This window comes from Paraburkholderia sp. BL6669N2 (assembly GCF_003387275.1).
In the GTDB taxonomy this organism is placed as follows: domain Bacteria; phylum Pseudomonadota; class Gammaproteobacteria; order Burkholderiales; family Burkholderiaceae; genus Paraburkholderia.
The window spans coordinates 1-57,671 of sequence record NZ_QUNA01000001.1 but is presented as its reverse complement, the minus strand read 5'-3'; the positions used below and the strand labels follow the sequence as shown (position 1 = coordinate 57,671).

At 61.3% G+C, this 57,671-nt stretch carries 44 protein-coding genes, 3 tRNA genes, 3 rRNA genes and 2 pseudogenes (1 of these 52 running past the window's edge); 21 read left to right on the top strand and 31 right to left on the bottom strand.

Annotation, left to right across the window (positions count from 1 at the left end; genetic code table 11):
* Positions 1-489, top strand: partial view of an SDR family oxidoreductase gene (locus B0G80_RS00270; protein ID WP_408967948.1) — the 3' portion only. Its footprint begins 249 nt before the window's first position; only the last 489 of its 738 coding nucleotides appear in the window; the start codon falls outside the window, past its left edge; the stop codon is at positions 487-489.
* A gap of 258 nt (positions 490-747) precedes the next feature.
* Here the strand turns inward: B0G80_RS00270 and B0G80_RS00260 are convergent, their stop codons facing one another.
* From B0G80_RS00260 to B0G80_RS00250, 3 genes are all read right to left on the bottom strand, one after another.
* Positions 748-1,773, bottom strand: a complete 1,026-nt coding sequence (locus B0G80_RS00260) for an aldo/keto reductase (RefSeq protein WP_116116471.1) — start codon at positions 1,771-1,773, stop codon at positions 748-750.
* Between the two features lie 109 nt (positions 1,774-1,882).
* Entirely contained in the window at positions 1,883-3,607 is a 1,725-nt protein-coding gene (locus tag B0G80_RS00255; RefSeq protein ID WP_116116469.1) for a tetratricopeptide repeat protein, read from the bottom strand.
* Between the two features lie 169 nt (positions 3,608-3,776).
* Positions 3,777-4,346, bottom strand: a complete 570-nt coding sequence (locus B0G80_RS00250; protein ID WP_116116467.1) for a DUF4142 domain-containing protein — start codon at positions 4,344-4,346, stop codon at positions 3,777-3,779.
* A gap of 412 nt (positions 4,347-4,758) precedes the next feature.
* Between B0G80_RS00250 and B0G80_RS00245 the strand changes: the two genes are divergently transcribed.
* A complete protein-coding gene (locus B0G80_RS00245) occupies positions 4,759-5,736 on the top strand; it encodes a chemotaxis protein (RefSeq protein WP_106285009.1) in 978 nt (325 codons plus the stop codon).
* Between the two features lie 271 nt (positions 5,737-6,007).
* Here B0G80_RS00245 and B0G80_RS00235 read toward each other — a convergent pair whose 3' ends face one another.
* The gene (locus tag B0G80_RS00235; RefSeq protein ID WP_116116465.1) at positions 6,008-7,099 is read right to left on the bottom strand and encodes an asparaginase; all 1,092 of its coding nucleotides are present in this window, start codon (positions 7,097-7,099) and stop codon (positions 6,008-6,010) included.
* Between the two features lie 93 nt (positions 7,100-7,192).
* Positions 7,193-8,122, bottom strand: coding sequence for a LysR family transcriptional regulator (locus B0G80_RS00230; RefSeq protein WP_116116463.1), 930 nt, complete (start codon positions 8,120-8,122; stop codon positions 7,193-7,195).
* Between the two features lie 125 nt (positions 8,123-8,247).
* On the opposite strand from B0G80_RS00230, the gene B0G80_RS00225 reads away from it, so the two are divergent.
* Positions 8,248-9,159, top strand: coding sequence for a DMT family transporter (locus B0G80_RS00225; RefSeq protein WP_116116462.1), 912 nt, complete (start codon positions 8,248-8,250; stop codon positions 9,157-9,159).
* An 18-nt stretch (positions 9,160-9,177) separates the two neighbouring features.
* Here B0G80_RS00225 and B0G80_RS00220 read toward each other — a convergent pair whose 3' ends face one another.
* The 6 genes from B0G80_RS00220 to acs all read right to left on the bottom strand — a co-directional run bounded on the left by B0G80_RS00220 (position 9,178) and on the right by acs (position 16,492).
* Positions 9,178-10,440, bottom strand: a complete 1,263-nt coding sequence (locus B0G80_RS00220) for an MFS transporter (RefSeq protein ID WP_116116460.1) — start codon at positions 10,438-10,440, stop codon at positions 9,178-9,180.
* A 121-nt stretch (positions 10,441-10,561) separates the two neighbouring features.
* Positions 10,562-11,695 (bottom strand): acyltransferase, encoded by a 1,134-nt coding sequence (locus B0G80_RS00215; RefSeq protein ID WP_116116458.1) that lies wholly within the window; start codon positions 11,693-11,695, stop codon positions 10,562-10,564.
* 112 nt (positions 11,696-11,807) lie between these two features.
* Positions 11,808-11,898, bottom strand: a tRNA-Ser gene (locus B0G80_RS00210).
* A gap of 60 nt (positions 11,899-11,958) precedes the next feature.
* The gene (locus B0G80_RS00205) at positions 11,959-13,977 is read right to left on the bottom strand and encodes a sodium:solute symporter family protein (protein ID WP_116116456.1); all 2,019 of its coding nucleotides are present in this window, start codon (positions 13,975-13,977) and stop codon (positions 11,959-11,961) included.
* A gap of 4 nt (positions 13,978-13,981) precedes the next feature.
* Positions 13,982-14,362, bottom strand: a complete 381-nt coding sequence (locus B0G80_RS00200) for a DUF4212 domain-containing protein (RefSeq protein WP_181919883.1) — start codon at positions 14,360-14,362, stop codon at positions 13,982-13,984.
* A 147-nt stretch (positions 14,363-14,509) separates the two neighbouring features.
* A complete protein-coding gene (gene acs, locus B0G80_RS00195; protein ID WP_116119453.1) occupies positions 14,510-16,492 on the bottom strand; it encodes an acetate--CoA ligase in 1,983 nt (660 codons plus the stop codon).
* Positions 16,493-16,993: 501 nt separating this feature from the next.
* Between acs and B0G80_RS00190 the strand changes: the two genes are divergently transcribed.
* The 9 genes from B0G80_RS00190 (at position 16,994) to B0G80_RS00150 (ending at position 24,757) form a co-directional block, all read left to right on the top strand.
* Positions 16,994-17,896 (top strand): DMT family transporter, encoded by a 903-nt coding sequence (locus tag B0G80_RS00190; protein ID WP_116116454.1) that lies wholly within the window; start codon positions 16,994-16,996, stop codon positions 17,894-17,896.
* Between the two features lie 369 nt (positions 17,897-18,265).
* Positions 18,266-18,835, top strand: coding sequence for a TIGR00645 family protein (locus tag B0G80_RS00185; RefSeq protein ID WP_219907300.1), 570 nt, complete (start codon positions 18,266-18,268; stop codon positions 18,833-18,835).
* A gap of 55 nt (positions 18,836-18,890) precedes the next feature.
* Positions 18,891-20,414: a fumarate hydratase gene (locus B0G80_RS00180; protein WP_116116452.1), complete on the top strand. Its 1,524-nt coding sequence runs from the start codon at positions 18,891-18,893 to the stop codon at positions 20,412-20,414.
* 189 nt (positions 20,415-20,603) lie between these two features.
* Positions 20,604-21,083 carry a bacterioferritin gene (gene bfr, locus B0G80_RS00175; protein WP_106285020.1) on the top strand — a complete coding sequence of 160 codons (480 nt, stop codon included), beginning with the start codon at positions 20,604-20,606 and terminating at the stop codon, positions 21,081-21,083.
* 143 nt (positions 21,084-21,226) lie between these two features.
* On the top strand, positions 21,227-22,114 hold the full coding sequence (murI, locus tag B0G80_RS00170) for a glutamate racemase (protein ID WP_116116451.1): 888 nt from the start codon (positions 21,227-21,229) through the stop codon (positions 22,112-22,114).
* 216 nt (positions 22,115-22,330) lie between these two features.
* Positions 22,331-22,567 carry a bacterioferritin-associated ferredoxin gene (locus B0G80_RS00165; protein ID WP_012432441.1) on the top strand — a complete coding sequence of 79 codons (237 nt, stop codon included), beginning with the start codon at positions 22,331-22,333 and terminating at the stop codon, positions 22,565-22,567.
* Positions 22,568-22,825: 258 nt separating this feature from the next.
* On the top strand, positions 22,826-23,563 hold the full coding sequence (locus tag B0G80_RS00160; protein ID WP_116116449.1) for an energy transducer TonB: 738 nt from the start codon (positions 22,826-22,828) through the stop codon (positions 23,561-23,563).
* 26 nt (positions 23,564-23,589) lie between these two features.
* Positions 23,590-24,321 (top strand): MotA/TolQ/ExbB proton channel family protein, encoded by a 732-nt coding sequence (locus tag B0G80_RS00155; RefSeq protein ID WP_106285023.1) that lies wholly within the window; start codon positions 23,590-23,592, stop codon positions 24,319-24,321.
* Positions 24,322-24,337: 16 nt separating this feature from the next.
* Positions 24,338-24,757 carry a biopolymer transporter ExbD gene (locus B0G80_RS00150; protein WP_116116448.1) on the top strand — a complete coding sequence of 140 codons (420 nt, stop codon included), beginning with the start codon at positions 24,338-24,340 and terminating at the stop codon, positions 24,755-24,757.
* Positions 24,758-25,110: 353 nt separating this feature from the next.
* Here B0G80_RS00150 and B0G80_RS00145 read toward each other — a convergent pair whose 3' ends face one another.
* Positions 25,111-26,100: a LysR family transcriptional regulator gene (locus tag B0G80_RS00145; protein WP_116116446.1), complete on the bottom strand. Its 990-nt coding sequence runs from the start codon at positions 26,098-26,100 to the stop codon at positions 25,111-25,113.
* 122 nt (positions 26,101-26,222) lie between these two features.
* Here B0G80_RS00145 and B0G80_RS00140 point away from each other — a divergent pair, with 122 nt between their 5' ends.
* The 4 genes from B0G80_RS00140 to B0G80_RS00125 all read left to right on the top strand — a co-directional run bounded on the left by B0G80_RS00140 (position 26,223) and on the right by B0G80_RS00125 (position 28,602).
* Positions 26,223-27,101 (top strand): pirin family protein, encoded by an 879-nt coding sequence (locus B0G80_RS00140; RefSeq protein ID WP_116116444.1) that lies wholly within the window; start codon positions 26,223-26,225, stop codon positions 27,099-27,101.
* Between the two features lie 138 nt (positions 27,102-27,239).
* Positions 27,240-27,638, top strand: a complete 399-nt coding sequence (locus B0G80_RS00135; RefSeq protein ID WP_116116442.1) for an OsmC family protein — start codon at positions 27,240-27,242, stop codon at positions 27,636-27,638.
* 24 nt (positions 27,639-27,662) lie between these two features.
* The gene (locus tag B0G80_RS00130; protein ID WP_106285027.1) at positions 27,663-28,145 is read left to right on the top strand and encodes an SRPBCC family protein; all 483 of its coding nucleotides are present in this window, start codon (positions 27,663-27,665) and stop codon (positions 28,143-28,145) included.
* A 193-nt stretch (positions 28,146-28,338) separates the two neighbouring features.
* Positions 28,339-28,602, top strand: a complete 264-nt coding sequence (locus B0G80_RS00125; protein WP_116116440.1) for a hemin uptake protein HemP — start codon at positions 28,339-28,341, stop codon at positions 28,600-28,602.
* Between the two features lie 291 nt (positions 28,603-28,893).
* Here the strand turns inward: B0G80_RS00125 and B0G80_RS00120 are convergent, their stop codons facing one another.
* The 5 genes and pseudogenes from B0G80_RS00120 to uvrB all read right to left on the bottom strand — a co-directional run bounded on the left by B0G80_RS00120 (position 28,894) and on the right by uvrB (position 34,682).
* Positions 28,894-30,300, bottom strand: a complete 1,407-nt coding sequence (locus B0G80_RS00120; RefSeq protein ID WP_116116439.1) for a 4Fe-4S binding protein — start codon at positions 30,298-30,300, stop codon at positions 28,894-28,896.
* Positions 30,297-31,143 (bottom strand): annotated as a pseudogene (locus tag B0G80_RS00115) (FTR1 family protein). The gene B0G80_RS00120 and the pseudogene B0G80_RS00115 overlap by 4 nt, the downstream one beginning before the upstream one ends.
* A 75-nt stretch (positions 31,144-31,218) precedes the next feature.
* A complete protein-coding gene (locus B0G80_RS00110; RefSeq protein WP_106285048.1) occupies positions 31,219-31,551 on the bottom strand; it encodes a cupredoxin domain-containing protein in 333 nt (110 codons plus the stop codon).
* Between the two features lie 154 nt (positions 31,552-31,705).
* The gene (locus B0G80_RS00105) at positions 31,706-32,254 is read right to left on the bottom strand and encodes an iron transporter (protein WP_116116437.1); all 549 of its coding nucleotides are present in this window, start codon (positions 32,252-32,254) and stop codon (positions 31,706-31,708) included.
* Between the two features lie 334 nt (positions 32,255-32,588).
* On the bottom strand, positions 32,589-34,682 hold the full coding sequence (gene uvrB / locus B0G80_RS00100; RefSeq protein WP_116116435.1) for an excinuclease ABC subunit UvrB: 2,094 nt from the start codon (positions 34,680-34,682) through the stop codon (positions 32,589-32,591).
* Positions 34,683-35,138: 456 nt separating this feature from the next.
* Between uvrB and B0G80_RS00095 the strand changes: the two genes are divergently transcribed.
* Positions 35,139-36,338, top strand: a complete 1,200-nt coding sequence (locus tag B0G80_RS00095; protein WP_106285033.1) for an amino acid aminotransferase — start codon at positions 35,139-35,141, stop codon at positions 36,336-36,338.
* A gap of 216 nt (positions 36,339-36,554) precedes the next feature.
* Here the strand turns inward: B0G80_RS00095 and B0G80_RS00090 are convergent, their stop codons facing one another.
* Positions 36,555-37,793, bottom strand: coding sequence for a patatin-like phospholipase family protein (locus tag B0G80_RS00090; protein ID WP_116116433.1), 1,239 nt, complete (start codon positions 37,791-37,793; stop codon positions 36,555-36,557).
* A gap of 10 nt (positions 37,794-37,803) precedes the next feature.
* Positions 37,804-38,601, bottom strand: coding sequence for a 3-hydroxybutyrate dehydrogenase (locus B0G80_RS00085; RefSeq protein ID WP_116116432.1), 798 nt, complete (start codon positions 38,599-38,601; stop codon positions 37,804-37,806).
* A gap of 222 nt (positions 38,602-38,823) precedes the next feature.
* Between B0G80_RS00085 and B0G80_RS00080 the strand changes: the two genes are divergently transcribed.
* Positions 38,824-39,795, top strand: a complete 972-nt coding sequence (locus B0G80_RS00080) for an aldo/keto reductase (protein WP_116116430.1) — start codon at positions 38,824-38,826, stop codon at positions 39,793-39,795.
* Between the two features lie 218 nt (positions 39,796-40,013).
* The gene (locus B0G80_RS00075; RefSeq protein ID WP_116119452.1) at positions 40,014-40,859 is read left to right on the top strand and encodes a 23S rRNA (adenine(2030)-N(6))-methyltransferase RlmJ; all 846 of its coding nucleotides are present in this window, start codon (positions 40,014-40,016) and stop codon (positions 40,857-40,859) included.
* 173 nt (positions 40,860-41,032) lie between these two features.
* Here the strand turns inward: B0G80_RS00075 and B0G80_RS00070 are convergent.
* The 4 genes and pseudogenes from B0G80_RS00070 to cueR all read right to left on the bottom strand — a co-directional run bounded on the left by B0G80_RS00070 (position 41,033) and on the right by cueR (position 43,958).
* A pseudogene (locus B0G80_RS00070) lies at positions 41,033-42,075 on the bottom strand (ABC transporter substrate-binding protein).
* A gap of 420 nt (positions 42,076-42,495) precedes the next feature.
* On the bottom strand, positions 42,496-42,852 hold the full coding sequence (locus B0G80_RS00065; RefSeq protein WP_116116428.1) for a hypothetical protein: 357 nt from the start codon (positions 42,850-42,852) through the stop codon (positions 42,496-42,498).
* Positions 42,853-43,084: 232 nt separating this feature from the next.
* Positions 43,085-43,231 (bottom strand): DUF3563 family protein, encoded by a 147-nt coding sequence (locus B0G80_RS00060; RefSeq protein ID WP_012432419.1) that lies wholly within the window; start codon positions 43,229-43,231, stop codon positions 43,085-43,087.
* A 304-nt stretch (positions 43,232-43,535) separates the two neighbouring features.
* Positions 43,536-43,958 carry a Cu(I)-responsive transcriptional regulator gene (cueR, locus tag B0G80_RS00055; RefSeq protein ID WP_116116426.1) on the bottom strand — a complete coding sequence of 141 codons (423 nt, stop codon included), beginning with the start codon at positions 43,956-43,958 and terminating at the stop codon, positions 43,536-43,538.
* Positions 43,959-44,081: 123 nt separating this feature from the next.
* Between cueR and B0G80_RS00050 the strand changes: the two genes are divergently transcribed.
* The gene (locus B0G80_RS00050) at positions 44,082-44,321 is read left to right on the top strand and encodes a heavy-metal-associated domain-containing protein (protein ID WP_116116424.1); all 240 of its coding nucleotides are present in this window, start codon (positions 44,082-44,084) and stop codon (positions 44,319-44,321) included.
* Positions 44,322-44,334: 13 nt separating this feature from the next.
* Complete coding sequence (locus B0G80_RS00045) at positions 44,335-45,255, top strand: SDR family oxidoreductase (RefSeq protein WP_116116422.1); 921 nt, start codon at positions 44,335-44,337, stop codon at positions 45,253-45,255.
* A 120-nt stretch (positions 45,256-45,375) separates the two neighbouring features.
* Here B0G80_RS00045 and B0G80_RS00040 read toward each other — a convergent pair whose 3' ends face one another.
* From B0G80_RS00040 to B0G80_RS00005, 8 genes are all read right to left on the bottom strand, one after another.
* The gene (locus tag B0G80_RS00040; protein WP_116116420.1) at positions 45,376-48,951 is read right to left on the bottom strand and encodes an error-prone DNA polymerase; all 3,576 of its coding nucleotides are present in this window, start codon (positions 48,949-48,951) and stop codon (positions 45,376-45,378) included.
* Positions 48,952-48,956: 5 nt separating this feature from the next.
* Complete coding sequence (locus B0G80_RS00035; protein ID WP_116116418.1) at positions 48,957-50,765, bottom strand: DNA polymerase Y family protein; 1,809 nt, start codon at positions 50,763-50,765, stop codon at positions 48,957-48,959.
* The gene (gene imuA, locus B0G80_RS00030; RefSeq protein WP_116119451.1) at positions 50,665-51,504 is read right to left on the bottom strand and encodes a translesion DNA synthesis-associated protein ImuA; all 840 of its coding nucleotides are present in this window, start codon (positions 51,502-51,504) and stop codon (positions 50,665-50,667) included. The genes B0G80_RS00035 and imuA overlap by 101 nt, the downstream gene beginning before the upstream one ends.
* 407 nt (positions 51,505-51,911) lie before the next feature.
* Positions 51,912-52,025, bottom strand: a 5S ribosomal RNA gene (gene rrf / locus B0G80_RS00025).
* 207 nt (positions 52,026-52,232) lie between these two features.
* Positions 52,233-55,112, bottom strand: a 23S ribosomal RNA gene (locus tag B0G80_RS00020).
* Positions 55,113-55,430: 318 nt separating this feature from the next.
* Positions 55,431-55,506: transfer RNA gene (locus B0G80_RS00015), tRNA-Ala, on the bottom strand.
* A gap of 53 nt (positions 55,507-55,559) precedes the next feature.
* Positions 55,560-55,636 (bottom strand) — tRNA-Ile (locus B0G80_RS00010).
* Between the two features lie 80 nt (positions 55,637-55,716).
* Positions 55,717-57,261, bottom strand: a 16S ribosomal RNA gene (locus tag B0G80_RS00005).
* Together the 16S, 23S and 5S rRNA genes with 2 tRNA genes alongside form the textbook arrangement of a ribosomal RNA operon.
* Between the last annotated feature and the right edge of the window lie 410 nt (positions 57,262-57,671).

Here is a 57,671-nt window from a genome sequence, read left to right as displayed (position 1 = left end):
GTGGATGTGCTGGTCAACAACGCGGGCGTGCTCAAGACCGCGCCGCTCGCCGACACCAGCGACGCGCTCTTCGACCAGACTTTCGACATCAACGTGCGCGGCACCTTCAACACCTTGCGCGAAGCTGCGGCGCGCCTGAACGACGGCGGCCGCATCGTCAATTTTTCGAGCACCACGCTGGCGCTCAACATGCCGGGCTATGCGATCTACAACGCGACGAAGGCAGCCGTCGAGGCATTCACGCATGTGTTCGCCAAGGAGCTGCGCGGCCGCGGCATCACCGTCAATGCCGTGGCGCCGGGTCCGATCGCGACGTCGCTGTTTCTCGACGGCAAGACCGAAGAACAGATTCAGACCTTCGCGAAGATGCCGCCGCTGCAACGCCTCGGCCAGCCGGACGACATCGCGTCGGTGGTGGCGTTCCTCGCCGGCCCGGACGCGGGCTGGGTCAACGGCCAGATTCTGCGCGCCAACGGCGGCATTGCCTGACGCGCTCGATCCGTCTTTTCTCTGGGCGGGCTCCGGCGAGCCGCCCCGCTCTCATCGATCGGAGAAAAAAATGCAGAAGCAGATCACCTTCGTGACGGGCGCCGCTACGGGTATCGGCAAACTCGGCGCATAGTCTCTCGCCGAAGCCGGACATATCGTCTACGCGACGATGCGCGAGTTCGCGAAAGCGCAGGGCATCCAGTTGCATCCGCTCGAACTCGGCATGTTCAGCCAGCCTGCCTTCGGGCGAAGGCCCGCTTACACCGCCTTCGGATTGCGCTCAACGAATCCTTCCTGATGCCAGTACGGATAAGCGGGACGCACGGCGCTCGCCTCGTCGAGCTTCGCCATCTGCTCGGGCGTCAGATTCCAACCCACCGCGCCGAGGTTCTGCCGCAACTGTTCCTCATTGCGCGCGCCGATCAGCACGGTCGACACCGTCGGCCGCTGCAGCAGCCAGTTCAGCGCGATCTGCGGCACGGTCTTGCCGGTTTCCGCCGCGATCTCATCGATTGCATCGAGCACGCGGAACAGATATTCGTCCGGCACCGGCGGTCCCATGCCGGCGGTTTTATGCAGGCGGCTCGAATCGGGCAGCGGCTGGCCACGCTTGATCTTGCCGGTGAGGCGCCCCCAGCCGAGCGGACTCCACACCACCGCGCCCACGCCCTGATCGATGCCGAGCGGCATCAGCTCCCACTCGTAATCGCGGCCGACCAGCGAATAGTAGGTCTGATTCGCGACATAGCGCGGATAGCCGTAGCGATCCGCCACGTCCTGTGATTTCATCAGATGCCAGCCGGAAAAATTCGACACGCCGGTGTAGCGGATCTTGCCCGCGCGCACCAGATCGTCGAATGTGGACATGACTTCGGCGATCGGCGTTCTGGCGTCGAAGCCGTGCAACTGGAACAGATCGATGTAATCAGTCTGCAGGCGCTTGAGCGCCGAGTCGACGGCCCGGATCAGATGGAAACGCGACGAGCCGACGCTGTTCGGGCCGTCGTCGAAACGGAAGGTCGCCTTGGTCGAGATGATCGCCTTGTCGCGCTTGCCCTTGAGCGCCTCGCCGAGCACCGACTCGGACGCGCCGGTCGAATAGATGTCCGCGGTGTCGAACATGGTGACGCCCGCATCGAAGCAGATGTCGAGCAGACGCCGCGCTTCGGCGACGTCGGTCGCGCCCCACGCCTGGAAGAACTCGCCCTTGCCGCCGAACGTGCCCGTGCCGAAACTCAGTACCGGCACCTTGAAACCGGACGCACCCAGATGTCTGTATTCCATTGATGACTCCCCATGGCTTAGCCGTCGATAAACGGACGTTCAGTCTACGCGCGTCAGAGCAATCGCGTCGGCCAGCGCGCGGGAATCGTGGCGGGTGCGAACGGGGTCTTTATCGTGAATGCGCCGCGCCTGCTGCCCATGCGTTCAGCGCATCACGCGCGGCCTGTATCACACTGTCCCAATCGCCGAGCGCCGGCTGTCTGAACAGGCGGGCACGCGGATACCACGGCGTATCGGTACGCTCCAGCATCCACCGCCAGCAGGTGTCGAAGCGGTTCAGAATCCAGACCGGTTTGTCGAGCGCGCCAGCCAGATGCGCGGTGGACGTGTCCACGGAAATCACCAGATCGAGGTTCGCCACCAATGCCGCGGTGTCCGCGAAGTCATCGAGTTCTTCCGTGTAGTCGATCACATGTTCGCCCCGCGAGGCGCTGTCGAGTTGCCGCGCCGCCGGCCCTTTTTGCAGGCTGAAGAACTGCACGTTCGGCACGTCGAGAAGCGGCGCGAGTTGCGCGAAAGCGATCGAACGGCGCGCGTCGTTCTTGCGCAGTTCCGCGACATGCGGACGGTTTCCGCCGGCCCACACGAGTCCGACTTTGAGGCGCGTGTCTGCTTGCGCGTGAAGGCGGTCGCGCCATTGGCGAGCCGCTTCGGCGTCAGCGAAAAGATAGGGCGTTGCCGATGGAATGCTGTCGAGGCCGGTCCTGAATGCGAGCGGCAAACTCAGCAGCGGGCAGTGACAATCGAACGACGGCAGAGTTTGGCCGGCTTCGACCAACTGGTCCACGCCGTCGAGCGTGGCCATGAGACGCATCAACTCGCGCGGCACTTCGAGCACGACCTTCGCGCCGAGTTTCGACACCTGCGCGGCATAGCGGCTGAACTGCAGCGTGTCGCCGAGACCCTGCTCCGCATGCAACAGAATCGTCTTGCCGTCGATCGAAAAATCGCCGAGCCACAGCGGCTGCGCAAAACTGCGCCGGCTCGCCTTGATGCGGCTGCGCTCCCAGCGCCATTCATATTTTTGCCAGCCGGCTTCGAACTGTCCCATTTGCAGCAGGCACAGTGCTTCGTTCCAATGCGTTTCCGCAGCATCCGGATTCACGGCCAGGGCGCGTTCGTAACTCACGAGCGCGAGCGCGTGCTGGTTAAGATCGATCTGCGTGAGGCCGAGGTTGTTCCAGGCATCGGCGAATACCGGCGACAATTCCAGCGCCCGACGGTAGCAGCGTTCCGCTTCCTTCGGCTGATTCAGGTCGCTGAAGGCATTGCCGCGATTACTCCACGCGTCGGGATAATTCGGTTGCAGCGCGAGCGCGTGATCGCAGCTTGCGAGCGCATCGGCGGGACGGCCGAGATCGCGCAGCACGCACGCGCGATTGTTCCAGGCCTGCGCGAAATCCGGCGTCAGTGCAATCGCGCGATCGAAACTGCCGAGCGCATCGAGCGGACGATTCAGACCGGCTTGCGCGTTGCCGCGGTTATTCAGGGCGTCGGGGAATTGCGGCTGTAAAGCCAGTGCGCGATCGGCGCTCGCGAGGGCTTCGTCGAAACGCTGCAAGGCGTTCAACGCATAGGCGAGATTCGAATGAAGCGGCGCCTGTTTCGCATTGATGGCAAGCGCTTTTCTGAGCAACTCGACACCCTCTTGCAAGCGGCCCGCTTGCAGCGCCAACGCGCCGAGCAATTGCAGCGCGTCGAAATGACGTGGCTTGAGTTCGAGAATCTCACGATAGAGTTCTTCGGCCTCGGCGAATGCGCCGTTCTGCTGAAGCGCGACGGCTTGCCGAAGCATATGGTCCAGCTGTTGCGGCAGATTGGCGGGCTTGCTCATGCGGAGAGCTTCGATCGAATGCGCGTGAAAATCGTGAGAGCTTTCGGGTTGCGGGCGCCGCGCAAGACCAGGCGCGCAGCGGACTCGAAAGAGCGAAGCCGATTATCGCCGAAAACCACGCATCCGGACGGCCGCGCGTCACGCCGCAACGTGACGCGCGTTCAACCGCTTACTGCGCGGTCGGCAGGTGCTTACGCTTGGCGAGATCCTGCGCCATGGCGTAGTGCTCCTGGATCGTCGGCAATGCCTTCTTCGCCGCATCCTTCAACTGCTCGTCGCGGCCCGACGCGATTTCCGCCTGGAATGCCGACAGCGCTTTCTGTTCGCCGGCGAGCGCGACCTGTTCGATATACGCCTTGTCGAAATCGGCGCCACGCAGATTGTTGATGCTCGCGAGCACGGCTGCGTCGGGATCGTTCTTCGGCACGTCGACGCCGCGTGGGCTCGCCGCGCGCAGTGCGTCGGAGATTTTCGCGTTGTCAGTGGAGACGCGCTCCGCGAAGGCCTTGACGTCGCGGTCGGTAGAGCGCGAGGTCGCGATGCGCGCGGCGTCGCGTTGCGTCGCGACGGCCTTGGTTCCGTCCGCGATGAACGTCTGGTCGGCGGCATGCAGACGGCCGGCGTCTGCCGCGGCCGTTGCCGGTGCCGCCGGCGTTGTTTGAGCGTTGGCCGCGCCGGCGACGACGAGCAGTCCAGCCATGCAGGCGCTGGTGATAGTGGCGAGAGGCAAGCGGATCATACGTTCTCCTTGGGGTGGAAGCGAAACGACGGCGATGCGTGTGCGCCTCAGGCGTCGGGCCGACTACGTGCTTTCCTTGCAGTCGGCTTGCGGGCCGCTGACGGCGCCACGCTTTAATCGCTGTGAATTCTATGAGGCACGCCGCGCGGCATGTGATACGACGCTGTCGCTTCTGTAACGGCAGGTAACCTTCATATCAATGCCTTGACAGGCCTGTATTGCGGCCAACGTGTTCGTGCCGCCTCGCGTCCTCGATATCGGTTGCGTGTTAACCAGAGGATGTAAGGAAAACCGTGCGGAATCGCTGAACTTTCCGTCCGCCGCGCCGATAACAGAAAGGTAGGGCGCGCGCCAGGATCGAAGGACACGGTTGGATGGCGCATCACACGCACCGCAATCCTGGAGAGATTCGATGGCAGTAGAAAACCGCGCGAACGATGAACGCAGCAATCTGACGAGTTCCAACAAGTTCGAGTTGTTGCTGTACCGCCTGGGCTCGGTGCCCGGTAGCGACGCGCACGAGCTTTATGGCATCAACGTCTTCAAGGTGCGGGAAATCTCGACGATGCCCACGGTTACGCCGATCGCCGGCTCGTCGCCGTTCGTGATGGGCGCGGTGGATATTCGCGGCCAGATCATTCCCGTAATCGACTTGCCGCGGCTGATGGGGTGTGAGCCGACGCGCGGGCTGAATATTCTGCTGGTGACGGAGTTTGCGCGGTCGACCCAGGCGTTTGCGGTTGAAGAGGTCGACGACATCGTGCGGCTGGAGTGGAATCAGGTGTTGTCCGCCGAAGGTGCGGCTGGGGGCAATCTGGTTACCAGCATTGCGCGGATCGATGGGAATACCGGGGATTCGCGATTGGCGCAAGTGATCGATGTGGAGCAGGTTTTGCGGGATGTGTTTCCGTCACAGCATCCTAGTGTGGATCCGACTTCGGTTGGTGATGCGTTGGGGATTCCGCGTGGGGCGAAGATTCTTGCCGCGGATGATTCCGGGTTTGCCCGGAAGCTTATTGAGCAGGCTTTGAGTGCTATTGGCGCGGATTATGTGATGACCAAGACTGGAGAAGAGGCTTGGAATACCTTGCAGCAGGTTGCGCGTGAGGCGCAGGCTAACGGGACTCGTGTCAAGGATAGCATTGCGCTTGTTTTGACGGATCTTGAGATGCCTGAGATGGATGGGTTTATGCTCACGCGGCAGATCAAGGCTGATGAGCGGATGAGGGATATTCCAGTCATTATTCATTCTTCTCTTACTGGTGCTGCGAATGAGGCGCATGTGAAGAATGCTGGGGCTAATGGGTATGTGGCGAAGTTTGCTGCGGCGGAGTTGGCGAATGCTATTCGGAATGCGGTTGGGGTTGTGGGGTGTGGGGTTGCTGCTTGAGTGGGGTTTTTTGTCTGTTTTCCTAAGTTTGTTGGCCTTTCCTTGAGTTCTTTGTGGTCTATTGGCGTTGCCCCTGTGCGGGGCGGCACCTACTTTCTTTGCCTGCCGCAAAGAAAGTAGGCAAAGAAAGCGGCTTTACACCGCCAGCCCATAAGCGGGTCCCCCGCGCAGCCGCGGTAGTGGTGCATCTGGAATCTGTGCTCTCGCACATTCCGCCTCAGTGACAAGGGCGTCATTCTTCCGGCGGCGCTGCGCGCGCCGATGCGGTCGTTCAGCGAGCGGCGGCGTTCGGTGCGCGGTTGAGTGTGACCGAGTATGTTATTCGGCTCGTTTGGATGCCCATTGTGTTCAACATCTTCGGGGCGTGGAACGCCGCGAGTTTCGCTCGCTGCTCCTGCGTTCCAATGTCTAGTAACGCGAGTACTTCCGCGGCTATCGCGTACAGTACGCCGACGTTACCATCCTCGATTTTTATCGCGAGGCCCAGCGCGCCTTGCGCCCCTGCCTTCTTTGTCTGCTCCGATGCACGGACGCCTATCGCGTAGCTGCCGTCCGCGCCGACCTTGCCGACCAGCGCGCCGTCAAAAGCCCGCATCAGTTGCGTGCAGAAACGGCCCTCGCCCGCTACCCATTCGGAATACGTTGTCATCGCGCGGTAGATTCGGGCGAGCGCCGTCGTGCGCGCTGTGACGGAGCGTGCGTTCGACGATACGTCGTCTTGTGCGGCGGCCAGTTTCCCGAACAGGCGTGCAAGGCGATCGAGCGGAAAAGCCGGTGTCGGTAGATTGCAGCCGTCTGTCGCCCATTGCACCGCTTCGTCGGGTAGATCGCAGACGTCTGCGACCGTGTGTTTTACGCGCACCTGCATCGGATGATCGGGTCGTTCGTACCCCTCCATCGATGCGCCGATCGATTGCGCGCCGGCCAGCATGCCCGCGTGTTTGCCGGAGCAGTTGCTGCACACGCCGCCCGGCTTGAAGTCGCGTTTGAGCCAGTCGATGTAGACGGCGTCGGATAACGGTGGATGGCCGCCGCAGCGCAAATCGGCTTCGCTCGCCTGCGCCTTGGCCAGCATCCGGCGCGTGCGTTCGATGTGGCGCGCTTCGCTACTGTGCGAGGCGCACATCAACGCAAGGTCGGCTTCGTCGAAACCGAAACGCTCCAGTGCGCCGGTCTCCAACACCGCCAACGCTTGCGCGGGCTTCGCCGCGGAACGAGCCAGCGTCACGCGTGACGGATCGCCAAACGACGCCAATAGGCGGCCGCTCGCATCGACCACCGCGACGTGCGCCACATGCGTGTTCTCAATCGAAGCGCCACGGTAGACAGTCGCCGCAATCGGCCCGGTTTCGCGCGTGCTCATGCTGGTTCTCCTCGTCATCGATCGAATCACTGGGACTGCATTGAATCATGAATTGCGTGCGCAACTCCACTTTCGTCACGCGCGCGGTGGTTCTCATGCGGTATCGAGCGTGTCGTGAAGATGCTCGACGAGGTAGTCGATCAATGCCCTCACTTTCGGCGGCAAGAAACGATTCGGTGGATACAGCAGCCACACCGAGCCCACGTAGGCGCGCGCTTCGAGATTCCAGTCGGGCAGCACCTGCACAAGTGCGCCGCTGTGCAGCGATTCAGCGGCTGCAAATTCCGGTACACACGCTATGCCAAAGTTCTGCAGCGCGGCTTCGAGTCGCGCGCCGGCATGATTGGCGATGTAGCGACCCTTCACGTCGACGCTCTGTGTCTCCGTGCCGCGACGAAAGCGCCAGCGGTTGTCGTCGGCGGTCTCGCCGAGGTAAATGCAGGCGTGCTTCTGCAGATCGCGTGGCTGCGCCGGTGTGCCGCGCTCACGCAAATACGCCGGCGTCGCCACCAGCAGCCAGCGCACCGCGCCCAGCCGGCGCCCCGCGAGTCCCTGCGGCGGATGCTCGGTCAGGCGGATCACCAGATCGACATCGTCGGCGAGCGGGTCGACGTCGTGATCAGTGAACAGGAGTTGCAGATCCACTTCGTCGTAAGCGCGCAAGAAGCCGGCAATCAGCGGGTGGATCACCGACCTCGCGAACTGGGTCGGCGCGCTCACACTCACCTTGCCTTGCGGCCTGCCCGCCAATTGCCCGGCGGCGTCGACCGCACCCGACGCGGCGCTCACCATGTCGCGACAGAATCGCACCACCTGAGCGCCCGATTCCGTCACCCGCACCGTGCGCGTGGAACGCTCCAGCAACCGGCTCGCCAGCGCGTCTTCGAGCCGCTTGATCTGACGGCTGACCGTCGACGGCGTGCTGCCGAGTTGCCGCGCCGCCACCGAGAAGTTGCCGGCGTCGACGACGCGCGCAAAAACCGCCATGTCCGGCAGCAAGGCGAAAAGCTCGCTTGGGGTCATCGTTCCGGGTCCGTGAGTGTGGTCATGCATTGATGCGTTTTCGACACAAATGCTGTGCGCCGTGACCCGATTATCACGCGTGGCGCAAAGTTCGACAATACGGCCTTATTAGCTCGAGGTCGTCTATGTCGAAACAAGAACGCCTGCTCATGTTGTCCGATCTGATGCTGCTCGCCGTCGCCGTCGTGTGGGGCACCAGTTACGGCGTCGTCAAAAGCGCACTGGTGTTTTATCCGGTGCTCGGTTTGCTCGCGCTGCGCTTCGGCATCACCTTCGTGATCCTGTCGCCTGCCCTGCGCCACCTGCGCGCGGCCGACGCCCGCACACTGCGCGGCGTGCTGGTCGCCGGCGCGCTGCTGCTCGGCATCTTTCTCTGCGAAACCTTCGGCATCCTGATGACGCGCGCGGCCAACGCCGCGTTTCTGATCAGCTTGTGCGTGGTGTTGACGCCGCTCGTCGAATGGTTGCTGCTCAAGCGCAAGCCGAGCCGCGTCGAATGGCTGGCAGTGGGGCTTTCGCTGCTAGGCGCATGGCTGCTCGCCGGCGACGGTGAACTGAGCCTCAATCCCGGCGACGCGCTGATTCTGCTTGCCGCGCTGTTGCGCGCGTTGACGGTGTGTGTGACCAAACGCGTGATGCGCGATTCGGCGCTGCCGGCACTGTCGGTGACAGCGGTTCAGTCTGGCGTGGTGGCATTCGGCAGCGCCGCGGCCGCCTGGCTGTTCGCGCCGCAGCAGTGGCAACCCGTGCCCTCGATTGCGGATCATGCGGCGTTCTGGGGCTATGTCGGCTATCTGGTGATCGCGTGCACGCTCTTCGCGTTCTTCGCGCAGAACTTCGCGATCAAGCGCAGCAGCCCGACGCGCGTCTCACTGCTGATGGGCAGCGAACCGGCGTTCGGGGCATTGTTTGCCTGCATCTGGTTGGGCGAGCGAATTTCGGTGACCGCGTGGGTCGGCGGGGCATTGATCGTCGCGGCATCGATTCTGGCGACGGTGCGATGGACCGCGCTGCGCGTGAGCGCCGCGCAGGCCTGAAGCAGGGTGTTGCGTCGGTCAACGGCTCGGCGCCAGGTCCTCTTCGCGCTCCAGCGAGCGCGTGCGCCTGAGTTCCGGGAAGAAGCGCATCCAGAGCAAAGCGACCGCGATGGTCGCCACGCCGCCCACCAGCACGGCCGGTTGCGCGCCCCACCACCCCGCCGTCACACCGGATTCAAACTCGCCCAATTGATTCGACGTCCCGATGAAAAGCGAGTTGACCGCGCTGACGCGTCCCAGCATTTCTTCCGGTGTGCGCAGTTGCACGAGCGACAGACGCACGACCACGCTGATGGTGTCGGAGGCGCCGAGCACCATCAGCGCGACGAGCGACGCGAGAAATTGATGCGATAGACCGAATACGACCGTGGCCGCGCCGAACGCGATCACGCCGCCGAACATCGCCGCGCCCGGCCGGTTGCGCAGCGGGAAATGCGCGAGCCAGATAGTGCCCGCGAGGGCGCCCATGGCGGTGCCCGAACGCAACAGGCCGAGTCCGAGCGGCCCCGTGTGCAGGATATCGCGCGCGAAGATCGGCAACAGCGCGGTCGCACCGCCGAACAGCACGGCGAACAGATCGAGCGACAACGCGCCGAGAATCACCGGTTCGCGGCGAATGAAGGCAATGCCCGAGAACACCGATTCAAGCGTGACGGGTGCGCGGTTTGCCGGCTTCGCCTGTAGCGAGATGCCCGACACGGCTGCGGCCGCCGCCGCGAACGACAGCGTGCAGGCGAGATAGGCCGCGCCGGGGCCGATGCCGTAGAGCAGACCACCCAACGCCGGGCCCGCGATCTGCGCAGTCTGATTCGCCGAAGTGGCCCATGCCGTCGCTTTGGGCAACTGCCCGCGCGGCACGACGCCCGGCAACAGCGAAGCCACCGCTGGCGATTCGAAGGCGCGCGCCGCGCCAACGCATGCGGCCAGCACATAAATCATGGGTGCGCTGATCCAGCCGCCGAAGGTGCCGACAGCGAATAACAACGCTGCGACGCTTTCGAGGCTTTGGCAGATGGCCGCGATACGGCGGCGGTCGTAACGGTCGGCGACCTGGCCGACGACGAGCGTCAGCACGAACATCGGCAGAAATTGCGCGAGGCCGACGAGGCCGAGTGCGAAGGCGCTATGCGTGAGCGCGTAAATGTGCCAGCCCATTGCCACCGCGAGCATCTGGAACGACAGCGACGAGAGGATGCGAGTGCACCAGAAACGTTGAAAGGCGGGGTGTTTCGGCAAGCTAACGGATGAAGAGCCGGGCGGTTCGGCGGGCGCTGGAGGCATGGTGTTCGTGCTGTTGACTGGGCGGGCTTGGACGGCCGCCAGTTTAGAGCAAGATGATTTGTTTTGGTTTACGGCCTTGCGCGGCGCGCGTCGCCGGCAGTGACAAAACGGCTCGGCGCCTTCAGGCGAGAACCGGCGGACGCGCCCGGGTGAATCGGGATTCGACGAGCAGATACGAGAGGCCGCCGAGCGCCGCCGTCACCACGACGCCGGCCGCTACCGCGACCAAATACGCAAGCCGGATGTCCGCGAAATTGCGTTGCGCCAGCAGCGCAATGGCGGGATAAAAAGGCACGTGCCAGATGTACAGGCTATAGCTCGCGCGCCCTATTGACGCAAGCGGCTTGAATTCCAGCGCACGCACGATCGGCGAACGCGGAGAGGAATGGATGACCCGGTAAATCATCAATGCGACTGACACGGCTAGCAGCGTATATCCGAACGTCTGAAGCCACGCCAGGGTTTTGAACGGGACATTTGAACATGCCAACGCAATCCAGATCGCCATGAACATCGCCGCACCGAGTGCGCCTGCCGCTGCGGACTGCCTGGAACGAAGGTGGGAAGGCACGAGCGCCAGCAGGCAGCCTACTGCAATCGAGTCGATCCGGCAAAGCGTGAAAGTATAGATGCCGTTGTCGGAAATTCCGGCAAAATGGCACGCCACTCTGAACGATATCGCCACCAGCAGGAGCGCCAAGGCCGGGCGAAAGTACGAATGGAAACGGGCGACGAGAATCGGGAAGACGATATAGAAATGCCATTCCACGGCCAGCGTCCAGAAATGCGCCATGGTGAAATGTTGATCGGCCAGCGCGACCCGATCGCCGAACAGCGACTGCAGACTGGCCGTGAATGTCCATAGCAGGTACTCGTTTTTCAACACCTTGCTATGCGGGTCGATCAGCAGCGCGACAAGCGTGAATATCAGCAGGCTCGCGACGTAGGCCGGCAGCAACCGGATGGCCCGGCGCTGGATGAATTTTGCGTAGGACGCGACTGAATTGACGGGCCGCCTCAATAGCGTCGTGGTGATGAGAAAGCCCGAGATCACGAAAAACACGTCCACGCCTATCCAGCCGGTCGACGCGATACGCACGATGCCGGACCATGCGCCACCCGACTCTGAGAGGCTGCTGGAAAAATAGCTCGTGTAGTGGAATAGAACGACCAGCATCATCGAGATGGCTCGGAGTCCATCGAGGCCGGTCACGTAGCGCAAAGAGCTTGCGTCTCGGATGCTATGTGTCTCCATCCGCGCATTCTACAGATTACGGAATGTTTGCGGCGGCGAGATGCCAGCAAGGCTGGCGAGAAAACAAAAAGCCGTTGAATCCTTGGGGATTCAACGGCTTATCATTCGGTCCTGGCGGAGAGACGGGGATTCGAACCCCGGATAGGTTATTAACCTATACACGCTTTCCAGGCGTGCGACTTAAACCGCTCATCCATCTCTCCGGCGGGGAGCCGAATTATAGCAAACTTCGCGCGCCGCGCCATACCCATGCGCGAACCGGCCTAAGGATGCCGGATATAGTCCACCAGCGCCCGCGTGTAAGCGTCCGGTTTCCGGTCGATCAGGCTCACGCCGATCGCCACCAGAAACCCCGCCGGCACGCCGAATACGCCTGAGCTGATCGGCTCGATCCCGAACCACCGCGCGCCGGCGAAACCCGTCATCTGCGTGAAGAACGGGTACGTGGAGACAATGTAATAGATGCACACCACCAGCCCCGCCACCATGCCCGCCACCGCGCCGAGCCGCGTGGTGCGCTTCCAGAACACGCCCAGCACCAGCACCGGAAACAGACTCGAAGCCGCCAGCGAAAACGCCGCGCCCACCAGAAACAGAATGTTCCCCGTATTCAGCGACGCCACATACGACGCGAACAGCGCCACCCCCAGCAACAGAATCTTCGAGATCGTCACGCGCCGCTGACTCGACGCATTCGGATCGACCATGTGGTAGTACACATCGTGCGACAAGGCATTGGCGATGGTGAGCAGCAAACCGTCCGCGGTGGAGAGCGCCGCGGCCAGCGCGCCCGCCGCGATCAGCCCCGACATCACATACGGCAGCCCCGCAATCTCCGGCGCGGCAAGCACGACCATGTCAGGCTGCATCTGAATCTCGCTCCAGCGCACAATGCCGTCGCCGTTCGTATCGGCAAGACTGATCAGGCTCGGCTCCACCTTGCGCCATTGCATGAGCCACTGCGGCAAATCGGAGAAGTGATGGCCGACCAGGTTGGTCAATATCTCGTACTTGATCAGCACCGCCAACGCCGGCACCGTCAGATAGAACAGCGCGACGAAGAACAGCGTCCATCCGACCGAGCGTCGCGCCGAGGCCACCGAGGTCGTCGTGTTATAGCGCGTCAGAATATGCGGCAAGCTCGCCGTGCCGAGCGACAGGCACAGCAGCAGCGAAAGAAAATTGCGTTCGTGAATGCGCCGATCTTCATCACTCACGGCGGGGAACGGCTCATGCATCGGCACCGGCGCGGCCGCGCGCATCAGCATTTCATCGCGTCGCTGGGTCCAGACGATCTGTGCGGCGGCGGCATCGCGTGGAAACTGTTCGAGCGCCCGCTCGCGCTCCTTGATCTCGCGCAGCGGGCCGTTATGGCGGCGTAGATCGGCGACTTCCTGCGTGAGACGCAGTTTCTCGTCGACGAACGATTGCGGCAAGGTGTCGAGCCGCATCTGCATCAGCGCGGCACGGCGGCGATAATCGTCACGCACGGTCTGCTCGAGCGGCGCGTCGCGCACCTGCTTCTCGAGGCCTTCGACACGCTCCATCAAGCGGCCGTAGTTGAATTGCGGCACCCAGCCAAGGCCGTCCTTGTGCGCGATCATCGACACGGGAATCAGGATCGCCGCGATCAGGATGATGTACTGCGCGACCTGCGTCCACGTCACGGCGCGCATGCCGCCAAGAAACGAACACACCAGAATGCCCGCCAGTCCGCAGAAGATGCCGACGGCGAAATCCACGCCGATAAAGCGCGTCGCAATCAGTCCGACGCCCTGGATCTGCGCGACCAGATAAACGAACGAACACAGAATCGCCGCCAGCGCGGCAAGGCCGCGCACGGCGTTGCTCGAAAAACGCGTGCCGAGAAAATCGGGAATCGTGTAGCGCGCGAGCTTGCGCACATACGGCGCGAGCAGGAACGCGACGAGACAATAGCCGCCGGTCCAACCCATCAGATACGCGAGACCGTCATATCCGGTCGCATAGATCGACCCGGCGAGGCCGATGAACGAGGCCGCTGAAAGCCAGTCGGCCGCCGTCGCCATGCCGTTGAAGGCGGACGGCACGCGCCGCCCGGCCACATAGTATTCGACCAGATCGGACGTGCGCGACAGCAGGCCGATCACCGCATAGACCGCGATCGGCACGAACAGGAACACATAGCCGATCCACACGCCGGGGCCGGTGGTGCGCTCGATGCGCCACATCACATAGATGAAAAGCAGGAAGCCGAGCGTGTAAAGGGCGTAGGAGGAGATCAGCCGGTTCGTGAGATTCATCGGCTCAGTTTCCGCGCGCGACTGAAGCGTCGGCGCCGACGCTAGCGCTAGCGCTGGCGTCCGCGTCAAAGGCGCGTTTCAACTGGCGGTCGGCACGTTGCATCAGCACGATATACACGACGATGAGCGCCAGATAGATCAGGATCGCGCCCTGCGCGCCGAAGTAGAACGGCAACCTGAAGCCGCCGACCCGCACCTGCGCGAGAGCGGGCGCCATCAGCGGCAACACGAACGACACGATGAAGCCTAAGGTCATCAACGTCGCGATCAATGCGAGGTTGAAGCGCCAATACTTTTGATGCGCGCGCGCCATCGCTGCCGAGACCGCGGGCGGTTCGGGCAAGGGATTGAGCGTGGCATGAGAGGAGTGATGCGGCGCGGCCATGCGCCTATGTATCAAAAAGCCACCGGCCAGGCAATCGGGATTGTCCGCCCAGTGGCTTCAACAGCGTGGCTTCATGACTGGCAATCTGCGTGGGACCAAAGGTGTGTCGTCGACACACCCTTGCCCTTCACACAGACCCATGCAAGCTTAAAGCGACTCGCCGAGTTGATCGAGAATGGCGGGGTTCTCCAGCGTCGATACGTCTTGCGTGATTTCCTCGCCCTTCGCGAGCGAGCGCAACAGGCGGCGCATGATCTTGCCCGAACGCGTCTTCGGCAGGTTCTCGCCGAAGCGGATGTCCTTCGGCTTGGCGATCGGACCGATCTCCTTGCCGACCCAGTTGCGCAGTTCGTTGGCGAGCTTCACCGCTTCCTCGCCATCCGGACGCGCGCGCTTCAGCACGACGAACGCGCACACGGCTTCCCCGGTCGTCGCGTCGGGGCGCCCCACCACGGCGGCTTCCGCGACGAGCGGGTTCGACACCAGCGCCGACTCGATCTCCATCGTGCCGAGCCGGTGGCCCGACACGTTGAGCACGTCGTCGATACGGCCCATGATCGTGAAGTAGCCCGTGTCCTTGTCACGCACCGCCCCGTCGCCCGCAAGGTACAGCTTGCCGCCGAGTTCCTCGGGGAAGTAGCTCTTCTTGTAGCGGTCCGGATCGCCCCACACGTTACGCAACATGGACGGCCACGGACGCTTCACCACCAGAATTCCGCCCTGCCCGTTCGGCACGTCCTGGCCGGTTTCGTCGACGACCGCGGCCATGATGCCCGGCAGCGGCAAGGTGCATGAACCCGGCACCAAGGGTGTCGCGCCCGGCAGCGGCGTGATCATGTGGCCGCCGGTTTCGGTTTGCCACCACGTATCGACGATCGGACAACGGCTGCCGCCGACGTTCTCGTAATACCAGATCCACGCTTCGGGGTTGATCGGCTCGCCGACCGTGCCGATGATCCGCAACGTGGACAGGTCGTAGCTCTTCGGATGCACTTTCTCGTCGGCGTCAGCGGCCTTGATCAGCGAACGGATCGCGGTCGGCGCAGTGTAGAACAGCGAGACCTTGTGCCTCGCGATCATGTCCCAGAAGCGGCCGGCGTTCGGATACGTCGGCACGCCTTCGAACACGACCTGCGTGCCGCCGAGCGTCAACGGACCATACGTGATGTAGCTATGGCCGGTAATCCAGCCGATGTCAGCGGTACACCAGAACACGTCGGACGCCTTCCAGTCGAAGGTCCACTTCAGCGTCTGCGCGGCCCACAGCAGATAACCGCCGGTGCTGTGCTGCACGCCCTTCGGCTTGCCCGTCGAACCGGACGTGTACAGGATGAACAACGGATGCTCGGCGCCGACCCATTCGGGCGCGCATTGATCCGATTCGGCCTGCGCGAGTTCGTGCATCCACAGATCGCGGCCTTCGTTCCATGCGACCTTGCCGCCGGTGCGCTGATAGACGATCACGCTTGTGACCGCTTCGCAACCGCCCATTGCCAGCGCTTCGTCGGCGATGTTCTTCAGCGGCAAGGCTTTGCCGCCGCGCATCTGTTCGTCGGAGGTGACGAGCGCGACCGCGCCCACGTCCACCAGCCGTTCGTTGAGCGACTTCGACGAGAAGCCGCCGAACACTACCGAATGCGTCGCGCCGATCCGCGCGCATGCCTGCATCGCGACAATGCCTTCGATCGACATCGGCATATAGATCACCACACGGTCGCCCTTCTTCACGCCGCGCTTCTTCAGCGCGTTCGCGAAGCGCGATACGCGTTGCAGCAGATCCAGATACGTGACGTTGGTAACGGTGCCGTCGTCGGCTTCGAAAATGATCGCGACGCGCTCGCCGTTGCCGGCCTCGACGTGACGGTCGATGCTGTTATACGACGCGTTGATCTGGCCGTCCTCGAACCACGTGTAGAACGGCGCGTTCGATTCGTCGAGCACTTTGGTGAAGGGCGTGTTCCAGCTTAGCGTCTCGCGAGCGAGGCGTCCCCAGAAACCTTCGTAATCGCGTTCCGCCTCGGCGGCCAACGCGCGGTACGCGTCCATGCCGGAGATCGCGGCACCTGCCGCTGCTTCAGCGGAGGGAGGGAAAACACGGCGTTCGTGAAGAACCGATTCAATCGCAGACATCGACAACCCCTTGGTGAAGATGAAACGTAAAACCTGTGCCGGCGCGCCTCTGGCGCGCCCTCTGTCTTGTTGACGCCGCAACGAGCGGCGCTGTCTCCAACCCTCGCGCGCCGATCGCCGATCATTGCGCCACGGGCCGTCCGTCTGCACCGATGACTCATGCGGCACCGCAGCATGAATGCATGTCAGACGACGTTCCGCCCTCACGCTCAAACATATGCGCTGCAACTTACCAGCCACTTACGCGCAACGCGCCGGATAGCCAGCGAAAACCCTAACGCCGCTCCTGTGACTCCAGCGTCGAATGACGAATGCAGTGCGATGCAACGCATGCTACGCGCTCCACGACGATCATGTATCCGAGCCCGCGCATAGACCGAGCGCGGACGAACACGCCGCCTACCGTGACGCCGTGCGAACCTCGCATACCCGTGGCGCGACTTTACGCTGGCTCGCACGGCCTCTTACAATGCTAACTGAACTAGCCGTCCGGATTCCAGCTTGAATCGTTACTCCCTGCTTCTCATCACCTCGATGCTGCTGGTCGGCAGCAATGTCGGAATCGGTAAATCGATCGTCGAGTTCCTCCCCGTCCCTCTGTTCGCGCTGCTGCGCTTCGTGATCGCGATAGTCGTACTGTGGCCGCTTCTGCGCGTGTCCAGACTGCGCCGCGTGAAGCGTGACGAGTGGTTCAACCTGTTCCTGCAGGCCCTGTTCGGCACCTTCGGGTTTACGCTGCTGATGCTCGGCGGCGTGCAACGCACGAGCGCGCTCGCGGCCGGCGTCATCATGAGCACGATTCCCGCAGTGGTCGCGCTGCTTTCCTGGCTCATCCTCAAAGAGCGGCCGAACGGTCGGGCACTTGCGTCGATCGCACTGGCGATCATCGGCGTGGTTGTCATCAATCTCGCGCACGTGGATCGGAGTTCGGGCGGCGAAACGTCGTTCGCGGGCAACCTGATGGTGCTCGGCGCGGTGTGCTGCGAATCGCTTTACATCATCCTGTCACGGCGTCTCACGCAAACGCTCGCACCGATCGACATCTGCGCGTACACGCATCTCTTCGGCCTTCTGCTGATGCTGCCGCTCGGCGCGAGCGCGCTGCTCGACTTCGACTATCGCGCCGTGCCGCTCAGCGTCTGGACGCTGGTGCTGTGGTACGGACTGTCGGCGAGCATCTTTTCGTTCTGGTTGTGGATGAAGGGCATCCGTCATGTGCCGGGCAGTCTCGCGGGCGTGTTCAGCGCCGTGCTGCCCGTGGCGGCCGCGATCTACGGCATCGCGTTTCTCGGCGAGCGGCCCACCTTCGCGCACGGCATCGCGCTCGCCTGCGTGGTCACGGGGATCGGGCTGGCGAGCCTGAAGGTTAAACGGGTGGCCGGCCGTGGCGTCGTGACTGTTTAAGGCGCGGCCGCCAGCCCTCGGCCGCCGTCCGCAAGGTACTCGGTCAAGCGCGCCGCCTGTCGCAGCGCCGCCACCCTGCCCGCCGCAACGCAGCAAATTCACCCGGCGCTGTACAATAGCGCGCCTGATGCGAGCTTGTCCGGTCTTCTCCGGCCGTGGGTCGCGCCGTCCACTCCGGGGTGTGCGCGCCTGGTCAGCCGCGCACAGGCCGCGTATAGGCCGCGCGTCTGCCATGTCTGTACCGCGTACCGTACATACCGCGCCGGTGCATTTAGTCCGCGCATTTAGTCCATGTTCCGTCACCTGCGTTTCGTCTGACTCTTGCCCATGACCGCTCCGCGATCCGACTTCGCCCATCAGCGCCGCCCGATGCGCCCGATCCCTTCCATCATCTTCATGAGCCGCTGGCTGCAGTTGCCGCTCTATCTGGGCCTGATCGTGGCCCAGGCCGTCTACGTCGTGCTGTTCCTCAAGGAAGTCTGGCATCTCGTCACGGCTTCCATGACGCTCGACGAAACCAACATCATGCTGGTCGTGCTCGGCCTGATCGACGTGGTCATGATCTCGAACCTGCTGATCATGGTGATCATCGGCGGATATGAAACGTTCGTGTCGCGCCTCGGCGTCGAGGGTCATCCGGACGAACCGGAATGGCTCGATCACGTGAACGCCGGCGTCCTCAAAGTCAAATTGTCGATGGCGCTGATCAGCATTTCGTCCATCCATCTGCTGAAAACCTTCATCAGCCCCGACCAGAATTCGACGCATACGATCATGTGGCAGGTGATCATCCACGTCGCGTTCCTTGTTTCGGCGCTCGTGATGGCGCTGGTCGACCGCCTCACCACGCACACGCATCCAAAGCATTTCGAAGAGCCCGCCGTTTTGCACGCCGTGGGCTCCGCTAAAGGTTCCACTCCCCTGAAGGCGCGCGACTGACCCGCCCTGCCCGGCGAGTCCGACAACAAGCGCCACCGTCCCCACTGAGCTAGCCATGACCGTCATCAAACAGGAAGATCTGATTCAGAGCATTGCTGATTCGCTTCAGTACATCAGCTATTACCATCCGCTCGACTACATCCAGGCGCTCGGCCGCGCCTACGAGCTCGAACAGAGCCCCGCCGCGAAAGACGCCATCGCGCAGATTCTCACCAACAGCCGCATGTGCGCCGAAGGCAAGCGCCCGATCTGCCAGGACACCGGCATCGTCACGGTGTTCGTGAAGGTCGGCATGGACGTGCGGTGGGACGGCGCGACGATGGGCGTCACCGACATGATCAACGAAGGCGTGCGCCGCGGTTACCTGAACCCGGACAACGTGCTGCGCGCGTCGATCGTGAGCCCGCCGGAAGGTGGCCGCAAGAACACGAAAGACAACACGCCGGCCGTGATTCACTACGAAATCGTGCCGGGCAATACGGTCGACGTGCAGGTCGCGGCCAAGGGCGGCGGCTCGGAAAACAAGTCGAAGTTCGCGATGCTGAATCCGTCGGATTCGATCGTCGACTGGATTCTCAAGACCGTGCCGACCATGGGCGCGGGCTGGTGCCCGCCCGGCATGCTCGGCATCGGCATCGGCGGCACCGCTGAGAAAGCGATGGTGATGGCGAAAGAATCACTGATGGATCCGATCGACATTCAGGACGTGCTCGCACGCGGCCCCAAGGACTGGATCGAAGAGCTGCGTGTCGAATTGCACGAGAAGGTCAACGCGCTCGGGATCGGCGCGCAAGGTCTCGGCGGCCTCGCCACCGTACTCGACGTGAAGATCATGGCCGCGCCGACGCACGCCGCGTCCAAGCCGGTCGCGATCATCCCGAACTGCGCGGCTACGCGTCATGCTCACTTCACGCTGGATGGTTCGGGCGTTGCCAAGCTCGAAGCGCCGTCGCTCGACGCATGGCCGAAGGTGCAGTGGGAACCGGACACCGAGAAGAGCAAGCGCGTCGATCTGAACACGCTGACACCGGAAGAAGTCGCTGCGTGGACGCCCGGCCAGACGCTACTGCTGTCGGGCAAGATGCTGACGGGCCGCGACGCGGCTCACAAGCGCATCGCCGATATGCTCGCGAAGGGCGAGAAGCTGCCGGTCGACTTCACGAACCGCGTGATTTACTACGTCGGCCCGGTCGATCCGGTACGCGACGAAGCCGTCGGTCCCGCAGGCCCGACCACGGCAACGCGCATGGACAAGTTCACCGAGACGATGCTGTCGCAAACCGGCCTGATCTCGATGATCGGCAAGGCGGAACGCGGCCCGGTCGCCATCGAGGCGATCAGGAAGCACAAGGCCGCGTATCTGATGGCGGTGGGTGGCGCGGCGTACCTCGTGTCGAAGGCGATTCGCAGCGCGAAGGTTCTCGCGTTCGAAGACCTCGGCATGGAAGCGATTTACGAGTTCGACGTGCAGGACATGCCGGTGACCGTGGCCGTCGATTCGAACGGCACTTCCGTTCATCAAACCGGGCCGAAGGAATGGCAAGCAAAGATCGGCAAGATTCCGGTCGCGACGGTTTGAACTATTGACATCCGCTGAATAATTCAAAGCCGGGGCCTCAAACCCCGGCTTTTTTATGATGAAATGAGAACGGTACGCATCACGCGAAAAACCCTCTGAAATCAGGCGAAAATCTGATTTTTTGCCTTGGCTTTTTGCGTTTCGCCGTTTATTGTTCTGGGAAATTCAAAGCCCCTATAAGGACACACCATGCAAGGCGACAAGAAGGTCATCGAATATCTCAACTCGCAGTTGAAGAACGAACTGACCGCCATCAATCAGTACTTCCTGCATGCGCGGATGTATAAGCACTGGGGTCTCGAGAAACTCGGCAAGCACGAATACGACGAATCGATCGGTGAAATGAAGCACGCCGACTGGCTCATCGAACGCATTTTCATGCTCGACGGTCTGCCGAATCTGCAAGACCTGCACAAATTGCTCATCGGTGAGGAAACGAAAGAAATCCTCGAATGCGATTTGAAGCTCGAACAGATTTCCCAGAGCACCTGTAAAGAAGCAATCGCGTATTGCGAATCGGTGCGCGATTTCATCTCGCGTGAAATCTTCACGAAGATTCTCGACGACACCGAAGAACACATCGACTGGCTCGAAACACAAATCGACCTGATCGACAAGGTCGGCATCCAGAACTACCAGCAAACGGCAATGGGCTCGGTCGAGTCCTGATCGTTCCAAGCCGCATCCACCCGCGCGCCGTTCATGGCTCAGCTTATTTGCGATGACCCACGCCGCGCGGGCGATATACTTGCGCACCTTGCCGTTTTTCCGAGTCTCCCTTGAGCGCTGTGCCGCACGCGTCCTCTCCGTCTATGCCCGCAGAATCCTCCTCCGCGAATACAGGAACGTTCACGTCGGGCGCCGGATCGCGCGCACCGGTCGGCATTTTCGATTCGGGGCTGGGCGGTTTGTCGGTGTTGCGGTCGGTCCGGGCGCAACTGCCTGACGAAGCGATCCTGTATGTCGCCGATTCGCTCTACGCGCCCTACGGCGAGCGCGACGACGACTTCATCGCCGACCGCACGCTCGCCATCGGCGAATGGCTCGTCAAGCAAGGCGCGAAGGCGCTGGTGGTCGCCTGCAATACGGCTACCGCGCAGTCCATCGCGATGGTTCGCGAAAAGCTGCCTATTCCTTTGGTCGGCGTCGAACCCGGCGTCAAACCCGCGGCGCTGCAATCCAGAACCCGTGTGGCCGGCGTGCTCGCCACACAGGTGACCCTGCGCAGCGCCCGCTTTCAGGCGCTGCTCGAACGTTACGCCGCGGATTGCCGCTTTCTCTGCCAACCGGGCCATGGGCTCGTGCAGGCCGTGGAACGCTGCGACATCGGCTCCGCCGAGTTACGTGCGCTGCTGCGCGGCTACTTGCAGCCCATGCTCGACGCGGGCGCGGATACGCTGGTGCTCGGCTGCACGCACTACCCGTTTCTCGACGCGGCGATTCGCGATATCGTCGGCGATCGGCTGATGCTGATCGACACGAGCGTCGCCATTGCGCGGCAGTTGGAACGCGTGCTCGACCAGCATGGTTTGCGCGCGGCGCCGCAAAGTGCGGCCACCGTTCTGCCCCGCTTTTTTTCCACGGGCGACGGCACACATCAGCAGCAATTGGCCGCTACCCTGCTGCATATCGACGCCACGGTCGAACAGGTGTCAATTCCCTCACGCCGCACGGCAGCGCCGGATTCCCAAGCCGCATAATTGCCGCCCAAGCGCGCTTTTTCAGGGCCCTGAGCGGCTTTTTCGGCGGCTTTTTAGGCCATTTCCCGCGCCACCCGCCAGCTACGCGCGCCACCGCTCCATAGACGAAACCCTTCTAAGAGTCTGGTTTTGTTACAAAAAATCACGCAGGACGCTTGCCAAACGGCCCAAACAAAATGATAATAATTCGCATTAACGTTAGCTATGACGCCCGCCATGATTGTCTGTGTCTGCAAGTCTGTTTCTGACCGAAAGATCCGTGCTTCGATCGAGGAAGGCATGGATTCGTTCGACGAGCTCCAGTTCGAGCTCGGCGTCGCATCCTGCTGTGGCAAGTGCGCCGATTCCGTGCGCGACGTCATGATGAAAAGCGGCGTCTGTGCAAGCCGCTGTGGTTTCGAGCATCACCCGCAAGCTGTACCGCTGACGTTTTACGAACGCAAAGCGGCCTAAGCCAGCCCTTAAGGCGCGGCTCACTCCGCGCCTCGGGCGCCTGGCGCGCCCAATGCCGTTCTCGCTGTTCCAGCGTTATCCCACTGCCGTCAGCAAGCCAGTATTCGTACCAGCCAGCTACCCGCTCACCCGTCACAGGAGTTCGAGATGGAATTGCTGATTGGTTTCGTGACTACTTTGTTCATTTCGCTGCTGATTTTTCGAACATGACGATGTCCTGTCAGACGCGCTGCATCGACAGCGCGCCACCACGTTAACATGCCGGCCTCGCCTATCGTTTCAGCCAGCGCCGTGCCGGCTTCGTCTGCCCGACTGAACTCCCGCGTCCTGACCGCAACCGCCGTGGTTGCAGCGATTCACGTCGCGCTGCTTGCCGTGATCATGACCCTGCGTCATGAGCCCGTGCAGCCCGTGCTCGAGTCGCGCGTCATGACCGCGCAGTTGCTGCCGCCGGCGCCGGTTGCCGCGCCGGTCGCGATTCAGTCGATCGCGCCGCCGCCACCCACGCCGACGCCACCGGTTCGTACCAAGCCCAAGGTTGAACCGAAACCGACTCCCACGCCCAAACCGACGCCCACGCCTCTACCGGTGGCCGCCGCGCCGTCACCCACGCCCGTCGCCGCGCCCGATCCGACGCCGCCCGCGCCTGCCGCACCGGTTGCGCCGCCCGCGCCTGCTGCTCCGGCGATCGGCCGTCAGACGATGGAGGTCAGCGCGCCCAAAGACATATCGCACCTCACGTGCAATATCGCCAAACCTGATTACCCGCCGCTGTCCAGGCGCCGCGGCGAGACTGGCGCGGTGATCGTGAGTCTCGTGGTCGGCGTGACCGGCAAGTTCGAAAACGTCGCTCTGAAAAAGAGCAGCGGTTTTAGCCGCCTCGACGACGCCGCGCTCGACGCGGTGCGCGCGAGCGCCTGCCAACCCTATCTTGAGAACGGGCAGCCGGTACGGGTCCCGACCACCCAGCGTTACGACTTCAATCTGAACGATTGAGGCAGCTTTTAAAAAAAGGAATTGCAATGCAAAACTACGGACTGGCGCACGTCTGGGCGCAAGGGGATTTCGTGACGCGCGGCATCGCGCTCGCGCTGTTGATCATGTCGGTGATGTCGTGGAGCGTGATCGTCATCAAAGGCTGGAATGTGATGCGCCTGAACCGCCTCACGAAGAATGCCGAACAGGCGTTCTGGCATTCGGACGATCTCGCCGACGGCGTGAAGAAGCTCGGCGCCGGTTCGTCGACGCCGCAGGACAATCCGTTCCTCGCGCTGGCGCTGTCGGGCCAGGAAGCGGCCGATCATCATCATCAGACGCAGCCGCATCTGCATGACCGCATGGACGTGTCGGACTGGGTCACGCGCTGCCTGAAAGACACGATGGACGAAAGCGTCGCGCGCATGCAGAGCGGTCTCGCGATTCTCGCGTCGATCGGCAGCACGGCGCCGTTCGTCGGTCTGTTCGGCACGGTGTGGGGCATCTATCACGCGCTGCTGGCCATCGGGGCGAGCGGTCAGTCGTCGATCGATCAGGTCGCCGGTCCGGTCGGCGAAGCGTTGATCATGACCGCGTTCGGCCTGTTCGTCGCGATTCCGGCCGTGCTCGGCTACAACGCACTGACGCGCGCCAACAAGGCCGTGGTCGCCAAACTGAGCCGCTTTGCGCATGGCCTGCATGCATTCTTCGTGACGGGCGCGCGCCTGTCGTCGTCCAAGCGCGGCGACGGCCTGCGTCTGGCCGCACGCACGAACTGATCGACGAGGCATTCCGATGGCAATGAGCCCCTTCGCCGGCGACGATGACGACGGCCTGATGAACGAAATCAACATGACGCCGCTCGTCGACGTGATGTTGGTTCTCCTGATCGTCTTCATGGTGACAATTCCGGTGATCCGTGACGCGGTGAAAATCGATCTGCCGCACGCAAGCAGTCAGAAGGAAGACACCAAGCCCGCGCAAGTCACGGTCACAGTTGACGCCGACGGCAACGTCACGTGGGACGACAAGAAGGTCGACGAAGCCGCGCTGAGCGCGAAGATCGCGGAAGCCGCGCAAGCGAACCCGCAACCCGAGCTGCATCTGGACGCGGACCGCAAGGTCCCGTACGAGAAAGTGGCGCAAGTGATGGCGGCCGCACAGGCCGGCGGCCTCACGAAGATCGGCTTCGTGACCCAGCCGAAAAGCAGGTAATGTGCTGAAAAGCCCTTGAAACAAGGGCCAAAAAGTAAAAGGCCTTCATCGTCAGATGAAGGCCTTTTTTGTGCGCACTCGGCGCCTTCGGGCGGCGGGATCATTTGCCATCGGTCGAAGATTGATAGCTACTCGAATCACCGCATGCGACAGCCGTGATCGACACGGACAGCGCGGTCAGCCCTATCAGGCCGGCTATCATAGCGGCCATGAGTTTCCGCATAAGAGACTCCTTAGCGAAGGGATTTCACTATATGCCCGTGAGCCCGCGCAATCAAGCAAACAGCCATTGAAAGTACTCATGACAGGCCACGCTTAAATGCTAAAAGCGATGCCACGGCCCGTGAGAACTGCTATGACGCGATCGCGAACATCGGCTGCGCAAGAACGACCTTTTCCTCGCGCGCCGGACACTCGCCCATGATGTGCTTACCCTCGTCGGGATCGAGCATCTCGACCAGATAATCGACAAAGGCGCGCACGGCCGGCACCATTCCCTGGCGCGACACGAATACGGCGTACAACTGCGGCGTCGGAAAGGTCCAGCCCGGCATCACCGGCGACAATTGCCCGGCTCGCAGCGCAGCGCCGTACATCATCTCCGGCAACGCCGCGATACCGACGCCGGCGAGCACCGCTTCACGAATCGTCATCAGATCGGCGGTCACGAGGCGCGGCTCGTGTTCGTGCGCGTGACGCGTGCCGTCGGGCGCGATCAGGTTGTAGACGTGGCGCCCGTCGCCGGTCGGCACGTCGAGCGTTTCGAAACCGTTCAGGTCGGCCGGCAGCAACGGCGGCGCGTTCTGCTGCAACAGGCTCGGCGCGCCGACCAGCATCTGTTCCGTGCGCCACAGGGGCCGCACGACGATGTTGGCATTTTCGGGCGGATCGGAGCGCACACGCAGCGCGACGTCGATCGAATCCTCGAACAGATCGACCACGCGGTTCGTCACGCGCATCACCACGCGCACTTCCGGATAGCGATGCATGAATTCGGGCAGGATCTGCGACAGGATGGTCTGCGAAACCGTGACCGGCACGCTGACGCGCACCGTGCCGCGCGGCGACGAGCGCAGTTGCTGGACGACGTTGACGGCCGCCTGCGCCTCGCTCAGCATCGCCTGACAATGCTGGTAGAACAGTTGACCGGCTTCGGTCAACGCCAGTTTGCGGGTGGATCGCTGCAGCAGCCGCACGCCGAGCGACGCCTCCAGTTCGGTCAGCCGGCGCGACAGGCGCGACTTGGAAATTCCCAGCACGCGTTCGGCGGCGGAAAAACCGCCGTGTTCGACGACCTGCGAAAAATACATCAGGTCATTCAGATTGTGTGAATCGATCTTCATCTCATCGTTCCAGTAATAGAACAATCCATTGCGTGAGGACGGCTGGCACCCCCGAAAACGGTCCCTATAATAGCTCCATGTTTCAAAAATAACGCTATTCCCGATTTTTTGAGGTGACTTTGATGAGCACGACCCGCACGATCGAACGTACCTTTCCGGCCGTTCGCACGACCGAGGGTGGCGGCTTTATCGTCCACCGCCCGTTTCCGACCCGCCTGTTGATGGACTTCGATCCGTTCCTGCTGCTCGACGAAATGGGTCCGATCGACTACGCGCCGGGCGAGGCAAAAGGCGCACCGGACCATCCGCATCGCGGCTTCGAGACGGTCACGTATGTGCTCGAGGGCCAGTTCGGCCATAAGGATTCTGCCGGCCACTCCGGCACCCTGCACGCCGGCGACGTGCAATGGATGACCGCGGGCGCGGGCGTCGTGCACAGCGAGATGCCGGACCCGTCGTTCGTGCGCACGGGCGGACGCGTGCACGGCCTGCAGCTCTGGGTGAATCTGCCGCGTCGCGACAAGATGATCGCGCCACGCTACCAGGAAATGCCGTCAGCGAGCATTCCCGTGGCGACATCCGCGGACGGCAAGGTGCGCGTCAAGGTGATCGCCGGCGAAGCGCTCGGCGTTAAAGCAGCAATCGAAACGCGTACGCCGATCCTGTACCAGCATTTCTCGCTGCAACCTGGAGCGACGATCCGGCAGCCCGTGCCGGACGACTATCGCGTGTTTGCGTACAGCCTGTCCGGCAAGGGCTTTTACGGCGAAGGCGAAGCGCGTCAGGAAATCGACGCGCAGAAAATGGTCGTGTTTCAGAACGATGGCGACTCGGTGACGCTCACGGCCGGCGCGGAGCCGCTCGAGGTGCTGTTGCTAGGCGGCGTGCCGCTGAAGGAGCCCGTGGTGCGTTATGGCCCGTTCGTAATGAACACAGAAGACGAGATCCGCCAGGCCGTCGTCGACTACCAGGCTGGGCGGATGGGCGCGATCACGCATTGAATCGCCAGCGGGCGCTTCGCAGCTAAGGCGCGAAGGCCGGTAAATTCGTTCACAATAGCAATTCAGGCCGCGCGCCACGCCGTTCACTGATAACGGGCCGTGGCGCGCGGCAATTTCCGTCCCTGTTCAGGAGCGCGCATGGCAGAGTCCACCGTCACCGCCCACATCGGCTCGACGAATTTCCAGGTTCATTTCGACGACGGCAAGCACACATGGCTGGCCGACGAACCCGAGTCGCTCGGCGGCGGTGATCGCGGGCCGACGCCCGTGTCGCTGCTGCTGTCGAGCCTCGGCGCATGCACGTCGATTACGCTGAAGATGTACGCTCAGCGCAAGGACTGGCCGCTCGCCGACGTGCGCGTGACGCTCTCGCTCGAAACCGGCGACGCGGGCACGACCATCGACCGTAAGATCGTGCTCGAAGGCGATCTGTCCGACGAGCAGCGGGAACGGCTTTTGCAAATAGCCAACCAGTGCCCGGTTCACAAGATCCTCACGCATTCGATCACGATCCGTTCGGGGCTCGCCGTCGCTTAAACGCTTTCATAGGAAGCTGTCGTTTTGAATTTCGAACACCTTATCCAGATCAACGACCCGTTGAATCCGTTTGTCGAATCGATGACCCGCGCGCAATTGTGGGAAGGTCTCGTGCTGCGCGCCGAACAGCCGCAGTTGTTCGTGATGGGGCTCGACAGTTGCACGATCCTTTCGCGCGAAGGCAACGTACTCGAACGGGAATTGCACTACGGCCAGGCGACGGTGCGCGACCGCGTCACGCTCGAGGAAAGCCAGAGCGTGCGCTACGACATTCTGCCGACGGCCGACTACGTGGGTGGCTCGCTCACCATGACCATCGAGCAGCCGGACGAACTGCAGTTGTTCCTGCGCTTCGAATACGCGACCACGCTGCCCGAATCGACCGATCCCGATGCGCATCAGACGCAGGAGATCGTGAAGTCGGCGTATCGCGAGAACGATATCGATACCGTTCGGCTGATTCGTCAATATGTGCAGGCGAAGCAGGAGCCCGGCACGTTGCATTGAACATCGCGCGGGCAGCCCTGCCCGCCAGCGAGCGCAAGACCGCCGAACGACCAGGCGGTCGTTTTCCCGACGCTGTTCCGCCTTAAAACCTCTCTGACTATCGAAACTCAAATCCGATCAATTTCTCTTTCTTGTAAATAGGAATAGTTATCATTTAGAATTAGTCCATCGAATCGACTAACAGCTAAAACGAATGACCGATCTCACGCGCCCTTCCACGCTCAGCCTGCGCCGCCCGGCTGCCGCGCTGACCAGCCGGCCGAAAACGTCGACGGCAACGGTGACCGGTCAGAAGCCCGGCGCGTCGGATCGCACCAACGGGTCGGGCGAGACATCGCAGCGGGTCGTTCACAGCGACGCGTTGCTGCAAGGACATAGCCACGTCAGCATCGTCCATAACGGCGAGACCTACCAGCTGCGGGCAACGCGCTTAGGCAAGCTGATCCTGACGAAGTAGGAACGAATAGCGGTAAGTACCGGGTATTGTGGGGACCACCTCCCAGAGAGGTGTTGGGCAGTAGCCAGCCACGACGGCTTGCACGTGAGAACTAGACCCCTTCGTGCAGACACCAAGCCAGCCGTCGCAGCAAGCCAGGCCGCTTTTTTCGGTTCTCACTCGCTACGGCGACACGCTTGAACGTGCGTCGATCATGCGAAAAATGAAAAAGCCGTGGGATGAATTTCATCTCCACGGCTTTTTGTTTGGTCAGGCGCGGACTACTGCAAGCGCGTCAATGCGTCGAATGAGTTACTTGGAAGCCCAGCCCCAGAACATCAGCCACCACGCGCTGTCGACCACGGCCAGTGCCGCGGCGAACCACACCATCGCGAGGCCGCGTTGAACGAAACGCTCGCTGTAGCGGCGCGTCACGAGCCAGGCAAGCCATGCGCTCCACAGGTTGGCAATCGCCAGAATCGCGATGCGCATATCCGACGCCCACCACAACGACAGATGCTCCGCGCGCAATAGAGACAGCGTGGTCGCGGACAGGCCGAGAAACACGCCCGCGCCGGCAATCGGAATCAGTCCTTGCGTCAAATGATGCAGACGCACGCCATCGAAGCGCCCCAGCATGCGCGTCGCGCCCATCAGCAGCACTAGCAGCACGGTGCCGTACACCAGCGCCGTGGCGAGGATGTAGCCGATCAGCATGGTGCCGTCGAGCCACGAGAAAACGTCGTTCTGTTCGGGGTAATGCGTGAACAGGAACCACGGCGCGTTGGTGTCGAGCGGCCATGTAATGTCGTGATCGACCAGCCAGTTCGCGAGGAAAATCTTCAGGTCGACGAACCAGCGCGACGCGGTCCAGTGGAACGCGCCGATCGCGATGCCGAGCAGGCCGTACAGGATCAACGCGGTGTCCCACGGGTTGGCCTGCTTGTCGCCCAGCTGCACCACTTCCGACGACGGCGCGCGCCACGTCAGCGCAATCGCGTCGCGGTGGCCGCTGCAACGGCCACACATATGGCAATCCGATGCGCCCTTCATGTTGCGCAACGGCACGAGCGGCGCGCAATTGATCGGAATCACGCGATGTCCATGCTCACCGTTCTTGTACGAACGGCGCCATGCCTCTTCATCGACTTTGTAGTGGAACGGCGCAAGTCGCGCCAGAAGCGAAAAAACCCCGTTGACGGGGCAGAGATACTTGCACCAGACACGCTTCTCTCGCCCGTAGAGCAAGCCGATGATCATCGCCGCGAAGGTCGAGCCGCCTAACACCAGCAGCACGGCTTTCGGATACTGGTAGACGCTCACCATCTGACCGTAGATGGTGGTGATGCCGAACGCGACGAACGGCCAGCCGCCCCAGCGCATCCAGTGCGGAATCGCCCAGCCTCGGCCGTATTTGCTGGCGAATTCGGCGAGCGCGCCTTCGGGACACAGCACGCCGCACCAGACGCGGCCGAGCATGACCATCGAGAGCAACACGAACGGCCACCAGATCCCCCAGAACACGAACTGCGCGGCAAGCGTCAGGTTGTTCCACAAGTGCGCCGTGTCGTCCGGTAGCGGCATCACTGCCGGCACCAGAATCAGAAACGCGTACACCGCCACCACGACCCACTGAATGCCGCGAATCGCGGCACCATGACGCTGCATCCACTGCCCGGCCGCCGCAAGGCGGCCCGGACGGGTCATGACCGTGCTCATGCCGCGCGCCCGGCGGTTTGCCGTGCCGGCTTGCGATTCGCCCGGCGTAGCAGCAGATAAACCACGCCCCAGTACACCGCATAGGCGATCAGATTCATCAACGCCGGGTGGGCGCGATAGCCGGTGAGCGTGGCGACCAGCGAACCGAAGATGCTTGAATCGTCGAGGATCGCCGACGAATTCCACATCTGGTCGACGATGGTCGGCAGGATTTCCTTGTCGATCAGCTTGTCCACACCGGTCTGAAACAGACCCGCGCCGAGGAACAGCAGCATGATTTCCGTGATGCGGAAAAAGAGCCGCCACGAGAAGATCTTGCCGCCCAGTTGCAGTGCGTAGAAGGTCAGGAACGCGAGCACCAGGCCGATCACGACCGCGAGCATCTGGCCGGCGTCCACGTGACCCGACTGGCCGAAGCCGAGTCCGTACAGAAAGATCACCGTCTCGCTGCCTTCACGCGCGATCGCCAAGGCCACCAGCAACGCGACACCCCACCAGTTCGAATCGCGCTGGCTTTTCTGCAGCGACTGTTCCATGTCGCGCTTGAGCGTGCGGCCGTGCTGCTTCATCCACAGCACCATCTGCACGATCAGTACGCAGGCGACCAGCACCATCGCGGTCTGGAAATAATCCTGCGCGTCGCCGGAGAGCACTTCGGTGAAACCGACCAGCGCGGCGCCGAGCGCTACCGCCGCAATCAAACCGGCCGCCACGCCGCCCCACAGGTACGGCAAACCGCGGCGCGCATCGTCGTCGCCATTTTTTCAGCCACGCGTACAGGATGCCGACGACCAGCAACGCCTCGACACTTTCCCGCCACACGATGAATAGAATCTGACCCATCAAGCTCTCCCTCTGCCCTTCTACCGCTTGTGCGAACGACCGGCCGTTCACGGCCTGCACTCGCCTCCCAAGCCCTTACTTCGCGACGATGACGCCCTGTGCCTGCTGGTGGAAATCGTCGAAAAACTTGTACTCGCCCGGTTCGAGCGGCGCGATCACGACGAACGAATCGGCGCCCGGTGCCAACACCTTTTCTTTACGCAACTGCACGCTTTCGAATTCGGCCGCGCCTTTGCCCGTGTTGCGCACTTCGATCTTGATACGCTGCCCCGCCGGCACTTCGATGCGGGCCGGGTTCAGCTTGCCGTCGTTCATTTCCAGCTTGAAGGTCGGCAGGTCGGCTGCGTGGGCCGCGCTTGCCAGCAAAATCGTGGCGGCGAAGGTCGCGATCTTTCGGTTGATTCTCATTAGCCCTTCCGGAAAACGCAGCGCGTTGGCGGTCGACCACCAACGCGCCGTCTGCTGCACTGGCTTGTTCAGCCTCGTTCGGTCGCTCATTGACACTCGCTGATCACCCGCGCACGCGCGGCCACGCGTGCTCGCGCGCGATGATGCGCGGCGATCAGTAGCCGCCCTTCTTGCCGATGCCGGCATAGGCGAAGTCGTATTCGAGGGTGATCGGCTTGAACCACGGACCCACGCCGGTTTCCTTGTCGACGTGGCGGCCGAACGCCATATGGCCTGTTTGCATCGGCGCTTCGACGATCATCTTCAGGTGGTACTTGCCCGGGCCTTGCAGCTTGACGTTGTCGCCGTAGTGCGGGCCGTCGTTGGCGACCATCGCCATCAGGCCGCCCTTTTGCGTCTGAGTCGAACCGACCTTCGTCAGTTCATAGTGCACTTGCAGATACGGCATCCAGTCGCCTTCCGCGAAACCGGTCGGATTGTTCTTGACCGCGTGAATGTCAGCTTCGAGGTGGATGTCCGAATCCGAGGCTTTGCGCATCATGCCTTCGGGTTCCATCGTGATCGGCTGCAGATAGACCGCGTTGATTTCCATGCCGCCGTGAATCTGCTGTTTGCCGATGGGATATTCCGCCGCCGCTGCCGAGAAAGCCGCGACCACGGCCACCGCTGCCGCGCCGCCACGTACAAATGAAGAAATCCGCATTGAAACTCCTTGTTTTTATCAGACTGGAATCGAACCCATTGGAACAGTGCGTCGCGCACGCCTTGCGATGCAGCGGCTGCGGCGCATGAGCGCCCCGATCGATCGCCGGCGGGCTGGCCGTTACGAACGTTAATGCGAACCATTCTCAATATTGGTCGAGTTTATCATTGATCGCGAGGGAGAACAAATGAGAGCGCGCGGCAAGCCTTGTGGTAGCAGGGTCTTAAGGCAGACTTAAGGAAGCGCTCGGGAGGAAGTGAGGCGATGGCGGGCGAGTGCCCGGCATGGATCGACCGGGCGCGGCGCATTGCCGCGCCCCAAGCGCGCGGACGACTTAGTCGACGCCCGACACGTGATCGCCGACGTTCGCGCCGAACACGCGCTGGCGCAGCAGCGCGAGCTGGTCGCGGGTCTGCGCGGCCTTCTCGAACTCGAGGTTCTTGGCGTGCTCCATCATCTGCTTTTCGAGACGCTTGAGTTCCTTGGCAAGCTGCTTCTCGGACATGTCCTCGAATTTCGCGCGCGCCTGCTGTTCCTTCAGTTCGGCGCGGGCGTCGTCGACGTTGTACACGCCGTCGATAATGTCGCGAATACGCTTGACCACCCCGCGCGGCGTAATGCCGTTCTCGAGGTTGAAGGCAATCTGCTTGTTGCGTCGCCGTTCGGTTTCGTCGATGGCGCGGCGCATCGAGTCCGTGATCTTGTCTCCGTAGAGAATCGCCTTGCCGTTCACGTTCCGCGCCGCCCGGCCGATGGTCTGGATCAGCGAGCGCTCGGCGCGCAGAAAGCCTTCCTTGTCCGCGTCGAGAATCGCGACCAGCGACACTTCCGGAATATCCAGCCCTTCGCGCAACAGGTTGATCCCGACGAGCACGTCGAAGGTTCCCAGACGCAGATCGCGGATGATTTCCACCCGCTCCACGGTGTCGATATCGCTGTGCAGATAACGCACCTTGACGCCGTGGTCGGCCAGAAACTCGGTCAACTGTTCGGCCATGCGCTTGGTCAGCACCGTGACCAGCACGCGGTCACCCACCTTGACGCGCTCGTTGATCTCGCCGAGCACGTCGTCGACCTGGCTGCGCGCCGGGCGCACCTCGATTTCCGGATCGACGAGGCCGGTCGGACGCACCAGTTGCTCGGCCACCTGACCTGCTGTCTTCTGCTCGTAGTCAGCCGGCGTGGCCGACACGAACACCACCTGACGCATCTTGCGTTCGAACTCGTTGAACTTGAGCGGGCGGTTGTCGAGCGCCGACGGCAGGCGGAACCCGTAGTCGACCAGATTTTCCTTGCGCGCGCGGTCGCCGTTGTACATGCCGTTCAGCTGGCCGATCAGCACGTGCGACTCGTCGAGCAGCATGAGCGCGTCCGACGGCAGATAGTCGACCAGCGTAGGCGGCGGCTCGCCCGGCGCCGCGCCGGAGAAGTGCCGCGAGTAGTTCTCGATGCCCTTGCAGAACCCGAGCTCCTGCAGCATTTCCAGGTCGAAGCGCGTGCGCTGCTCGAGCCGCTGCGCTTCAACCAGCTTTCCGCCGCTATAGAAGAATTCGAGCCGTTCGCGCAGTTCGGCCTTGATCGTTTCGACCGCGCGCACCACCGTATCGCGCGGCGTCACATAGTGCGACGACGGATACACCGTGAAGCGCGGAATCTTCTGACGCACGCGGCCCGTGAGCGGATCGAATAGTTGCAGGGTTTCGATTTCATCGTCGAACAACTCGATGCGCACCGCCATCTCGGCATGCTCGGCCGGGAAGATATCGATCGTGTCGCCGCGCACGCGGAACGAGCCGCGCTGGAAGTCGGCCTCGTTGCGGTTGTACTGCATGGCGATCAGCCGCGCGATGATGTCGCGCTGGCCGAGCTTGTCGCCGGTGCGCAGCGTCAGAATCATCTTGTGATATTCAGACGGGTTGCCGATACCGTAAATCGCCGACACCGTGCCGACGATCACCACGTCGCGCCGCTCCATCAGACTCTTGGTGGCCGACAGCCGCATCTGCTCGATGTGCTCGTTGATCGACGAGTCCTTCTCGATGAACAGATCGCGCTGCGGCACGTACGCTTCCGGCTGGTAATAGTCGTAGTACGAGACGAAGTACTCGACCGCATTGCGCGGAAAGAACTCGCGGAACTCCGAATAAAGCTGCGCGGCGAGCGTCTTGTTCGGCGCGAACACGATGGCCGGGCGGCCGAGCCGCGCGATCGTATTGGCCATCGTGAAGGTCTTGCCGGAACCGGTCACACCGAGCAGCGTCTGGAACGAGAGGCCATCTTCGACGCCTTCGACGAGCGTGTCGATCGCCCTGGGCTGATCGCCGGCGGGCGGATACGGTTGGTAGAGCTGGAACGGCGAGCCTTCGAATCGGACGAATTTGGATTCGTCCAGCGTTTCGTCGGCTTCAGTCAGATGTTGTTCGGACATGGGGGGCGGTACCGGGCCTTGGGGGCAAAGAACTATTCTAACGGGTTGCGTGAATCGAAGATCGAGCGCGTCTGCGTAGGGTTTTGGGGAGTCGCGCGGGCAGATGCGGACGCAATGGTGTGGCCCTTTGGGCGCAGTCGCACGACATTGGCTCACGACGACGGAACTGCCGCCACGAGCCTTAATTTCGCCGGCTGCGGGCCGCTTTCCGGCTTTCTTCAGGCGGCTTGGCGGGGCGCCCCGTTGTTGCCAAGTGGCGTCGGAGTGCCTGTTTTTCAAGCAAAAAATTCCCTACGAGCGGCGTTGCCGTCCGAAAAACGGTCGCGAATTCGTTACAATGCGAAGCTGCGCCCGGTCGCCACCGCCCACGGCGTGTCCGCGTTTTGCGCTGGACGCCGCAGGCTTGGCCGTCCGCGATCGAAGCCGCCCTCTTCTCACTACTGCTGCCCACCCATCATGTCTCTGTTCTCCGCCGTCGAACTTGCTCCCCGCGACCCGATTCTGGGCCTGAACGAAGCCTTCAACGCCGATGCGCGCACCACCAAGGTCAATCTTGGCGTCGGCGTGTACTTCAACGAAGAAGGCAAGATTCCGCTGCTGCGCGCCGTGCGCGACGCCGAAAAGGCTCGCGTCGAAGCTGCGCTGCCGCGCGGGTATCTGCCGATCGAAGGCATTGCCGCTTACGATGCCGCCGTGCAGAAACTGCTGCTCGGCAACGACTCGCCGCTGATCGCAGCCGGCCGCGTCGTGACGGCGCAGGCGTTGGGCGGCACGGGCGCGCTGAAGATCGGCGCGGATTTCCTGAAGCGCCTGAACCCGAACGCGAAGGTCGCGATCAGCGATCCGAGCTGGGAAAACCACCGTGCGCTGTTCGAAAGCGCAGGCTTCGAAGTCGTGTCGTATCCGTACTACGACGCGCACACCCACGGCGTGAATTTCGACGCCATGTTGAGCGCGCTGAACAGCTACGCAGCCGGCACCGTCGTCGTGCTGCACGCGTGCTGCCACAACCCGACCGGCGTGGACCTGAGCGTCGAGCAATGGAAGCAGATTGTCGAAGTGGTCAAGGCGCGCAACCTGGTGCCGTTCCTCGACATCGCTTACCAGGGTTTCGGCGACAACATCGAAGCAGACGCTGCAGCCGTGCGCCTCTTCGCTGCGTCGGAACTGAACGTGTTCGTGTCGTCGTCGTTCTCGAAGTCGTTCTCGCTGTACGGCGAGCGCGTCGGCGCGCTGTCGGTCATCACGGCAAGCAAGGACGAAGCGGCTCGCGTGCTGTCGCAACTCAAGCGCGTGATCCGCACGAACTACTCGAACCCGCCGACGCATGGCGGCTCGGTGGTTGCGGCCGTGCTGGCGTCGCCGGAACTGCGCGCGACGTGGGAAACCGAACTGGCCGAAATGCGTGACCGTATTCGCGCCATGCGTAACGGGCTGGTCGAACGCCTGAAGGCTAGCGGCGTGGATCGCGATTTCAGCTTCGTGAACGCGCAACGCGGCATGTTCTCGTACTCGGGTCTGACGGCGCCGCAAGTGGACCGTCTGCGCGAAGAGTTCGGCATCTACGCCGTGAGCACGGGTCGCATCTGCGTGGCCGCGCTCAATACGCGCAACCTCGACGTGGTGGCGAATGCGGTCGCTCACGTGCTGAAGTAAGGTGTTGGCGGGCGCGGGCATTCATTGCACGCGCTCTGCTGCGAATGGTTGTGGAAACGGCGCCCTTTTCAGGGCGCCGTTTCTATTTGTGGCGCGATTGCAGTTTGCAACGTGCCTGTTGCCTGTTGCTGGAACAAAGCCGCTTTCGATACCGCAAGGACTGCCACAATTGCAGCGACCCGCTTCGGTCACGCGGCGTTCAGGCTCGTCGCTCTTTCAGCGCGCATCCCGATGGATATCGTGCGTGACAAAGCCCGCGTCGTTATCCGGCATGTCGAGCCAATCGGGTTGCGCGAGCGAATGGCGGATGTCTTCCAAACCGCTTTGCCAATGTTCGCGCATCGTCGACAGGCCGAACTGAAAGTCCTTGTAGTGCCCTTCGTATTCCTTGTGCCGGTAGATCAAATGGACCACGTTGTAGCGCTTCGAACACGACAGATCCTCGGCCAATTTGCACCACGGATCGTCACGCTGATCGGACGGCACGCGATCCAGCACTTCGCGCAACACGTGCCGGAAACGCTGCGACCGCTGCAGCATATCGGTCACGAGACGCGTGCGGCTCGAATACTGAATGTCTTTCATGCGCCCTTGCACGTCGGTGATGTTGTCCGGCACCGGTCCGATCGCGCTCCAGAGATCGACCTGAAAGGCGAGCGTGTCGCGACGCGGCGTGGACTGGATCACCTCATAGAGCGGCGTGTTCGACATCAAGCCGCCGTCCCAGTAGTACTGACCGTCGATCTCGACCGCCGCGAAGCCGGGCGGCAACGCGCCTGACGCCATGAAATGCTCGGGCCTCAGCGTTGTATGGGTGTTATCGAAGTACGCGAAATTCCCCGTGCCGCAGTTGACCGCCCCCACCGAGACGCGCATTTCTTTCGAATTGATCCGGTCGAAATCGCAGAACGCTTCGAGCGTGGCCTTCAACGGCGTGGTGTCGTAGTAGCTGGCCAATTGCGGCGGCCCGGACACCGTGGGCAACGGCGGCGGAAAGCGTGGCACGAAAAAGCCCTTCTGCCCCTCGACGATGGCGCCCACGGCCTGCGTTGCCGTAAAGGCCTTGCGTATGGCGTCGCTGGAATTGAAGAGCGCGTGCTCGATAAACGCAGGCAACGGCGGCCCGAAGGCGGGCTGGCATATCGTTTCCCAGAATTGCAGCAGCCGTTCAACCCGCTTTTCGGGCGGATTGCCGGCGATAATCGCCGTATTCAACGCGCCGATCGAAATGCCCGCCAGCCAGTTCGGCTCGATCCCCGCTTCGTAAAGTCCCTGAAAAACACCCGCCTGATAGGCGCCCAATGCGCCGCCCCCTTGCAGCATCAAGGCGACGGTTTCGTACTTGGGTAAATGGAGATGCCGGCCGGGATGCGCGGAGGGCGCCGGACCGGCGCCCTCGCCTTCCCCGTCGCCGGGCGCGCCGACGCGCGCCCGCTTGAGATTGCGTTGCGCCATAGGCACCTCCTTATTGCATGTACCAGCCGTGGCTCACAATAAAGGACTGGCCGGTCAACGCCGCCGTCGGGAACGTGGACAGGAACAGCACCGTTTGCGCGACGTCTTCCACCGTGGTGAAGACACCGTCGACCGTGCCGCCCAGCATGACGCGCTTGATCACGTCTTCCTCGCTAATGCCCAGTTCTTTGGCCTGTTCGGGAATCTGCTTGTCGACAAGCGGCGTGCGCACGAAACCCGGACACACCACATGCGAGCGCACGTTGTGCTTGGCGCCTTCTTTGGCGAGCACGCGCGAGAGGCCCAGCAGTGCATGCTTGGCCGTGACATATGCCGATTTGAGCGGTGACGCTTCGTGCGAGTGGACCGAGCCCATGTAGATCACAATGCCACCGCGATCGTCCTTGTACATGTGCTTGAGCGCCGCCTTGGTGGTCAGGAACGCGCCGTCCACGTGGATTGCCTGCATCTTCTTCCAATCCGAAAACGAGTAGTTTTCGATCGGATTGACGATCTGAATGCCGGCGTTGGAAATAAGAATATCGACCGAGCCAAATTCCGCGGCCACTTTGTCGATGCCCTGATTGACGGCGTCTTCGTTCGTGACATCCATCGCCACGCCGATTGCCTTGCCGCCGCCCTTTTTGATTTCCTCAGCGACGGCGTTCGCGCCGTCCTGATTCAGGTCGGCGATCGCGACAGCCGCACCTGCTGCGGAAAGAGTCAGCGCAATCTGCTTGCCGATGCCGCTTGCGGCGCCAGTAACCACGGCGACTTTGCCACTCAGATTCGTGTTCGTTGACGACATCCAGAACCTCCATGCAGTTGATGACAATGAGACCACGGGCCGCGGGCGGCGTGAAGTCAGCCAAACGGCATAGGCCGTTCGGCTGAATGCTGCACTGCGGCCGACGCTGCTATTGTGCATGAACCGTGTGAACTCCACCGGTTAAAAGCACGTCGAAACGTATCTCTTTAAACTGGACGTTTTCGGCGGGATTCCGGTGGCATCACCAACAAGGAGGCATGCATGAATTATCGACGTCTGGGCCGCTCCGGCCTGCAGGTCAGCGAACTGTCCATCGGCTCGTGGGTCACCTACGGCAATCAGGTGGACACCCACGCGGCGCGCGAATCGCTTGCGGCCGCACGCGACGCGGGAGTCAACTTCTTTGACAACGCCGAGGTGTACGCCGGCGGCAAATCCGAAGAAATCATGGGCCAAGCGCTCAAGGAACTGGCGTGGCCGCGCGTGAGCTACGTGGTGTCGACGAAATTCTTCTGGGGACTTGCGGAAGCGCCGAACCAGTACCACACGCTGAACCGCAAGTATCTGCTGAACGCAATCGACGCGTCGCTTAAACGGCTGCAACTCGACTATGTCGACCTCGTGTTCTGTCATCGTCCGGACCCGAACACGCCGGTGGAGGAAACCGTCTGGGCCATGAGCGACATGATCACCCGCGGCAAGGCGCTGTACTGGGGCACGTCCGAATGGAGCGCCGATGAAATCCGCGCCGCTTACGACATCGCGGAGCGGCATCATCTGCATAAGCCGGTCATGGAGCAACCGCAGTACAACCTGTTCCATCGCAACCGCGTCGAGCAGGAATACAAGCGGCTTTACGAGGACATCGGCCTAGGCCTGACCACCTGGAGCCCGCTTGCATCCGGCTTGCTGACCGGCAAATACCGTGACGGCGTGCCGGCCGACAGCCGCGCGCAATTGCAGGGCTACGACTGGCTGCGCACGCAGGTCACCGACGCGGGCAAGAACAACGTAGTCGGCAAGCTCGGCAAAGTGGCGGACGAGTTGGGCTGCACAATCGGCCAGCTTGCGATCGGCTGGATTCTGAAGAACCCGAATGTCAGCACGGTGATCACGGGGGCATCGCGGGTGGAACAGATCGGCGAGAACATGAAGTCCGCCGAGGTGGCCGAGCGGATCACGCCGGAGATCAAAACGCGAATCGAGGAAATTATCGGCGACGCGCACGACTGACCGGACTCGCGTGAGCGCGTAACATGGCCGTGGCAGCCTCGCGGCCATGGTCGCGTCACGCGTGCAACCCGCTGTCATGCACGGTGCGCAACGCGGCGTCGCGTACAATACGCGACCGCGCTGCACACCGGCGCCGTATGCCCATTGTGCAGCCGCATTGCATCCGCATCGCCGAATCCGCCCTGGAGCGGCGTGCCCTCTTTCAGCGTCTCCTCATCATGCTCAGCTATCGCCACGCCTTTCATGCAGGCAATCACGCCGACGTTCTGAAACACGCCGTCGTGTTGCAGCTCCTGCGCTACCTCGGCCAGAAGGACAAGTCCTACTGGTATATCGACACGCATGCGGGCGCCGGCGTCTACTCGCTGAAGGAAGGTTACTCGACCAAGACCGGCGAGTTCCGGACCGGCATCGGCAAACTGTGGGGACGCGACGACCTGCCGCCGATGTTCGCGGACTATGTCGACGAAGTGGGCGCGCTCAATCCGGACGGCCAGTTGCGCTTCTATCCCGGCTCGCCGTATATCGCGTGGCGGCAGATGCGCGAACAGGACCGCATGCGCCTGTTCGAACTGCACACCACCGAAATCGACGTGTTGCGCCACAATTTCCGCGACGCGGGCCGTCGCGCCATGCTGTACGCGGGCGACGGCTTCGACGGCATTCTTGCCTTGCTGCCGCCGGCTCCGCGTCGCGCGTTGGTGCTGCTCGATCCGTCGTATGAGGACAAGCGTGACTACATTCGCACGGTGCGCTGCGTCGAAGAAAGCCTGAAGCGTTTTCCGACCGGCACGTACGCCGTCTGGTATCCGCAGGTGAGGCGCCCGGAGTCGCAGCGCTTCCCCGATCAGTTAAAGAAACTGCAGGATAAGAACTGGCTGCACGTGAGCCTGACGGTCAGCAATCCGCCAGAGGATGGTTTCGGGCTCTTCGGCAGCGGCATGTTCATTCTGAACCCGCCGTATACGCTGGCAAAAACGCTGAAGGACCAGATGCCCTGGCTCGTCAAGGCGCTTGGCGAAGATAAGGCTGCGCAGTTCAAGGTGGAGTATCGCGGCGACTGAGTTTCGTGTTCGGCTACGAGATTTTGTTGGCCGCGAGCTTTCTGCAGCCTTCATGTTTTTGCGGCCACTGAGCCGCACGCAGTTGGCGGAGCCGGGCTTAGCGTTGTTTTCGCCCGCCACGCGCGCACGACGCGCGCGGCCGGTCCGGTTGCTCGGTCAGCCCGAGCCGCCGGTTACTTCAGCTGGGCCGCGGCCTTGCGGGCGAAGTCGTTCGTATATGTCGCGTTCAGGTCGATCTTTTTCGGATCGAGCCGGTTATCGAACGAGGACAATGCGCGCAACGAGGTCGCCGGGCCGTCCGCGGGCATCAAGCCGTCAGGCGAATAAGCGTCGCGCACGTTGTGAAAGGCCTCGACATAAAGCGCAGAGTCGTTGAGCAGATAGGCCGGCGGCACCATCTTCAGCAGATCGGCATCGCTCGCGGACTGCAGCCAGTGATCCGCGCGCACGATTGCGTTGGCGAGGCTTGCGTGGTCTTCGGATACTTCTGAATGAAATTGTCCGAGGCATACAGCGTCGCCGCCGGCATCGTTCCGCCGAACACCTCCTGCGTGCCCTTCACGGTGCGCGTATCGACCAGCACCTTGATCGCGCCGCTGCGCGCGAGCTTGGTTATCATCGGATCGACGTTGGAGAGCGCGTCGATCTGGCCGCCGCTTACCGCTGCGAGCACGGAGGCGCCGCTGCCCACGCCGATCGCCGAAATTTCGTTGCGCTGCACGCCGGCTTTGCGCAAAGCCACGGTGAGCACGAGATCCGTCGACGAACCCGGCGCGCTCACGCCGACTTTCGCGCCTTTGAAGTCCGCGAGCGTCTTGAACTGATCGGCCTTCGATTTCAGCACGGCAACGACGATTTGCGGAGCGCGCCCCATCAACGCAAACGCCCGGTAATGCTGCCCTTTCTCCTGCATGAACAGCGTGTGCTCGAATGCGCCGGCGCCCACGTCGGCGCTGCCGCCTACGACTGCTTCCAATGCTTTCGATCCGCCCGCGAAATCCTCTAGCGTGACGTCCAGGCCTTCGTCTTTGAAATAGCCCAACTGTTGCGCCGCGAGCACCGGCAGATAGTAAAGGCCAGGCAGACCGCCGACTGCCATGGTCAGCGCGGGTTTTTCCGGTGTGTCTTTGGCAAGCGCGGCGCCAGGCATCGCGGCCAGTGCAAGCAGCGTGACGCAGGCGCAGGCGGCCTGCCGCATCCATTGAGTAGTCGGCATTCGATGTCCCCTCGTTCTGTTTTTCATTCGATGCGGTCGGGCCGGGCTCGATGTCTCGTCCGAGTCGCTGGGGAGAGACCGCGCGCGATGATTGTCGTCGGACGGCTGCGCGTGCGCCATGCGCCCAAACCCCAATGGCGCACGCGACGCGTCGTCGCATGAGTCGTGTCTGCGCTCGCGCCCAGGAGCGCACTGTGAGCGTTGATCGAAAAGGGGAAATTGGGTCAATCAGGTGCGCGCCCGTGCGAGCGCACGGGCGTCGACGATCTGTCCATGCACGGACGGCATTGACTGAAATGGGAAAGCACTGCCGGAAGCGCTCGCGTCTCCAGCTTTTGCCAAGGTCCACGCACTAGACGATACGGCGGCGGTGGCGGTCCGCCGCGTACGCCGGCTGGATCTGAAACGGAAAGCGAGCGCCTATTGCGGCCGAGGCGTCGGGCGGGGCTGCGGTTGCGGTAGCGGTTGCGGTCGCGGCGTACCTCCGCCTGCTGGCAACTGGATATAAGGCGCAACGACGATCGGAATCGACGAATTCGGTGCCAGTTCGGCCGGCGTCGCAATGGGCTGCGCTTCGACGATCGGCTGATGCGAAAGCGGCGCGGTCTGCAAAACGGTTCCGCTCTGTCCGTCGTTGATGCCGTTCTGCGAGTCGAGACTCACCGGCTTGCGCGCGCTGGTCGACGCAGCATAAGCAGTCGACCCAGCGAAGATCGAGGTCAGCGAGGCTGCAATGGTCACGGCCAGAATGGATTTGAGCGGGCGGACGGATGGCATGGGCGGACCGGGTTGAGTTATGGAAAGCCGGATTTCGCAGAAAAACGCTTTACGTTACCGCGACGGTCGCCGCGAGGCTAGTCGATATTCGCCACGCGTAGCATTCAAACGCCGCCCGACCGCAACTCTCGCAGTCCAGATGTGACAAAGCCCCGCATAGACGGGGCTTGACGCTTTTACTGCCGTGGCTGCGCAATGAGCGCTGCCGGATCAAACGCGATGCCGATGAAACTTACAGCGAATAGCCGTTCGTTTCGAGCGAACGGATGCGCTGTTCGAGCTGGACGATATCCGACGACGATGCGAGGTAGGCTTCACGACGGGTGCGTTCAGCGGTTTCAAACCAGGTGCTCAGCTTTTCGAGTACGTATGCAAACATGATGTTCTCCAAGGATCAGATTGAATCCCCGGTGGATTGGGCATCAGGGATTTCCCGTAAAAGGGTTAACCCGGATTATAGCCCTATAGTGCAACCTGACTAGTGAAATGCCCGCATGACGTGCATTCCGTTTTGGAATGGTGCACGCGCGTGGTGCGTTCAAGTGATTGATTTAACTCGGTTTGACTTCAATTTGTCGCTCTAGCTCATGCCACCCCATATTTTTATGCCTGATTTTGGTGCAAATATGGTCGCGGTTGCGATAAATGGCATCACAAGGTTGCACCTTCCGCAAAACACAATCTCAAACAGGATGACAACCCTGCCCCGAAACCAGATCGGTATCGGCAAGACGTTCGATGATCGGGCAATCAGGACGCTCGTCGCCGTGACAATGGTCGGCGAGGTGCGCTAATGTGTCGCGCATGTCGGTCAGTTCGGCGATGCGGCGATCAAGTTCCGCGACATGCTCCAGGGCGATGGCTTTCACCTCGGCGCTGGCCCGCGAGCGATCGTGCCACAGTGCCAGCAGCCGTCGAATGTCTTCGATCAGAAAGCCAAGCCGGCGCGCCTGGCGGATGAAGCGCAGCGAGTGAACCTCTTGCGGACCGTATACGCGGTAGTTGGCGCTGGTACGCGATTTCGCCGCCAGCAAGCCGACGCTCTCGTAGTAGCGGATCATTTTCGCTGTCAGGCCCGACGCGCGGGCCGCTTCACCGATATTCATGGCCGTTTCTCCAGTGTGTGCGTCGATCGTACACCTTCCCATGGTGGGAAGGTCATCCACGGAATTGCGTATCGGCAGGCATAATTCAACGGTCGCACTATCCAATTTTTCGAGGCAATCCCGATGACGATCGAATTTCAGGTTGAAGGCATGAGTTGCCAGCATTGTGTGGCGGCGGTCACGAATGCAATCCGCGAGCTTGACGACGCCGCGCAAGTCCGCGTGGATCTGGCGACCGGGCGCGTCGCCGTGGAATCGACGCAACCGGCCGAGACGCTGAAGGCTGCCATCGACGAAGCCGGCTACACCGTGACGGGCGTCGCAAGCGGCACGACCAGCAGTTCGCCCGGCGCGGCCCGTTAAGCGAGTTCACGTCATGTTCAAAATTGCCGTCATTGGTGCCTCCGGGCTGCTCGGCCGCGCGCTCGTCGACGAACTGGCGCAGCAGACCGGTTGGCAAGTCGTCGCCACAGCGTTCAGCCGGCCGGCGCCGGGCAAGGTCGCGCTGGATATCCGCGACACGCGGGCGGTCGAGCAGTTCGTCGAGCACGAAGCGCCGGACGCGCTCGTGATCGCCGCGGCAGAGCGTCGACCGGACGTGTGCGAGCATGACCCCGCGCTGGCCCGCGCGCTGAATGTCGATGCGGTGCGCACCCTTGCCACGTCGGCGAACCGGCGCGGCGCATGGACGCTATCGATCTCGACCGATTACGTGTTCGACGGCACGCACCCGCCCTACCAGCACTATTCCGTGCCCGCGCCGCTCAACGCCTATGGGCACAGCAAGCTTGAGGGCGAGCGAGCGCTGACTGAATCGACCGACCTCGGCTGCGTGCTGCGTTTGCCGCTGCTGTACGGGCCCATTGTCAGTTGGGCGGAGTCGGCGGTGACGAGTCTCGTGCCGGCGATCGCCGGGTCGGCCGCGACCGGGAGCAAACCCGCTGTCATGGATGCGTGGGCGATCCGCTACCCCACCTTCACGCCGGACGTCGCGTTCGTGATCCGGCAGATGCTCGAGCGGCACGCGCAAGGCGATGCGATCCGCGGCATCGTGCAATGGTCCGGCGACGAACCGATGAACAAGTATGAGATCGCCTTGCGCCTCGCCGAAGCGCTGCAACTCGACGCGCATCTGACGCCGCAACCTGTGCCGGCCGATTCGACGCCTCGCCCGCATAACTGTCACCTGGCATCGACCCACCTCGAAGCGCTCGGCATAGGCCGGCGCACGCCGTTCGATGCGGCGATTCGGCAAGTGTTAGCGGCGTTTCCGTGGCGCGGCGCTGCACAAGCGTAGAACGTTTTGTCTGGCAGCCAGGGCTGAACGCGGCAAGTCGCCCATGTTGTTATTCGGTCGATCCGCGTCGGCACGACGGCGGCACGTCGAGCCGGCGCGCTTGGCCACCGCGAACCGCCCTCAATGAAAATCGCGGCTCGCCGTGGCCAATTCACCCAGCCATTCGCTGTGGTCTTCGAGGCGATGAGCGACGAGATGGATCACCTCGCCCTTGTTTTTCCGTTTCGCCTTAGCCTGATTCGCGCTCACCGGGTTGCCGGCATTGTCCCCGCCGGTCGCTACGCCGTCGTCGCGCTGCAAAACACCGTAGACCGCCAGCAACGATGCGCCCAGCAAAACCTTGCGCTGCTTTTCCACCAGCGACGGCCAGACGATCACGTTGATCGAACCGGTCTCGTCTTCGATGGAAACGAACACCGTGCCGTTTGCCGTGCCCGGCCGCTGCCGCACGGTGACAATGCCGCACGCTCGCGCCAGCGTGCCGTGCTGACATGCGGCGAGTTCCGCGGCCGTGCGAAAACGATGCTTTGCAAGGCGTGCACGCAATAGCGCAAGCGGATGTCGATTGAGCGTGAGGCCAATACTCGCGTAGTCGTCGACGATTTCGCGGCTTTCGGCTGCCTGCGGCAATGTCAGCGGCGCTTCGGCGATCGGCGCATCGCGCAGCAGTTTGGGCACCGTGTGCTGCGCCGTCACGGCCCACCATGCCTCGCGCCGATGTCCCGCGATACTGACCAGCGCATTCGCCGCGGCCAGCGCTTCGAGATCACGCCGTGTCAGGGCCGCGCGGCGGGCCAGATCGTCGACATCGGTAAACGGTGTCTCGTTTCGTGCGGCCATGATGCGTTCAGCAGCCGCTTGCGAGAAGCCTTTGATCAGATGCATGCCGATGCGCACGGCGGGGCCGCGCGCGCCATAGGTGTTCGACGGTTGAAACACGCGGGCAGTCAATCGCTGTGCCGCGCGCCGGACGGTCCTGCTCACCGTCAGACGCCGCAGCGAAAGATCGCGCAATTGCTGCGCGGATAGTACGGCCTGCTGACGATGCAAACAGGTTTCGTCCGCTGAGATCCGTTGTCCTTCATGACCACGTCTCTCGAATGTCGATTCCCAATCGCTCAAGGTCACGTCGGGTGGCAATACCTCGACGCCGTGACGCTTCGCATCCTGAACGAGTTGCGACGGCGAATAAAACCCCAACGGCTGACTGTTCAGCAAACCCGCCAGAAAAGCAGCCGGTTCATAGCGCTTCAACCACGCGCTGAGGTAGACGAGCAGCGCGAAGCTCGCCGCATGGCTCTCCGGAAAACCATATTCGCCGAAGCCTTCGATCTGTTTGCAGATACGGTCGATGAACTCCTGTTCGTAGCCGCGCTTGAGCATCCGCTCATTCAAATCCTTCTGATACTTTGCCAGGTTGCCGCTGCGCCGCCATGCGGCCATCGCGCGCCGCAACTGATCGGCCTGCTCACCGGTATATTTCGCCGCAACCATCGCCAGATGCATGACCTGTTCCTGGAAAATCGGCACGCCGAGCGTGCGTTCGAGCACGGGACGCAATTCATCCTTCGCGTAGTCGACCGCCTCGAGTCCCTGCTTACGGCGCAGATAGGGATGCACCATGCCGCCCTGAATCGGCCCGGGCCGCACGATCGCCACTTCGATTACGAGATCGTAGTACTTGTTGGGCTTCAGACGCGGCAACATGCTTTGCTGCGCCCGCGATTCAATCTGGAATACGCCGATCGTATCGGCATGGCCGCACATTTCGTAGACGGCTCGATCCTCACGCGGAATATCCTGCACCCTGAACTTCGGAAAGCCACGCCTCAACGCGACGAATTCCAGCGCTCGCCGGATCGCCGACAACATGCCGAGCGCCAGCACGTCAACTTTCAGCAGTTTGAGCGCGTCGATATCGTCCTTGTCCCACTCGATCACGCTGCGGTCTTTCATTGTCGCGTTCTCGATCGGCACGAGTCGCGACAGCTTGTCTTTCGCAATCACAAAACCGCCAACGTGTTGCGACAGATGACGCGGGAAAGTGCGCAACTCCTTCGTGAGGCGAATCAGATTCTGCGTGATGTGCGAGTTGGCGTCGAAGCCCGCTTCGGCCAGATATTTGGCAACCGCATCCGTGCCGTCCCACCATTGTTGCGACTTGCTGATCCGCTCGATCAAAGACACCTCAAGACCCAGCGCCTTGCCGACGTCTTTCAGCGCACTGCGTGCGTGATACGTAATCAGCGATGCGGTCAGCGCCGCCCGATGACGGCCGTACTTCGTGTAAATATATTGAATCACCTCTTCGCGCCGCTGATGCTCGAAATCGACGTCGATATCAGGTGGCTCGTTGCGTGCGCGCGAGATGAAACGCTCGATCAGCATGTTCATGTGCACCGGATCGATTTCCGTGACGTGCAGGCAATAACAAACGATCGAATTCGCCGCTGAACCTCGCCCCTGGCAGAGAATGTTTCGGGAGCGCGCGAAACTCACGATATCGTGCACCGTCAGAAAATATTTTTCGTATTTCAGATCGGCGATCAACCCCAACTCTTTTTCGATCTGACCGATTCGCTTCAGGTCCATGCCCTTGGGCCAGCGCTCCATCGCGCCGGCCATGACCAGCTTGCGCAGATAACTCGATGGCGACTCGCCGGCGGGCACCAGTTCCTCGGGATACTCGTACTTGAGTTCGTCGAGCGAGAAACGGCATAGCGCGGCGATACGCAGCGTTTCTTCAAGCGTATCGCGCGGATACAGTTTGCCAAGCCGCACACGCGTACGCATGTGCCGCTCCGCGTTCGCCTCGAGCGCATGGCCGCATTGCGATAGCGGCGTGACGAGGCCGATGGCGGTCATCGTGTCCTGCAACGGCTTGCGCGATCGGGCATGCATGAGAACGCCGCCTGCCGCGACCAGCGGCAAACCGCTCGCTTTTGAAATCATGCGCAAGGCGTCGATCTGAAGATCGTCGCTGCCCGTTTGCCAGAGTTCGAGCGCGATCCACGCCCGTTGTGCAGCGAACGAGGCGAGCCAATGCGCGCAACGCAGCGTATGCGAGAGCGTCGCCGCGCGCTGTGGCACGAGCATCAGGACGCAATCGGGTAAGGTTTTTAGATGCTCAAGATGGGGGAGTGAATCGGTGAAGTCGGATGGGCTAAGGCGATAGCTGCCCTTATCCGCTCGTGATCGAGCCAGCGTAATCAGTTCGGAAAGATTGCCGTAACCGTTTCGGTTGGTTGCAAGCGCAACCAGGGTGCAGAAGGGTTCGCCGGTTTCGTCGGTCAGATTGAGTTCGCTGCCGATGATCAGGTGAGGGAGGGGTTTTAGTGCCTCAGTTTCCGCAGCTTCCGTGGGTTCCTGCTGCGACGCTTCGATTTTTGTCGCGTCTTCCGAAGGCGCTTCCGATTGCGCAGCTTTGGCCCTGTCCTCGCGCTCTTTCTGCTGACGGTCCCGCTCCTCTTTGATTTCCTTCAACGCCGTGTGAGCGCGCACGACGCCGGCCAACGAGCATTCGTCGGTAATGGCGAGCGCGCTGTAGCCGCGCGACATCGCCTGTTCGACGAGTTCATAGGGATGCGATGCGCCCCGCAGAAACGAGAAATTAGTCAGACAATGCAATTCCGCATACGCCGGCAACTGAGTGGCGAGTGGCTGTTGCGCGAGGAGTGACGACTGGGTTAGTGGCATGATAATCAGCCGAACAAACCCTGCAGATACCACTCGCCGCTAAGGCGTTCGCGGTATACCCAGAACATGTGGCCCCGGTCGTCGGCCGCGACATAGTAATCGCGCTCCACCCGGTTGCCGTCCCACCACCCCGCTTCGATCCGCTCGGTGCGCGTGAGCATTTTCAATGGCCGACGATAAATCGGCCGCTGATCGCGCATCATCAGGCGCAGCGGTTTGTCGAGCATCCAGAGCGGGCGAGGCTGCGACGGCAGCGCACTGTCGGGTAGATCGAGCGAAGTTTGGGTACTGGCCGGTTGCGCGCCGGATTGGTGATGTTTTTTTGCGTTGGCGGTTTCGTTGGGCTGTTGGACTGCTTGTGTCGCTTGTGTCGCTTGTGTCGCTTGTGTCGCTTGTGCCACTCGCGCAAGCGCATCTCCGTCTGCGTCCCCTTCCTCCGCCGATGCGGCGTGCTGCAATGCATCGGTCAGCCAGGCGTTGTCTGCTTTAATTTTTGTCCGGGCTTTCGCCGGCGAACGCTTCTTGCGCGAAAACGCTTGCGCCTCGTAGGCTTCGACGCGCATTGCCCGCTCGGGACGATGATCGTCCTGCACCGACATCTGCAGCACATTCTCCGGTCCCAATCGCGCGCTCAGGCGTTCGAGCAGACGCGCAATCGAATCACCATCGGATTCGGGCATGGGAAACAAGGTATCCGACTGGCCGGCATATTCGCCGATTTGATCCGCTACCAGCTTCAACTCGATGACCGGTGCCGCCAGCACGGTCTGATTCAATTTTTCCCGCAGCAACCAGATCAGATGCTCGGCATCGCGTGACGGTATGGCCCACGCGACCTTCAGGTTTGATGTCTTCGGTGCATGACGCGACGCCAATTCATGCTCTAGCAGCAACGTATAGCCGCTGAGCGCCGCATGATGCGCGCTCAGCCAGCCGGCCAACTGCACGATCAGTCGACGCGCGGCAAACAGCAACGCATCCGCGTTATCGACCCGGGAGGGCAACTCCAGTTGCGCATGAAACGACGCCGGCGCACGAAACGATTCGCGTGGATCCGGGCGCGTGCCGTACGCCTGTGCCAGCAAATCGAGAATGCCGCCGCCGAAACGTCGCACGACACCGGAGCGTGGCAATTGACGCAAATCGGCCAGCGTCGCGCAGCCGACATGCGCAAACGCCTCGCGATGCGTTTGCGTGACCGGCAGCAGCGATACGGATAAGCCATCGAGGACACGCGCGAGTGAGGTCTCCTTGACCACGTGCCAACGATTCTTCTGCCGAACGGCGCGGGCCTGCGCCAATAGCCACGCGCCCCAGGCAGTCGGCGCACAGGCGATGCGCGCCGTATAGCCGAATTCCGCCACAGTGGCAGACACCCGCGACAACAACGCGCGCAAGCCGCCAAACAACCTCAACCCGGAGCCGACTTCCAGCAGCAGGGTGTGCGCGTCGGCAAGCGACACTTTGGGTGTGTACGTCAGCAAGGCAAGCGCTATGGCTTCGAATGCCTGAGTTTCGCGGGCGACATCGGCAGCAAGCAGTTCGAGCCCCGGCGCCAACGCCAAGGCATATGAACGCGAATGCCCCGCGTGCACGCCGGCACGCAGTGCGTCGAAATCCGGCATCAGGATGTGCGCGTGGTCGGCTAGCGCGTAACACCGCTCTTCGACGATGTTGTCGGCATCGTGAAGTTGGCTTGTCTCGTCGCTCGATTCACGCCGATTCGGCTTCGCGAGCGAACCATCCGGGAGCGGCGCGAGAGGCTTCACCGCTTCCAGCGACAAGAGTGGCAATGTGACTGCGATCCACAGCATGTTTGATCTCTGCCCCTTGATGGCCACCGACTCCGTTTTCCGGCAACAAGACGCTTTGTAAAGGTAAAACGAGACGAAGAGGCTCGGCTAGCGGCGGCCCGCGACGCTTGAAGATGTCGATCGACAAACCAATCTCCTGCAGCCATTGACGACGGTTGATCGTCTGCGCATTGGCCGGCAGCAGCGGCTCGCAGATCATTCGCAATGGCGCCGGGGAAGATTGCGTGGCGGCCTCGACAGGCCGAATCAAAAATGCCAGCGATGCCGATTCTTGAGCCGCCACTTGCAGACGCCTGACTTTGTCGGCACGAGCATTCGGCAGCCAAACCAGGACCGCGCCGATGCCATCCTGCTTCAAGGCCTGAGCGGCGGCCCACAAGGCCTGGTCTTCACTCGAGCGGACCCATAAAACCCGCTCGACATCGACACCCCAAGCTCTCAATGCGGCGGCGCACGGCTGATAGGGAGGCGCCACGAGCATGACATGCCGCTTGGCGTGTTTCGTCAGATGACACAGTGCATGGGCTAGCAGACGTACTTCACCCACTCCACCATGCTCGATCAACAACTCCGTCAGACCGCCTGCTGACCAGCCTTGTCCCGGCAACACCCGATCCAGCGCGGCATAGCCGCTGGAAATCACACGCGAATCTGCCTCGGCAAGCTCATTGCCCTGCCATACCTGACGCCGTAATTGGGACGACAGGGCGGTCGTCGCAAGCTGAATCGCTGCTGCCATAGACACGCTCTTGAATTAGGGAATGCTCCGCCCTGCCCGGCATCGAGCAAGCATGAGGTGACGAGTTTTCACTGTATATTTATACAGTATTTTGGGATGAATGTTAAGACGGAGGGATGCTGGCAAGTTGGCGCAGGAAGAGGCGCTGGCAACCGACTGCGATCGTTGGCTAGCCTCCTCCGTCAAGACGGGTTTGCCGACCCCTTACCTCGCAATTGACGGATCCTGCGGCGCGAAGGTGTGGATGTGGGACGGGCGTATCTGGAACTGACGGGCTACGCGGATGCGCGGCGGATGGGGCGGGAGTGAAGGCGGTTATACGGTGGGTTTTTTCCGTGTATGGCGGCGGGGTTGTAAACGCAGAAACCCCACCTTTTTGGGGTGGGGTTTCTGTCTGCTGCTGGGGAGCCTGACGATTACCTACTTTCACACGGGTAATCCGCACTATCATCGGCGTGGAGTCGTTTCACGGTCCTGTTCGGGATGGGAAGGGGTGGGACCGACTCGCTATGGTCATCAGGCATGACTTGTTGCTGCACTGCTCGTGGAGCAATACGGCCAATCTGGAAGAAGTAGTTTCTGGTGATGCTCACCAGGGGTAAAGCTGTTGGGGTTGTGTTGTTTCTGGCACAACACGATCACTTAACCTGGGTGTCCTTGCCCCCTTCGGGGGTGGGATGCCCGTCAGTGCTGAAGCACTGACGATCATCGCAAAACACACCTGTTATAGGATCAAGCCTTACGGGCAATTAGTATCAGTTAGCTTAACGCATTACTGCGCTTCCACACCTGACCTATCAACGTCCTGGTCTTGAACGACCCTTCAAGGGGCTCGAAGCCCCGGGGATATCTCATCTTAAGGCGAGTTTCCCGCTTAGATGCTTTCAGCGGTTATCTCTTCCGAACATAGCTACCCGGCGATGCCACTGGCGTGACAACCGGTACACCAGAGGTTCGTCCACTCCGGTCCTCTCGTACTAGGAGCAGCCCCCTTCAAATATCCAGCGCCCACGGCAGATAGGGACCAAACTGTCTCACGACGTTTTAAACCCAGCTCACGTACCTCTTTAAATGGCGAACAGCCATACCCTTGGGACCGGCTACAGCCCCAGGATGAGATGAGCCGACATCGAGGTGCCAAACACCGCCGTCGATATGAACTCTTGGGCGGTATCAGCCTGTTATCCCCAGAGTACCTTTTATCCGTTGAGCGATGGCCCTTCCATACAGAACCACCGGATCACTATGACCTGCTTTCGCACCTGCTCGACTTGTCGGTCTCGCAGTTAAGCACGCTTATGCCATTGCACTATCAGCACGATTTCCGACCGTACCTAGCGTACCTTCGTACTCCTCCGTTACACTTTGGGAGGAGACCGCCCCAGTCAAACTGCCTACCATGCACTGTCCCCGATCCGGATTACGGACCAAGGTTAGAACCTCAAACAAACCAGGGTGGTATTTCAAGGTCGGCTCCACGCAGACTGGCGTCCACGCTTCAAAGCCTCCCACCTATCCTACACAGACCGGTTCAAAGTCCAATGCAAAGCTACAGTAAAGGTTCATGGGGTCTTTCCGTCTAGCCGCGGGGAGATTGCATCATCACAAACACTTCAACTTCGCTGAGTCTCGGGAGGAGACAGTGTGGCCATCGTTACGCCATTCGTGCAGGTCGGAACTTACCCGACAAGGAATTTCGCTACCTTAGGACCGTTATAGTTACGGCCGCCGTTTACCGGGACTTCAATCAAGAGCTTGCACCCCATCATTTAATCTTCCGGCACCGGGCAGGCGTCACACCCTATACGTCCACTTTCGTGTTTGCAGAGTGCTGTGTTTTTATTAAACAGTCGCAGCCACCAGTTTATTGCAACCCCTTCACCCTTCTGGCGCAGGCCAGTCAGGCTACAGGGGCGTACCTTATCCCGAAGTTACGGTACCAATTTGCCGAGTTCCTTCTCCCGAGTTCTCTCAAGCGCCTTAGAATACTCATCTCGCCCACCTGTGTCGGTTTGCGGTACGGTCTTGTTAAACTGAAGCTTAGAGGCTTTTCTTGGAACCACTTCCGATTGCTTCTTCACCGAAGTGAATGGCCTCGCACCCTTGAATTCCGCGCCCGGATTTGCCAAAGCGCCTTCTCCAATGCAAGGACCGGGACTTCCAACACCCGGACAACCTTCCGCGATCCGTCCCCCCATCGCATTTAACAATGGTGCAGGAATATTAACCTGCTTCCCATCAGCTACGCATTTCTGCCTCGCCTTAGGGGCCGACTCACCCTACGCCGATGAACGTTGCGTAGGAAACCTTGGGCTTACGGCGAGGGGGCTTTTCACCCCCTTTATCGCTACTCATGTCAGCATTCGCACTTCCGATACCTCCAGCACACTTTCCAGTGCACCTTCGCAGGCTTACGGAACGCTCTCCTACCATGCACATAAATGTGCATCCGCAGCTTCGGTATATTGCTTAGCCCCGTTACATCTTCCGCGCAGGACGACTCGATCAGTGAGCTATTACGCTTTCTTTAAAGGATGGCTGCTTCTAAGCCAACCTCCTGACTGTTTTAGCCTTCCCACTTCGTTTCCCACTTAGCAATATTTGGGGACCTAGCTGGCGGTCTGGGTTGTTTCCCTCTTGACACCGGACGTTAGCACCCGATGTCTGTCTCCCGTGATTGCACTCTTCGGTATTCGGAGTTTGCTATGGCGTAGTAATCCGCAATGGACCCCACAACCATGACAGTGCTCTACCCCCGAAGGTGATACACGAGGCACTACCTAAATAGTTTTCGGAGAGAACCAGCTATTTCCAGGTTTGTTTAGCCTTTCACCCCTATCCACAGCTCATCCCCTAACTTTTCAACGTTAGTGGGTTCGGACCTCCAGTACGTGTTACCGCACCTTCATCCTGGCCATGGATAGATCACCTGGTTTCGGGTCTACACCCAGCGACTGAATCGCCCTGTTCGGACTCGCTTTCGCTACGCCTGCCTAATCGGTTAAGCTTGCCACTGAATGTAAGTCGCTGACCCATTATACAAAAGGTACGCCGTCACCCTCTTTCAAAGGCTCCGACTGTTTGTATGCATGCGGTTTCAGGATCTGTTTCACTCCCCTCCCGGGGTTCTTTTCGCCTTTCCCTCACGGTACTGGTTCACTATCGGTCGATCACGAGTATTTAGCCTTGGAGGATGGTCCCCCCATCTTCAGACAGGATTTCACGTGTCCCGCCCTACTTGTCGCATACCTAGTTCTTCCAATCTGTTTTCGCCTACGGGGCTATCACCCGCTATGGCCGCACTTTCCAGAGCGTTTGGCTAACAGTTCAGATAAAGAATGCAGGCTGGTCCCATTTCGCTCGCCACTACTCTGGGAATCTCGGTTGATTTCTTTTCCTGCGGTTACTTAGATGTTTCAGTTCACCGCGTTCGCTTCACGTAGCCTATGTATTCAGCTACGGATGACCCATACGGGCCGGGTTTCCCCATTCGGATATCGGTGGATCAAAGCTCGTTTGCCAGCTCCCCACCGCTTTTCGCAGGCTACCGCGTCCTTCATCGCCTGTGATCGCCAAGGCATCCACCACATGCACTTGTTCGCTTGACCCTATAACGGGTGTGTCTCCTGCATGATCCACTGGGAATCACACGCTCGCCACGCTCGCTACAGGTTGAGTATTCGTGTTGCGCCGTATTCCAAAAGCGATCTTTCGATCTCTCTTTTCATACATTGATACAATCACAACCCTGATTCACCTACTCGCACACCCATCTCTAAGTATGCTTTCGTGAATCTCTTTACTACTTCTTCCTGATTGTTAAAGAACGACAGCCGATATAAAGCTCTGCTTCATATCACTCTGACTGGCTCAATCGCCAATGCACAACGCTCTGCTTCTTGCACAGAACGCTACGCATTGAGGATTGGTGGAGGATGACGGGATCGAACCGACGACCCCCTGCTTGCAAAGCAGGTGCTCTCCCAGCTGAGCTAATCCCCCAGTCATACAGCTACCCCAGAGGTTTCAGACGATCAGCACACCAGACAAGACTTTGGTGGGTCTGGATGGATTCGAACCATCGACCCCCGCCTTATCAAGACGGTGCTCTAACCGACTGAGCTACAGACCCCTGAGTCTGTCCTGATTTCACAGCCGATAAGCGTGAGCGCTCAACGCATTGCTTTTACGCAACTGACACGTTCGCTCGAGAAAGGAGGTGATCCAGCCGCACCTTCCGATACGGCTACCTTGTTACGACTTCACCCCAGTCATGAATCCTACCGTGGTGACCGTCCTCCTTGCGGTTAGACTAGCCACTTCTGGTAAAACCCACTCCCATGGTGTGACGGGCGGTGTGTACAAGACCCGGGAACGTATTCACCGCGGCATGCTGATCCGCGATTACTAGCGATTCCAGCTTCACGCACTCGAGTTGCAGAGTGCGATCCGGACTACGATCGGTTTTCTGGGATTGGCTCCCCCTCGCGGGTTGGCGACCCTCTGTTCCGACCATTGTATGACGTGTGAAGCCCTACCCATAAGGGCCATGAGGACTTGACGTCATCCCCACCTTCCTCCGGTTTGTCACCGGCAGTCTCCCTAGAGTGCTCTTGCGTAGCAACTAGGGACAAGGGTTGCGCTCGTTGCGGGACTTAACCCAACATCTCACGACACGAGCTGACGACAGCCATGCAGCACCTGTGTTATGGCTCCCTTTCGGGCACTCCCACCTCTCAGCAGGATTCCATACATGTCAAGGGTAGGTAAGGTTTTTCGCGTTGCATCGAATTAATCCACATCATCCACCGCTGTGCGGGTCCCCGTCAATTCCTTTTGAGTTTTTAATCTTGCGACCGTACTCCCCAGGCGGTCAACTTCACGCGTTAGCTACGTTACCAAGTCAATGAAGACCCGACAACTAGTTGACATCGTTTAGGGCGTGGACTACCAGGGGTATCTAATCCTGTTTGCTCCCCACGCTTTCGTGCATGAGCGTCAGTATTGGCCCAGGGGGCTGCCTTCGCCATCGGTATTCCTCCACATCTCTACGCATTTCACTGCTACACGTGGAATTCTACCCCCCTCTGCATACTCTAGCCCGCCAGTCACAAATGCAGTTTCCCAGGTTAAGCCCGGGGATTTCACATCTGTCTTAGCGGACCGCCTGCGCACGCTTTTACGCCCAGTAATTCCGATTAACGCTTGCACCCTACGTATTACCGCGGCTGCTGGCACGTAGTTAGCCGGTGCTTATTCTTCCGGTACCGTCATCCCCCCACCGTATTAGGGCAGAGGTTTTCTTTCCGGACAAAAGTGCTTTACAACCCGAAGGCCTTCTTCACACACGCCGGCATTGCTGGATCAGGCTTGCGCCCATTGTCCAAAATTCCCCACTGCTGCCTCCCGTAGGAGTCTGGGCCGTGTCTCAGTCCCAGTGTGGCTGGCTCGTCCTCTCAGACCAGCTACAGGATCGTCGCCTTGGTAGGCCTTTACCCCACCAACTAGCTAATCTGCCATCGGCCGCCCCCTGTAGCGCGAGGTCCTAAGATCCCCCGCTTTCATCCACAGATGTATGCGGTATTAAATTCCGGCTTTCGCCGGGCTACTCCCCCAACTACAGGACACGTTCCGATGTTATCACTCACCCGTTTCGCCACTCGCCCACCAGGATTGCTCCCGTGCTGCCGTTCGACTTGCCATGTGTAAGGCATGCCGCCAGCGTTCAATCTGAGCCAGGATCAAACTCTTCAGTTCAAACCTGTTACTGTTTTCGGTTCAGTTAAGAACCGGTCGCTCACTCCAACGTACTGACGAAGATCTCTCATCTTTCAATGGAAAACCTTCCTTTCATTACTGTGTGAGACTTGATACTTTCGCTTCATCCGGCAGATCCCGAAGGGCCCGCCGGCGCGTCGCGCATCAAGCGCCCACACTTATCGGCTGTTAATTTTTAAAGATCGATTACGCATTCACCACCGAATCCGCACCGCAGGTCGCCAACATCACAACCACCCGGCACCGCTTCGTTCTGCGTCGCTGCATCAGCAGCAGAGAAACGAATTATGAAGAACTTCCGCTACGCCGTCAACAGGTTTTTTCTAACTTCCTGAACCTGCCCGCTTCGCTGAAAGCCTTGCCACTGCTGGCTCTCCCGCCTCCCGTGC

Excerpts from the sequence above, each read along its gene's own strand:
- B0G80_RS00260 (WP_116116471.1), bottom strand. The coding sequence starts at position 1,773 with ATGGAATACAGACATCTGGGTGCGTCCGGTTTCAAGGTGCCGGTACTG.
- B0G80_RS00255 (WP_116116469.1), bottom strand. The coding sequence starts at position 3,607 with ATGAGCAAGCCCGCCAATCTGCCGCAACAGCTGGACCATATGCTTCGG.
- B0G80_RS00250 (WP_116116467.1), bottom strand. The coding sequence starts at position 4,346 with ATGATCCGCTTGCCTCTCGCCACTATCACCAGCGCCTGCATGGCTGGA.
- B0G80_RS00245 (WP_106285009.1), top strand. The coding sequence starts at position 4,759 with ATGGCAGTAGAAAACCGCGCGAACGATGAACGCAGCAATCTGACGAGT.
- B0G80_RS00235 (WP_116116465.1), bottom strand. The coding sequence starts at position 7,099 with ATGAGCACGCGCGAAACCGGGCCGATTGCGGCGACTGTCTACCGTGGC.
- B0G80_RS00230 (WP_116116463.1), bottom strand. The coding sequence starts at position 8,122 with ATGACCCCAAGCGAGCTTTTCGCCTTGCTGCCGGACATGGCGGTTTTT.
- B0G80_RS00225 (WP_116116462.1), top strand. The coding sequence starts at position 8,248 with ATGTCGAAACAAGAACGCCTGCTCATGTTGTCCGATCTGATGCTGCTC.
- B0G80_RS00220 (WP_116116460.1), bottom strand. The coding sequence starts at position 10,440 with ATGCCTCCAGCGCCCGCCGAACCGCCCGGCTCTTCATCCGTTAGCTTG.
- B0G80_RS00215 (WP_116116458.1), bottom strand. The coding sequence starts at position 11,695 with ATGGAGACACATAGCATCCGAGACGCAAGCTCTTTGCGCTACGTGACC.
- B0G80_RS00205 (WP_116116456.1), bottom strand. The coding sequence starts at position 13,977 with ATGAATCTCACGAACCGGCTGATCTCCTCCTACGCCCTTTACACGCTC.
- B0G80_RS00200 (WP_181919883.1), bottom strand. The coding sequence starts at position 14,362 with ATGGCCGCGCCGCATCACTCCTCTCATGCCACGCTCAATCCCTTGCCC.
- acs (WP_116119453.1), bottom strand. The coding sequence starts at position 16,492 with ATGTCTGCGATTGAATCGGTTCTTCACGAACGCCGTGTTTTCCCTCCC.
- B0G80_RS00185 (WP_219907300.1), top strand. The coding sequence starts at position 18,266 with ATGCGCCCGATCCCTTCCATCATCTTCATGAGCCGCTGGCTGCAGTTG.
- B0G80_RS00180 (WP_116116452.1), top strand. The coding sequence starts at position 18,891 with ATGACCGTCATCAAACAGGAAGATCTGATTCAGAGCATTGCTGATTCG.
- bfr (WP_106285020.1), top strand. The coding sequence starts at position 20,604 with ATGCAAGGCGACAAGAAGGTCATCGAATATCTCAACTCGCAGTTGAAG.
- murI (WP_116116451.1), top strand. The coding sequence starts at position 21,227 with ATGCCCGCAGAATCCTCCTCCGCGAATACAGGAACGTTCACGTCGGGC.
- B0G80_RS00165 (WP_012432441.1), top strand. The coding sequence starts at position 22,331 with ATGATTGTCTGTGTCTGCAAGTCTGTTTCTGACCGAAAGATCCGTGCT.
- B0G80_RS00160 (WP_116116449.1), top strand. The coding sequence starts at position 22,826 with ATGCCGGCCTCGCCTATCGTTTCAGCCAGCGCCGTGCCGGCTTCGTCT.
- B0G80_RS00155 (WP_106285023.1), top strand. The coding sequence starts at position 23,590 with ATGCAAAACTACGGACTGGCGCACGTCTGGGCGCAAGGGGATTTCGTG.
- B0G80_RS00150 (WP_116116448.1), top strand. The coding sequence starts at position 24,338 with ATGGCAATGAGCCCCTTCGCCGGCGACGATGACGACGGCCTGATGAAC.
- B0G80_RS00145 (WP_116116446.1), bottom strand. The coding sequence starts at position 26,100 with ATGAAGATCGATTCACACAATCTGAATGACCTGATGTATTTTTCGCAG.
- B0G80_RS00140 (WP_116116444.1), top strand. The coding sequence starts at position 26,223 with ATGAGCACGACCCGCACGATCGAACGTACCTTTCCGGCCGTTCGCACG.
- B0G80_RS00135 (WP_116116442.1), top strand. The coding sequence starts at position 27,240 with ATGGCAGAGTCCACCGTCACCGCCCACATCGGCTCGACGAATTTCCAG.
- B0G80_RS00125 (WP_116116440.1), top strand. The coding sequence starts at position 28,339 with ATGACCGATCTCACGCGCCCTTCCACGCTCAGCCTGCGCCGCCCGGCT.
- B0G80_RS00120 (WP_116116439.1), bottom strand. The coding sequence starts at position 30,300 with ATGAGCACGGTCATGACCCGTCCGGGCCGCCTTGCGGCGGCCGGGCAG.
- B0G80_RS00110 (WP_106285048.1), bottom strand. The coding sequence starts at position 31,551 with ATGAGAATCAACCGAAAGATCGCGACCTTCGCCGCCACGATTTTGCTG.
- B0G80_RS00105 (WP_116116437.1), bottom strand. The coding sequence starts at position 32,254 with ATGCGGATTTCTTCATTTGTACGTGGCGGCGCGGCAGCGGTGGCCGTG.
- uvrB (WP_116116435.1), bottom strand. The coding sequence starts at position 34,682 with ATGTCCGAACAACATCTGACTGAAGCCGACGAAACGCTGGACGAATCC.
- B0G80_RS00095 (WP_106285033.1), top strand. The coding sequence starts at position 35,139 with ATGTCTCTGTTCTCCGCCGTCGAACTTGCTCCCCGCGACCCGATTCTG.
- B0G80_RS00090 (WP_116116433.1), bottom strand. The coding sequence starts at position 37,793 with ATGGCGCAACGCAATCTCAAGCGGGCGCGCGTCGGCGCGCCCGGCGAC.
- B0G80_RS00085 (WP_116116432.1), bottom strand. The coding sequence starts at position 38,601 with ATGTCGTCAACGAACACGAATCTGAGTGGCAAAGTCGCCGTGGTTACT.
- B0G80_RS00080 (WP_116116430.1), top strand. The coding sequence starts at position 38,824 with ATGAATTATCGACGTCTGGGCCGCTCCGGCCTGCAGGTCAGCGAACTG.
- B0G80_RS00075 (WP_116119452.1), top strand. The coding sequence starts at position 40,014 with ATGCTCAGCTATCGCCACGCCTTTCATGCAGGCAATCACGCCGACGTT.
- B0G80_RS00065 (WP_116116428.1), bottom strand. The coding sequence starts at position 42,852 with ATGCCATCCGTCCGCCCGCTCAAATCCATTCTGGCCGTGACCATTGCA.
- B0G80_RS00060 (WP_012432419.1), bottom strand. The coding sequence starts at position 43,231 with ATGTTTGCATACGTACTCGAAAAGCTGAGCACCTGGTTTGAAACCGCT.
- cueR (WP_116116426.1), bottom strand. The coding sequence starts at position 43,958 with ATGAATATCGGTGAAGCGGCCCGCGCGTCGGGCCTGACAGCGAAAATG.
- B0G80_RS00050 (WP_116116424.1), top strand. The coding sequence starts at position 44,082 with ATGACGATCGAATTTCAGGTTGAAGGCATGAGTTGCCAGCATTGTGTG.
- B0G80_RS00045 (WP_116116422.1), top strand. The coding sequence starts at position 44,335 with ATGTTCAAAATTGCCGTCATTGGTGCCTCCGGGCTGCTCGGCCGCGCG.
- B0G80_RS00040 (WP_116116420.1), bottom strand. The coding sequence starts at position 48,951 with ATGCCACTAACCCAGTCGTCACTCCTCGCGCAACAGCCACTCGCCACT.
- B0G80_RS00035 (WP_116116418.1), bottom strand. The coding sequence starts at position 50,765 with ATGCTGTGGATCGCAGTCACATTGCCACTCTTGTCGCTGGAAGCGGTG.
- imuA (WP_116119451.1), bottom strand. The coding sequence starts at position 51,504 with ATGGCAGCAGCGATTCAGCTTGCGACGACCGCCCTGTCGTCCCAATTA.